This window comes from Komagataeibacter saccharivorans, assembly GCF_003207825.1.
GTDB lineage: Bacteria > Pseudomonadota > Alphaproteobacteria > Acetobacterales > Acetobacteraceae > Komagataeibacter > Komagataeibacter saccharivorans.
In genome coordinates, this window is sequence record NZ_NKTY01000014.1 from 1 (window position 1) to 57,671 (window position 57,671).

The 57,671-nt window shown below is 61.0% G+C and carries 44 protein-coding genes (1 of these 44 running past the window's edge); 18 read left to right on the forward strand and 26 right to left on the reverse strand.

Annotated features, from left to right (window positions below):
- Positions 1 to 73 precede the first annotated feature (73 nt).
- The 4 genes from CFR79_RS09310 to CFR79_RS09325 form a co-directional block, all read right to left on the reverse strand.
- Positions 74 to 1,309: a haloacid dehalogenase-like hydrolase gene (locus CFR79_RS09310; protein ID WP_110547731.1), complete on the reverse strand. Its 1,236-nt coding sequence runs from the start codon at positions 1,307 to 1,309 to the stop codon at positions 74 to 76.
- Positions 1,306 to 3,330 (reverse strand): phosphocholine-specific phospholipase C, encoded by a 2,025-nt coding sequence (locus tag CFR79_RS09315; RefSeq protein ID WP_110547767.1) that lies wholly within the window; start codon positions 3,328 to 3,330, stop codon positions 1,306 to 1,308. The genes CFR79_RS09310 and CFR79_RS09315 overlap by 4 nt, the downstream gene beginning before the upstream one ends.
- Positions 3,331 to 3,380: 50 nt before the next feature.
- Complete coding sequence (locus CFR79_RS09320) at positions 3,381 to 5,726, reverse strand: TonB-dependent receptor (RefSeq protein WP_408884567.1); 2,346 nt, start codon at positions 5,724 to 5,726, stop codon at positions 3,381 to 3,383.
- A 790-nt stretch (positions 5,727 to 6,516) separates the two neighbouring features.
- Positions 6,517 to 6,852, reverse strand: coding sequence for a hypothetical protein (locus tag CFR79_RS09325; protein ID WP_258373502.1), 336 nt, complete (start codon positions 6,850 to 6,852; stop codon positions 6,517 to 6,519).
- Positions 6,853 to 7,136: 284 nt separating this feature from the next.
- Between CFR79_RS09325 and CFR79_RS09330 the strand changes: the two genes are divergently transcribed.
- Genes CFR79_RS09330 through CFR79_RS09340 form a run of 3 tightly spaced genes read left to right on the forward strand, consistent with a single transcriptional unit; the run spans position 7,137 to position 12,857 of the window.
- Complete coding sequence (locus CFR79_RS09330; RefSeq protein ID WP_110547733.1) at positions 7,137 to 8,357, forward strand: efflux RND transporter periplasmic adaptor subunit; 1,221 nt, start codon at positions 7,137 to 7,139, stop codon at positions 8,355 to 8,357.
- Positions 8,335 to 11,439: an efflux RND transporter permease subunit gene (locus CFR79_RS09335; protein WP_110547734.1), complete on the forward strand. Its 3,105-nt coding sequence runs from the start codon at positions 8,335 to 8,337 to the stop codon at positions 11,437 to 11,439. Before CFR79_RS09330 ends, CFR79_RS09335 begins: the two co-directional genes overlap by 23 nt.
- The gene (locus CFR79_RS09340; RefSeq protein WP_110547735.1) at positions 11,436 to 12,857 is read left to right on the forward strand and encodes an efflux transporter outer membrane subunit; all 1,422 of its coding nucleotides are present in this window, start codon (positions 11,436 to 11,438) and stop codon (positions 12,855 to 12,857) included. The genes CFR79_RS09335 and CFR79_RS09340 overlap by 4 nt, the downstream gene beginning before the upstream one ends.
- Positions 12,858 to 12,941: 84 nt before the next feature.
- Here CFR79_RS09340 and CFR79_RS09345 read toward each other — a convergent pair whose 3' ends face one another.
- Entirely contained in the window at positions 12,942 to 13,577 is a 636-nt protein-coding gene (locus tag CFR79_RS09345) for a TetR/AcrR family transcriptional regulator (protein WP_258373503.1), read from the reverse strand.
- A 384-nt stretch (positions 13,578 to 13,961) separates the two neighbouring features.
- On the opposite strand from CFR79_RS09345, the gene amaB reads away from it, so the two are divergent.
- On the forward strand, positions 13,962 to 15,473 hold the full coding sequence (amaB, locus tag CFR79_RS09350; RefSeq protein ID WP_102323990.1) for an L-piperidine-6-carboxylate dehydrogenase: 1,512 nt from the start codon (positions 13,962 to 13,964) through the stop codon (positions 15,471 to 15,473).
- 127 nt (positions 15,474 to 15,600) lie between these two features.
- Here amaB and CFR79_RS09355 read toward each other — a convergent pair whose 3' ends face one another.
- The 6 genes from CFR79_RS09355 to CFR79_RS09380 form a co-directional block, all read right to left on the reverse strand.
- On the reverse strand, positions 15,601 to 16,563 hold the full coding sequence (locus tag CFR79_RS09355; RefSeq protein ID WP_110547737.1) for a D-2-hydroxyacid dehydrogenase: 963 nt from the start codon (positions 16,561 to 16,563) through the stop codon (positions 15,601 to 15,603).
- Between the two features lie 93 nt (positions 16,564 to 16,656).
- Complete coding sequence (locus CFR79_RS09360) at positions 16,657 to 17,562, reverse strand: delta(1)-pyrroline-2-carboxylate reductase family protein (protein ID WP_110547738.1); 906 nt, start codon at positions 17,560 to 17,562, stop codon at positions 16,657 to 16,659.
- A gap of 179 nt (positions 17,563 to 17,741) precedes the next feature.
- Positions 17,742 to 18,452, reverse strand: a complete 711-nt coding sequence (locus CFR79_RS09365; protein WP_309146575.1) for a FadR/GntR family transcriptional regulator — start codon at positions 18,450 to 18,452, stop codon at positions 17,742 to 17,744.
- 92 nt (positions 18,453 to 18,544) lie between these two features.
- Positions 18,545 to 19,312, reverse strand: coding sequence for an SDR family oxidoreductase (locus tag CFR79_RS09370; RefSeq protein ID WP_102323987.1), 768 nt, complete (start codon positions 19,310 to 19,312; stop codon positions 18,545 to 18,547).
- Complete coding sequence (locus tag CFR79_RS09375) at positions 19,305 to 20,054, reverse strand: SDR family NAD(P)-dependent oxidoreductase (protein WP_102323986.1); 750 nt, start codon at positions 20,052 to 20,054, stop codon at positions 19,305 to 19,307. Before CFR79_RS09375 ends, CFR79_RS09370 begins: the two co-directional genes overlap by 8 nt.
- Positions 20,055 to 20,069: 15 nt before the next feature.
- A complete protein-coding gene (locus tag CFR79_RS09380; RefSeq protein ID WP_110547739.1) occupies positions 20,070 to 21,641 on the reverse strand; it encodes an APC family permease in 1,572 nt (523 codons plus the stop codon).
- 182 nt (positions 21,642 to 21,823) lie between these two features.
- Between CFR79_RS09380 and CFR79_RS09385 the strand changes: the two genes are divergently transcribed.
- From CFR79_RS09385 to CFR79_RS09405, 5 genes are read left to right on the forward strand one after another with little or no spacing between them, the layout of a single operon-like run.
- Positions 21,824 to 23,902 (forward strand): hydantoinase/oxoprolinase family protein, encoded by a 2,079-nt coding sequence (locus CFR79_RS09385; RefSeq protein ID WP_110547740.1) that lies wholly within the window; start codon positions 21,824 to 21,826, stop codon positions 23,900 to 23,902.
- Between the two features lie 10 nt (positions 23,903 to 23,912).
- Positions 23,913 to 25,553 (forward strand): hydantoinase B/oxoprolinase family protein, encoded by a 1,641-nt coding sequence (locus tag CFR79_RS09390; RefSeq protein ID WP_110547741.1) that lies wholly within the window; start codon positions 23,913 to 23,915, stop codon positions 25,551 to 25,553.
- Between the two features lie 23 nt (positions 25,554 to 25,576).
- Entirely contained in the window at positions 25,577 to 26,785 is a 1,209-nt protein-coding gene (locus tag CFR79_RS09395) for a pyridoxal phosphate-dependent aminotransferase (RefSeq protein WP_110547742.1), read from the forward strand.
- Positions 26,786 to 26,792: 7 nt separating this feature from the next.
- Complete coding sequence (locus tag CFR79_RS09400; protein ID WP_110547743.1) at positions 26,793 to 27,602, forward strand: NAD-dependent epimerase/dehydratase family protein; 810 nt, start codon at positions 26,793 to 26,795, stop codon at positions 27,600 to 27,602.
- Positions 27,603 to 27,613: 11 nt separating this feature from the next.
- Positions 27,614 to 28,807 carry an NAD(P)/FAD-dependent oxidoreductase gene (locus tag CFR79_RS09405; RefSeq protein WP_110547768.1) on the forward strand — a complete coding sequence of 398 codons (1,194 nt, stop codon included), beginning with the start codon at positions 27,614 to 27,616 and terminating at the stop codon, positions 28,805 to 28,807.
- 53 nt (positions 28,808 to 28,860) lie between these two features.
- On the opposite strand, the gene CFR79_RS09410 is transcribed toward CFR79_RS09405, so the two are convergent.
- Complete coding sequence (locus tag CFR79_RS09410) at positions 28,861 to 29,754, reverse strand: LysR substrate-binding domain-containing protein (RefSeq protein WP_110547744.1); 894 nt, start codon at positions 29,752 to 29,754, stop codon at positions 28,861 to 28,863.
- A gap of 714 nt (positions 29,755 to 30,468) precedes the next feature.
- Here CFR79_RS09410 and CFR79_RS09415 point away from each other — a divergent pair.
- Positions 30,469 to 31,689, forward strand: a complete 1,221-nt coding sequence (locus CFR79_RS09415; RefSeq protein ID WP_243705335.1) for an outer membrane beta-barrel protein — start codon at positions 30,469 to 30,471, stop codon at positions 31,687 to 31,689.
- A gap of 19 nt (positions 31,690 to 31,708) precedes the next feature.
- On the opposite strand, the gene CFR79_RS15665 is transcribed toward CFR79_RS09415, so the two are convergent.
- Entirely contained in the window at positions 31,709 to 32,338 is a 630-nt protein-coding gene (locus CFR79_RS15665) for a hypothetical protein (RefSeq protein WP_146220124.1), read from the reverse strand.
- A gap of 262 nt (positions 32,339 to 32,600) precedes the next feature.
- Here CFR79_RS15665 and CFR79_RS09425 point away from each other — a divergent pair, with 262 nt between their 5' ends.
- Complete coding sequence (locus CFR79_RS09425) at positions 32,601 to 33,842, forward strand: NAD(P)/FAD-dependent oxidoreductase (RefSeq protein WP_258373505.1); 1,242 nt, start codon at positions 32,601 to 32,603, stop codon at positions 33,840 to 33,842.
- Between the two features lie 43 nt (positions 33,843 to 33,885).
- Positions 33,886 to 35,208, forward strand: coding sequence for an MFS transporter (locus CFR79_RS09430; protein ID WP_132303754.1), 1,323 nt, complete (start codon positions 33,886 to 33,888; stop codon positions 35,206 to 35,208).
- A 390-nt stretch (positions 35,209 to 35,598) separates the two neighbouring features.
- Here CFR79_RS09430 and CFR79_RS15885 read toward each other — a convergent pair whose 3' ends face one another.
- Positions 35,599 to 35,745: a hypothetical protein gene (locus CFR79_RS15885; RefSeq protein WP_162900500.1), complete on the reverse strand. Its 147-nt coding sequence runs from the start codon at positions 35,743 to 35,745 to the stop codon at positions 35,599 to 35,601.
- A gap of 106 nt (positions 35,746 to 35,851) precedes the next feature.
- Positions 35,852 to 36,025, reverse strand: coding sequence for a hypothetical protein (locus tag CFR79_RS15890; RefSeq protein WP_165927263.1), 174 nt, complete (start codon positions 36,023 to 36,025; stop codon positions 35,852 to 35,854).
- Positions 36,026 to 36,377: 352 nt separating this feature from the next.
- Between CFR79_RS15890 and CFR79_RS09440 the strand changes: the two genes are divergently transcribed.
- Positions 36,378 to 37,970: a cation:proton antiporter gene (locus CFR79_RS09440; RefSeq protein WP_110547770.1), complete on the forward strand. Its 1,593-nt coding sequence runs from the start codon at positions 36,378 to 36,380 to the stop codon at positions 37,968 to 37,970.
- Between the two features lie 2 nt (positions 37,971 to 37,972).
- On the opposite strand, the gene CFR79_RS09445 is transcribed toward CFR79_RS09440, so the two are convergent.
- Positions 37,973 to 38,875, reverse strand: coding sequence for a LysR family transcriptional regulator (locus CFR79_RS09445; RefSeq protein ID WP_165927264.1), 903 nt, complete (start codon positions 38,873 to 38,875; stop codon positions 37,973 to 37,975).
- A gap of 128 nt (positions 38,876 to 39,003) precedes the next feature.
- On the opposite strand from CFR79_RS09445, the gene CFR79_RS09450 reads away from it, so the two are divergent.
- Positions 39,004 to 39,777, forward strand: coding sequence for an SDR family oxidoreductase (locus CFR79_RS09450; RefSeq protein ID WP_102323976.1), 774 nt, complete (start codon positions 39,004 to 39,006; stop codon positions 39,775 to 39,777).
- A gap of 188 nt (positions 39,778 to 39,965) precedes the next feature.
- The gene (locus tag CFR79_RS09455; protein ID WP_181417411.1) at positions 39,966 to 41,693 is read left to right on the forward strand and encodes a cobalamin-dependent protein; all 1,728 of its coding nucleotides are present in this window, start codon (positions 39,966 to 39,968) and stop codon (positions 41,691 to 41,693) included.
- 168 nt (positions 41,694 to 41,861) lie between these two features.
- On the opposite strand, the gene CFR79_RS09460 is transcribed toward CFR79_RS09455, so the two are convergent.
- Together CFR79_RS09460 and trhO are read right to left on the reverse strand one after the other, a co-directional pair.
- Positions 41,862 to 42,488, reverse strand: coding sequence for a PadR family transcriptional regulator (locus tag CFR79_RS09460; RefSeq protein WP_110547747.1), 627 nt, complete (start codon positions 42,486 to 42,488; stop codon positions 41,862 to 41,864).
- A 100-nt stretch (positions 42,489 to 42,588) separates the two neighbouring features.
- Positions 42,589 to 43,563, reverse strand: coding sequence for an oxygen-dependent tRNA uridine(34) hydroxylase TrhO (gene trhO, locus CFR79_RS09465; RefSeq protein ID WP_110547748.1), 975 nt, complete (start codon positions 43,561 to 43,563; stop codon positions 42,589 to 42,591).
- Between the two features lie 234 nt (positions 43,564 to 43,797).
- Between trhO and arsC the strand changes: the two genes are divergently transcribed.
- On the forward strand, positions 43,798 to 44,175 hold the full coding sequence (gene arsC / locus CFR79_RS09470; RefSeq protein WP_110547771.1) for an arsenate reductase (glutaredoxin): 378 nt from the start codon (positions 43,798 to 43,800) through the stop codon (positions 44,173 to 44,175).
- 1 nt (position 44,176) lies between these two features.
- Here the strand turns inward: arsC and CFR79_RS09475 are convergent, their stop codons facing one another.
- From CFR79_RS09475 to CFR79_RS09500, 6 genes are all read right to left on the reverse strand, one after another.
- Entirely contained in the window at positions 44,177 to 45,544 is a 1,368-nt protein-coding gene (locus tag CFR79_RS09475; RefSeq protein ID WP_110547749.1) for an amino acid permease, read from the reverse strand.
- A gap of 388 nt (positions 45,545 to 45,932) precedes the next feature.
- Positions 45,933 to 49,448: a YhaN family protein gene (locus CFR79_RS09480; protein WP_110547750.1), complete on the reverse strand. Its 3,516-nt coding sequence runs from the start codon at positions 49,446 to 49,448 to the stop codon at positions 45,933 to 45,935.
- Entirely contained in the window at positions 49,438 to 50,694 is a 1,257-nt protein-coding gene (locus tag CFR79_RS09485; RefSeq protein ID WP_258373509.1) for a metallophosphoesterase family protein, read from the reverse strand. Before CFR79_RS09485 ends, CFR79_RS09480 begins: the two co-directional genes overlap by 11 nt.
- 88 nt (positions 50,695 to 50,782) lie before the next feature.
- Entirely contained in the window at positions 50,783 to 52,252 is a 1,470-nt protein-coding gene (locus CFR79_RS09490) for an NAD-dependent succinate-semialdehyde dehydrogenase (RefSeq protein ID WP_110547752.1), read from the reverse strand.
- A gap of 52 nt (positions 52,253 to 52,304) precedes the next feature.
- Positions 52,305 to 53,591, reverse strand: a complete 1,287-nt coding sequence (gene gabT / locus CFR79_RS09495; protein WP_110547772.1) for a 4-aminobutyrate--2-oxoglutarate transaminase — start codon at positions 53,589 to 53,591, stop codon at positions 52,305 to 52,307.
- A gap of 71 nt (positions 53,592 to 53,662) precedes the next feature.
- Positions 53,663 to 54,649: a LysR substrate-binding domain-containing protein gene (locus CFR79_RS09500; protein ID WP_110547753.1), complete on the reverse strand. Its 987-nt coding sequence runs from the start codon at positions 54,647 to 54,649 to the stop codon at positions 53,663 to 53,665.
- Positions 54,650 to 54,803: 154 nt separating this feature from the next.
- On the opposite strand from CFR79_RS09500, the gene CFR79_RS09505 reads away from it, so the two are divergent.
- Together CFR79_RS09505 and CFR79_RS09510 are read left to right on the forward strand one after the other, a co-directional pair.
- Positions 54,804 to 55,385 (forward strand): flavodoxin family protein, encoded by a 582-nt coding sequence (locus tag CFR79_RS09505; RefSeq protein WP_110547754.1) that lies wholly within the window; start codon positions 54,804 to 54,806, stop codon positions 55,383 to 55,385.
- Positions 55,386 to 55,471: 86 nt separating this feature from the next.
- Complete coding sequence (locus CFR79_RS09510) at positions 55,472 to 56,374, forward strand: LysR family transcriptional regulator (RefSeq protein ID WP_162900497.1); 903 nt, start codon at positions 55,472 to 55,474, stop codon at positions 56,372 to 56,374.
- A gap of 484 nt (positions 56,375 to 56,858) precedes the next feature.
- Here CFR79_RS09510 and CFR79_RS09515 read toward each other — a convergent pair whose 3' ends face one another.
- Together CFR79_RS09515 and CFR79_RS09520 are read right to left on the reverse strand one after the other, a co-directional pair.
- Entirely contained in the window at positions 56,859 to 57,065 is a 207-nt protein-coding gene (locus CFR79_RS09515; RefSeq protein WP_102323966.1) for a cold-shock protein, read from the reverse strand.
- Between the two features lie 362 nt (positions 57,066 to 57,427).
- Positions 57,428 to 57,671 carry the 3' end of a carbohydrate porin gene (locus tag CFR79_RS09520; RefSeq protein ID WP_102323965.1) on the reverse strand. It continues 1,478 nt past the right edge of the window, so 244 of the gene's 1,722 nt are visible here — the last part of the coding sequence; its start codon lies beyond the right edge, outside the window — the gene reads right to left on this strand; its stop codon occupies positions 57,428 to 57,430.

Below are 57,671 nucleotides of genomic sequence, written 5' to 3' on the forward strand. Positions count from 1 at the left end.
TATCGCCACACGATATGACAAGACAAGAAAATCATTTCTCGCCTTTCTTAACCTCGCAGCCGTAAAATTGTGGCTACCGTCTTTTGTCAACAGAACCTAAGGGAATACTCTGTTCTGATGGTCGCCATTCGCCGGTATTTTCATCGCGGCCCTGCAGGACAAAGCGTGGTTGGGGGGCGGATAGCTGTGCTGTAGCCAGACTTGCTATAGTACCAATTGGACCGGAAGACAGCCGGTTGACCACCAGACCAAGGCGGGTGTCCGGAAATTCGGTCAGCATGGCGTAATCTCCGTCACTATCCCCACACACCAGTAAAGGTCCATAGCCTCGCGGCCCTGCCAGTGCCTGACGTATGGCGCGCACTTTGCCTGCGCGATAGGTTACGGGCCAATGCGGCGCGGCATCAAGTCCCAGCCTGCCACTAGACCAGTCCATACGAACGCCAAGGACATTCTGGCGGGGCAGGTCGTAACCATAATCGGGATCTGTGGCGAACACGGCCACGACGTCTTCCAGTGATGCGGAACAGACATGGACGTCAATACCTGCCTGACGCAGTACCCATTGCAGGTCCGCGATCTCCGGGGTCAGGCGCAGTCCGGTCTGGATGGGGCGCGCAACAATGCCCGCCTGCCCGGAACGGGTGGCCGGAGTGATCCATGTTTCCTGTCCCATGCCCTGCGCCAGATGCCATCTGTTGGACGCCCTGGCCAGCGCCGCCAGTCCGACTGCATCATGACCGGCCAGCAGGCGGATGATCCAGCGGCAGGCTACGTCCCCATTGCATGTGGCGTTGATGGCATCATAGGCAAATACCAGCTTGGCACGCAGGCTGAGCAGTACCGGGTCCGTTGGTGCCGGGGGCATGGACCGGGCAGACAGAAGGGCATAATCCGCGCACAGATCGGCATGAAGGTCCTTGAAGCGGACATTTTGTCCACATACGGTCCGAAAAGGACCTGTAAACGTATGTGCAGGTACGTCACGCGCCGTTGCCTGGGCAAAAGTTTCGGCTGACATCGCGAATGCAAAATGGTTGGCCGTATAATGCAGCAGGCTTTCCTCGCAATCGCCTGCGATACAGGTATTGTCCCAGTCGAATACGGCATACGGGCGTCGGGCAGGGTTATAGCTGGCGCTGGCGCTGCCGTATGTGGCGATCAGGCGTTCGATCACGCGGCGCGTGCGGGGCGCCCATTTCAGCGGTGCCAGCACCGGGGCGCATCCTTCAGCCCATGCAGGCAGGGATGGGCTGATGCCAGCCGCGATACTGGCGGCCAGCACGTTGCGGCGGGTCAGGACTGTCATGCGCCGGTCCGGCCCATATGGGGATCCGTACGGCTTGGCCTGCCATTTTCGATATGTCCCGCCAGTTGGATCAGGCGGTGCGGGTGATGCGGGTCCTGAATGGTCAGATCATACCAGTGGTCGGATACAGCGATCGGCCATATGGTGTCGGTTGTCGCATCGGGGGGCAGTTCAGTTTCGTGCGTGGTATGGGTATAGGCGTTCTCAATCCGGATAGTGCGGGATGCATGGTCATGGTTATGCAGCGACAGCACCGCCACGTCACGGGCGGGGTCGTAACGCAGGGTCACGTCCGGCAGACCCTTGCCCAGAAACTGGCGGAAAAAACCGTTGGGTCCATGAACGGTTACGGGCAGGCTGTCATGGGCTGTGACTGGTAGGGTCATATCGGACCCGGCGCCCAGCGTATAATGGCGTGTCACCTTGCCATCACGGATACGCAGTACCGCCCCCTGGCTGCCTTCATTCGCAATATGGAGGTGTCTCGGTGCCATCAGGTTCACATGCAGCCGGTAGGGCAGGGCGCGGGCCGGGCGTTGGCCGGGTTCCTGCTGCGGCAGGGACTGCCGGGCGGGAATGGTGGGCTTGGGCAGCATGCATGACTGACGTGTTTCCGCCAGATAGGTATCCGTCCGCGGCAGGTGTGCGGTCCACCGGCGATCTGTTTGCGCGAAGTCGAAAATGGAGGTCATGTCCCCGCATACGGCCCGTCGCCATGGGGTGATGTTGGGAACCTCTACACCAAAACGCGCTTCAAGAAAGCGCAGGACGGACGTATGGTCGAATACCTGTGAATTGACCCATCCGCCCTTGGTCCATGGTGAAATTACGATCGCAGGCACGCGTGGCCCCAGTCCTACCGGGACGGTGTGATAGGATTCCCCCGTGGTCGCGACCGTACTGCCGCCATACCGTGGGTCAGGTGCGGGGACCGGCGGGGGAACGTGGTCAAAGAAACCATCATTTTCGTCATAATTCAGGATAAAAACCGTTTTGGCCCAGACATCGGGATGACGCACAAAGACATCCATCAACTGGGAAATCAGGTGTTCACCGTAACCGGGCGGGGCGTCAGGATGTTCCGACAGGGCGGCTGGTGGCACGATCCATGAAACCTGCGGCAGCCTGCCGTGCGCGACATCATCTTCAAAGGCGGCGACAAGGTAGCGGCCTTCGGTATCATGCATGTTGGTGGCAGTTGATCCCGGCACGATCATGCGGGCGCGCTGGTATTCCCATGACCGGGGATCAAGGTTGCGGAATTGTGCAAAGGACGCCAGCGGGTTGTCGCCAAAATTGTCGTATTCCTGATAAACGCGCCACGATATGCCCGCCGCCTGCAGTTTTTCGGGATAGGTGGTCCAGCGGAATGGTTGAAAATCGGCCCGGTCATGCGCCATGTCCGCCGACCAGTTGCCATCATCGACATTCTGTATGGCCTGTAATCCGTCATTGCCGACCGCCAGTCCGTTCGTGCCGGTGAAAAGGAACAGACGGTTGGGATTGGTCGGCCCGAAAATGGAGGCATGATAGGCATCACATACCGTAAAGGCATCGGCCAGCGCGTAATAATACGGGATTTCCGCACGGGTGAAATGGCCCATGGTCATGGCCGTCTTGTGTGGCACCCATGTATTCCAGTCATTCCATGCCGTCTGTGTGTCCTTCCAGCTATGATCAAGGCTGGCGAGGCAGGCGCTGGAGGTATGTGCGGTGTTGAACAGGAAGGGCATGACATGGCCGCCCTTCCCATCCGGTTGTGCAAAGACGCTGCTGCCGTCAGGCAATTTTTCAGCGCGGGAATCACCATATCCCCGCACGCCCTGCAGGCAGCCGAAGTAGTGATCGAATGACCGGTTTTCCTGCATCAGGATAACTACATGCTCCACGTCCTGTATCGTGCCGGTCACCCGGTTGGGGGCGACCGCCAGTGCCCGTTTCAGGTTTTCCGGCAGTGCCGCCCCGATGGCGGCGGCAGCGCCAAATTTCAGGAACTGACGGCGATTGGCGATATCGGACATGGTGTGGTCATCCATAGGCTGCAGGAGGATTGAAGGCCAGCGTGCCGCAATCAGAAAAAGTGCTTGCGCAGGGTAAAGAACACCATGCGCGGCGCACCGGCCTGCAACGTCTGCAGGCTGCCCGTGGGGTCGCTGACAGCAAAGCCCGTGCTGCCGACTGTTGCAACGTAGCGTTTGTCGAACAGGTTGGTCACGTTGATCTGTGCATCCAGACCATGCAGCGCCCAGTTATGGCTGTGGAAGCGGTAGCCGACATTCAGGTTGAAGATGTCGTTCGGCTTGATCCACTGGTCATTGGTGTAGGTATAGGTCCGGCGGCCCTGATACTGCATGCCGATATTACCCCAGATCGTACCATCATCATAACTGATCTGGACGTTGGCCAGGTTACGCGGCATGCCAACCACGCTCTTGCCACGGGTGGCGTAGGTTATGCCGCCAGTCGTCAGGTTGTCGTCATACACGGACTGGTTGTAGGCATAGGACGCATACAGCGACCAGTTATCCGTAAAGCGATAGTTGAAAGCCGTATCAATACCACGCGCGGTCACGCCGCCGACATTGGTCAGGATGCTGGCATAGCCCTGAACGTTCGTGCCGCTGGATACGGGTGAGATGGATGCCAGACGGTCCTCGAATTCGATATAGTAACCGGTAATGGACGCCTGAATGCGCCGGTTGTGGAAGCGGTAGCCGATTTCCTCGCTGTAGGACATTTCCGGGTGCAGCGTTTTCTTGGATGCGGCGTAGGCGGCGGATGTCATTGCAAACGGGCTGGTGGCACCCGTGGTCGAGTTGTCAAAGGCGGCCATGTTCCGGGCAAAGTCGGCAAATATTTCATTATGGCGGTTGATGCGGTAATTGGCGCCAAGCTGCGGCAGGAAGCCGTTGGCCGAAGTAATGGAACCCGATGCATATGTATTGGCCACCGGTGTACCCATGTAGTTGCCTTCGAGCTGGCGGCCCCGATTATCAACAACCAGCGACTTGAAACCGTAATTCAGTTTCAGGGCCGGGGTGATCTGCCATGTATCCTGAATATGGAACTGGTAGGTCTTGGTGTTGAAGGCGCTCTGCCATTGGGTTTCGAACGGGTTGTTGCGGAACCAGTGGACGGAACTGCCGGTATATTTGTCCGCGCTGAGCGGATAGAAGCGACGTGCCTGCTCAAAATCGTTGTTTTCAAACCAGAAGCCGCCTTCGATCGTATGGTGACCGAGCTCGTAGGACAGGCTGCCTATAAAACCTTCACGATGGATGTCATATTCCGTGGTACGGACGGAGAGTGGCGATCCGCCAAGGGATGCAGGCGTTGCCGTATACGGCGTGGCGTAAATGCCTTCACCCGTATTGGTATGGCCGTAAACAGTGGCGAAGCCCTTGAGGTGGTCAGTCAGATGGAAATCGAACTTGCCATATCCCAGCACGTCCTGACGGAGGCCGGCGGAGTTGTAATAGGACTGGTCCTGATTGGCGATGCCCGCAGGGAAGGGTTTGCCAGTCTGGTAAGCTGTCGCGATCTGCTTGGCCAGGCCATAGTTGTTGGTAATGTTATCGACGTTATAGCCCTTGGTCTGGATCATCTGCAGCGAGAGATCCTGATAATCATTTTCCGCGCGCTGGCTGTAATCACCGAACAGGGTCAGCTTGACCTTGTCACCCAGCGGCTGGATGAACTTGGCATTGGCCTGCTGCTGCTGCTGGATGCCATCGCCCTTCCACTTGTTGGCATCCTGATAGTCGTAGGAAACATACAGCCGCCCGCCACCAGGCAGGGTGCCGGAATTGATGCGCCCGAAAGTGCGCCACGTGCCATATGATCCGACAGTACCTGCGACATCGACGCCAAATTTCTTGCTTGGGTCGATGGATGTGAATTCCAGCGCGCCACCAAGGTCATTGGATGCCGCGACACCGACCGAACCCGCGCCCTGCGCCAGGCTGGCGGGACCGTTGTTTTCGGTCTGCAGCGCACGACCGATGGAAAGGCCGTTATCATTACCATAGGCAAGGTTGCCCAGCGGGATGCCATCCATGGTAAAGCCAAGGCGGCTCTGGTCAAACCCGCGGATGATGATCTGCTGCGACCATTCGTAAGATCCCAGCGGATCGGAAGAGGTAAACATGACGCCGGGCAGCTTGGACAGGGTCTTGAGCGGACTGGTGCCAGGCGCAACTTCCTGCAGCGCGCGGTGGGACAGGGACTGTGTTTCACGCGCGGCACCCGCGCCCATGACGATGATTGATTCCGCCTTGGTGGCGGTAACGGAATCCGCGCTGGCATTTGTCGTGATCTTGCCCGCGGAGATTTTGCCACGATGGTCCGTCTGCTTGGTTGCGGGCTGCTTCTGTGCCGCGTCGGCTGCATGGGCGTTATGGAAGAACAAAGAACTCATGCATGTTGTGAGAAGAAGAAACGTGTTCTTTTTCATGCAGCGTGATCCCTCATGACAAGGCCCCGATTGGTGGTGGTTGAATGACGCGGCACACCCTATGTTTGGGGTTTCATGGTGTCTCGTGATGTTTTTATGAAACTATGATTTCAGTATTATTAAATCTGTATATTGGTCATCTGTGAAAATAAATTAGTACTTGTGAAGTTATTTTTACGTGACCCGTTGATATTTACTGCGCTGACTTCATAAATAAATATCGATAATATTTCAAATTATTCATAGCGTATGTAAAAAATAATAGTGTCTTCATTTGTTTATACAATGTAGTTATCTAGATAATACGTTCGCGTATAGGGGATCTATGTTTCTGAAAACGGGCGTTTCATGATGGACATAGACTGTCCACGTATGATGAATTCAGAATGTGATATCATCCAGATGCGAAGCATATATTCATAATCCCCTTAATATATAAGTAAAATATTGAAACGATATGGGTATGAATTAACGAGATTCGTCCTGTTTTCAGATATTGATATAAGATGCGGGAACATACCGTTGTTTTTATGACACAGGGACGGATGTTATCGTAATGGCGGCACATACAGACCACATCCGTAGTGACGCTACTGCCGATATCATCTGTGCATAGCATGCGCGCACTCAGTTTTCTGGTGGTTATGTCCCGACGTAGCACAGTGGTTCTTCCTCCCTGATGTGCTTCATCACCGATTTTTCCGATCAGGCTGATATTCTGCCGGTGGCGCTACGGTTGGCTTTGCCACAGTTTTCAAAACCGGATTATGGCATGCCGCCGATCCAGCCTGAAACAGCACATGCCGGAGAGAACTTCGCCCCATGAAATGATATGTTCACCACGTATCGCATCGCTATCGTGAAATACTGGTGCAAGTCCGGTCATGGCCGCAGCTTCGGTCGCTACCATACTGCTGAGTTCTGGCTTTTCTGCGCGAAACATGGCGACTGATACCGGGCCGATAGCAGGGATGGAACGGACAAGCCCTGCTTTGGCACAGAGTTCTGCTGCCTCTGCGATGACGTCTTCAATTCGTCGTTCAAGCGCGCGGATCTGGCTTTCAGGAAACGCTTTAAGACTGTTGTCCATATCCTTCACCCGCAACCACATCACTGTCGACGAGACCGGGTTTGTGGACGGTCATTGTTCCGATAACTCCCATAAGCTTTCCGGGGAAACGGCCCGGTTGGACACCAGCCAGACGATATTGTCGTGCGATGTAAGAGATCATTGCCTGTTCCTGTTATCAGCACACTTGCCGCCGGGGATGGTGACTGAACGTCGTTGCAATACGATACGGTCTCGTCTATGTGGGCCATAACGGCTGCGTTCTGCCGCCGGGTTCCGGAAATGACTGAAGGTGGTCGGTATCCATGCAAACCAGACATACTGGCAGTGAGGGCGTGGGCTATGTGCAGCCGCCATCCTTTCTGACCACCATTTTTCATCCGGTCCCGCACAGTAAAGACAGCGCTCCCTCGGGCCAGCGCTCCACGCCCGCCGTAAAAAAAACAGGTAGCGCTTCGGGCCTGATCCTGCTCTGCCTGCTGCTGTTGCTCTCCGCCTGCCATAAAAAGGCAGTAGTGGAGGAAGTCCGGCCTGTCCGTTCCGTCATTGTCGAACCTGCGCCCGATGCAAATGGGGAGGTTGTAACAGGACAGGTCGCGGCCCACCGCTCCATCAATCTTGCTTTCCGTCTGCCCGGCAAGGTCGTGGAACGCACGGTATTGGCAGGCAGCGTCGTGCATGCGGGGGATTTGCTGGCACGGCTGGATGATGCAGTGCCACAGCAGACGTTGCGCACCGCGCTGGCCGAAAATGCTACGGCACGGGCGGCGCTGGAACAGGCTGCACCCCTGAAACAGCGCGCTACGGCCCTGCTGCCGGAGCAGGCCATTTCGCGCAATGATTATGATGATGCGGTTCGTCGATACAAAACCGCGCAGGATCAGGTGCAGGCCACGCAGGCACAGGTACGTGTGGCGCAGGAACAGCTTGGCTATACCCGCCTTGTAACTGCTGAGGACGGCATCGTGACCGACCGGCTGGTAGAAGCGGGGGAGGTAGTTGCCGCGGGCCAGCCGGTGCTGCGCATGGCGGCCAATGACGGGCTGGACGCACAGTTCGACATGCCCGAGGCCCTCGCGCAGTCCCGTCTGACCGTGGGCATGACGATGAAGGTATGTCTGGACGCGGCACCCGTGATCTGCGCGCCCGCCGCAATCTACGAAATCGCACCCGATACCGATCCACTGACCCGCACCTATCATACAAAAGCGCTGCTGCATGCCACGCGGGACATGATGCCGTTGGGGGCGGTGGTGACGGGGCATCTGTCCATGCCATCAGCGCCAACCGTTCATCTGCCACCTGCCGCCCTGACGACACAGGATGGCAGACCTGCCGTATGGATCATTGCCCCTGACACGCTGCGCGTATCCCAGCGCCCCGTCACCATCGCACGCTACGGCACCGATGACGTGGTGATCGCATCCGGCCTGAATGCCGGGGAGCGGGTGGTGACAGCAGGCGTGCAGGCGCTGTATCCGCAAGAAAAGGTCAGCCTGCTGGATGAAGCCGATGTCCGCCCCTGAGCCACGCCCGCCGGGGGGCATAAACCTGTCTGACTGGTCCATCCACCATCGTGCGCTGGTCCTGTTCTTCATGATCCTGATCGGTGTTGCGGGCATCCAGTCCTACTTCAGACTGGGCCGGAATGAAGACCCGCCCTTTACCGTCAAGACCATGGTGGTGGAGGCGTTCCTGCCCGGTGCGTCGGTGGAGGAAACCACCCATCAGCTAACAGAACGCATCGAAAAGAAGCTGCAGGAAACGCCCGACCTCGATTACGTCAAGAGCTATACGCTGGCGGGCAAGACCACGATTTTTGTCAACCTGCTGTCGGGCGCGCCCAAGGCCGAAGTGCCCGATATCTGGTATCAGGTGCGCAAGAAGGTGGGTGATATCAGGGCCCAGTTGCCACAGGGCACGGTCGGCCCGTTCTTCGATGACGAGTTCGGCGATACCTACGGCATCATCTACGGCTTTACCGCCGACGGGTTTTCCCATCGTGACCTGCGCGACTATGTCGAGACGGTGCGCGACGAATTGCTGCATGTGCCTGATGTCGCCAAGATCGACACGCTGGGCGCGCAGGATGAGAAGATCTACGTCGATTTCTCTACCCACCACCTGGCCCGGCTGGGCATAAACGGGGCGACGATCGCAGCCGCCCTGCTGGCGCAGAACGCCACGGTGCCATCCGGCGTCATTGATACCGGGCGCGAGCAGATACAGGTCCAGCCGACCGGGCAGTTCGGGTCGGTGGCGGATATTGCCAACGTTACGGTCTATGCGGGCAACCGCAAGGTCCGGCTGGGCGACATTGCCACCATCACCCGCACCTATTCCGATCCGCCGCAGACCATGTTCCGTGTCGGCGGGCATGATGCGATCGGGCTGGCCCTGTCCATGCGCAGCGGTGGCAACGTGCTGGAACTGGAAAAGAACATCACGGCCAAAATGGCCGAACTGCACGCCCGCATGCCCATTGGCATCGAGGCGCATCTGGTCGCCAACCAGCCCAAGGTCGTGCATGACGCCGTAGGCGATTTTACCGAGGCGCTGTTTGAAGCCATCGTCATCGTGCTGGGCATCAGTTTCCTCAGCCTTGGCGCGCGCGCGGGCACGGTGGTGGCGTTCTGCATACCCTTCGTGCTGGCGGTGGTGTTCGTATGCATGAAGCTGTTCGGCATCGACCTGCAGCGCGTCTCGCTCGGCGCGCTGATCATTGCGCTGGGCCTGCTGGTCGATGACGCCATGATTACGGTGGAAAGCATGGTCAGCAAGCTGGAGGAAGGCTGGACCCTGACGCGGGCTGCGACCTATGCCTATGTCTCGACCGCGTTCCCCATGCTGACCGGAACTCTTGTGACCGTGGCGGGATTCATTCCGGTCGGGTTCGCGAAAAGTGTAGCGGGGGAATACACGTTCTCCCTGTTCGCCGTGGTAGGCATGGCGCTGATCGCATCATGGTTCGTGGCCGTGCTGGTGGCCCCGCTGGTGGGCGTGACCATTCTCAAACAGCGTCCGGCAGCAGCGCCCCATACCCCGCCAGAAGGGCGGCTGCTACGCGTATTCAGCCGGGCACTGCTGTTCACCATGCGCCGGCCGCGTGCGACCGTGCTGGCCAGCCTTGCGGCGCTGGTCGTGGCCATTGCGCTTTCTCCCTTGGTGCCCCGGCAGTTCTTCCCGGCATCCGACCGGCCGGAACTGCTGGTTGACCTTTCGCTGCGGCAGGGTGCATCGATCAGGGCGACTGCGGATGTGTCGCACCGTCTGGACGCCGTCCTGCGCAATGATCCCGATATCGATCACTGGAGTTCCTATATCGGGCGCGGGGCCGTGCGCTTCTACCTGTCGCTTAATGAGCAGCTTCCCAACGACTTTTTTACCCAGACCGTCATTGTCGCAAAAAGCGCCGCGGCGCGTGACCGGCTGCGCAGGCGGCTGGATGTGGCATTGAGCCGCGACATGCCCGATGTGGTGCATGGGCTGTTCCCGCTGGAACTCGGGCCGCCGGTGGGCTGGCCGGTACAGTACCGCGTCACGGGCCGCGACCCGGACCGGGTCTGGCATTACGCGCATGACGTGGCGAAGATCATGGCCGACAGCAACCAGTTGCACATGGTCAATTTCGACTGGGGTGATCCCGCGCGCAAGCTGAAGATCGACGTGCGGCAGGATGAGGCGCGTCGTCTGGGCCTGTCATCCGGCGCGATTGCGCTGGCCATCAATTCGGCAGTGACCGGGCTGACGGCGACACAGGTGCGCGACAGCATCTATCTGGTCGATGTCGTGCTGCGCGCCAACCATGCCCAGCGCCTGTCGATCGAGGACCTGCGCAACCTCGACATCCGCCTGCCCAATGACCAGACGGTGCCCTTGTCCACCGTGGCCAGCGTCTCCTACATCGAGGACTATCCCCTGATCTGGCGCCGTGACCGGCTGCCGACCCTGACCATACAGGCGCAACTCCGTGACGGGGTGCAGGCGGATACGGCCGTGGCAACGCTGGCCCCGAAAATCGCGGCCTTCAACGCGGGCCTGCCATCGGGCTACCATGTCGCGGTGGGCGGCACGGTGGAGGAAAGCGCCAGATCACAGAAATCCGTCATTGCCGTCGTGCCACTCATGATCCTGGTCATGCTGGGCGTGCTGATGATCCAGTTGCAGGACTTCAGGCGTCTTGCGCTGGTCATCAGTGTTGCCCCCTTCGGCCTGATCGGGGTGGTGGGTGCCCTGTTCCTGACCCAGAACCCGATGGGGTTCATCGCCATGCTGGGGCTGGTGGCGCTGATTGGCATGATCATCCGTAATTCGGTCATTCTGGTGCACCAGATCCAGATCGAGAAGGATCTGGGGCAGTCCGAATGGGATGCGGTGATGAATGCCGCCAGGATACGCTTCCGCCCCATCATGCTGACTGCTGTGGCGGCCATCCTTGGCATGCTGCCCATTGCGTCCAGCGTGTTCTGGGGGCCGATGGCTGATGTCATCATGGGCGGCCTTGCCGTCGCCACGGTGCTGACGCTGATTTTCCTGCCTTCGCTGTACGTGCTGTGGTTCAGGGTAAAGGAAACGCCATCGCCGCAGGTTGAGGGAACCGCCCGATGAAATGCACCCCGATCCTCCTGCTCCCCGTGCTGCTGGCAGGCTGCGCGTGGCTGGCGCCGACCTATCACCGACCGCAGATGCCCATGCCCGATAAATGGGGCACGCAGCAGGCTGCTACCGTACCAGATGGCGGCGAATGGTGGCGCAGCTATGGTGACCCGGTTCTGGATGCGCTGGTGGCGGAAGCGCTGAAGAACAATGACGACCTTGCGCTGGCGGGTGCGAAACTTCAGCAGGCGCGGGCACAGTATAAATATGCCTTCGCCAACCAGTTGCCCTCCATTTCGGTTGCAGGATCAGACGCCTATGGCCGCCTGCACCTGCACGATGACCTGCCTGTCGCGCACAAGATGAGCAATCTTGGCTTCGTCGGCGGCATGCTGAATTATGAAGCGGATTTCTGGGGCAGGAATGCCAGCCTGAGCAAGGCGGCAAAGGCGGGGGTGAAGGCGGCAGGTTATGGTCACGCGGCGGCCCGACTGTCCATCGCCGCAGCTACCGTAAAGCTGTATTTCAGCCTGCGCGCGCTGGATCGGCAACGCGAGATCCTGCAACAGACCATCGAGACCCAGACGGCGCTCCTGGCGCTTGTGCAGCGCCAGCATGAAGTGGGCGCGGTGGACGCGCTGGTGGTGCAGAATGTAACCGAGCAGCGTGACGCCGCACAGGCTGCCCTGCCGGATGTGGAGGACCAGCGTGGCAAGGCGGAAAGCGCGCTGGCCGTCATGCTGGGCCGCTCGCCCCAGCAGATCATCGGGCAGATAATGGAGCGGGGCAGGGACATAGACGCGTTGGCAATCCCCATCCCCACACCGCCGGAAATCCCTTCCACCCTGCTCGAACGCAGGCCGGACATCGCCATGCATGAACAGACGCTGATCGCCAGCAACTTCAATATCGGCTTTGCGCGCGCGGCCTATTTCCCCACCATCTCGCTGGCCAGTCTGGCGGGGGTGAACAACATCGACATCGACAACCTGTATCGCGCCACCACGCGGTCATGGACGCTGGCGGCCTCCATGGCGGCGCCTGTGATGGATTTTGGCCGCACGTCCAGTGGCGTCAAACTGGCAAAAGCCGAGAAGAATGAGCAGGTTCTCCTGTATAAGCAGAGCATCCGCACCGCCTTCAGGGAGGTGCATGACGCCCTGCTGGAACAGAACAATGCCCATGAGCGCGAACAGGGCGATGGCGACAAGGAAACAGCCGCCGAAAAAACCGTTGAACTGACGCGGTTGCGGCTGGAACACGGCTATTCCAGCAGGCTGGATGTGCTTTCCGCACAGGTACTCGCGCAGCAGGCGGAACTGGCGCATACGACAGCACTCCTGTCCAGCCTTGATGCGTCGGTTGACATGTACAGGGCAATAGGGGGTGGATTTGATACCAGGGCCCCGCAGGACAGGAAACAGAAATAACAGCGGATAGGAGCCTGCCCACCAACCTGTAATAGATCAGGCGGCCCGGCTACGGATACGTGGCGGGAAAACCAGCCCCTTCTTTTACTGGCTCCGTCTGTCGCGCGGGCCGGAAGCGGGGGGTGCCAGTATGCCCGTCATGAATGCATGCCAGGCCAGGTCGAGATAATTATCCCGCTCCTCTGCCGTCGTCAGGATACTGCGCCCGAACAGCATCTGCTGGTGGGGACCGCCAAGGCAGAGCGTGGCAAGCATCTGGCTGGTTTCTTCAAGGTCACAGTCCGCCTTCAGAAGGCCCGCCCTGGAGACAGCGGTCAGGAGCTTGCAGGTCAGTTTTTCAAGCGGATCAAAGATATGGGCACCGGCATGGTTCACCAGATCCGGAAAACGCCATCCTTCCGCGATGAAGGTGCGGCTCAGCGAGAGCGTTTCAGGGCTGAGGATCAGGTCAAGCAGCATCCGCATGGTTTTGTACAGCGCCTGTAGCGGATCGCTGGAAACCATTTCATCTGACGGGGAGGCGGCAAGCAGGAAACTGTTTCCCAGTTCGGAAATGACTGTCTTGAAAAGATTTTCCTTAGAAGGGTGCCGCCGATAGATGGTCTGCTTGCCGACCTTGGCCACGGCCGCGATCTGTTCGACCGATGTGGCCGCGTAACCCTGTTCTCCAAACAGTCGGGTGGCGGTTTTCAGGATAAGGGCATCTAGTTCTTCCGACATGCGACTGTCGGGCCGACCTGCAAATTTCCTCCTTCTGTCCTGATCCGCCATTCGACCTCCTGTTTGCGATCCCTTCCGATTATAGGGGACGAACCCCTCTCGCAAGGGCTTTTGACAGGATCGACATCCCGTTCAGAGCAGAAAGAAGGCATCATCCTTTTCGCCTGAATTCCGTGAATAACGGATCCAAACGACGGCCATGGGCGTTGGTTTTCACTAAGCAGGCTGTCGGGTTGGGCTCTGCCGCAGGATCACGCGACTGAAGGCCGCATAAACGCCATCGCCTCCGTCACTCATCACTACGGCAGAGCTCAACCCGACAGCCTGCTAGAGCGTATATATCCCCTTAATAACTCGTAGATCATCCCTGGAGACAAAAGACATATGAGCATCGCATCGGACGTACACAGCCTTCTGGAAAAGATGGGCGTATCGCGCGATAAATATACCGGTGGCACGCTGAGCGTCCGCACGCCCGTTACGGGTGCGGTTCTGGCTGATGTCCCGACCGTTACCCCCGAACAGGTTGAAGCCGCCATCGCGCAGGCCGCGACCGCGTTCGGACAGTGGCGGCAGGTTCCGGCCCCGCGCCGTGGCGAACTGGTCCGCCTGCTGGGTAATGTGCTGCGGGAAAACAAGGAAGAACTGGGCCGCCTCGTGTCCTACGAAGCGGGCAAGGTCATTTCCGAAGGGCTGGGCGAAGTCCAGGAAATGATCGACATCTGCGATTTCGCCGTTGGTCTGTCCCGCCAGCTTTATGGCCTGACGATCCAGTCCGAACGCCCTGAACACCGTCTGGTCGAACAGTGGCACCCCGCTGGCGTGGTCGGCATCATTTCGGCCTTCAATTTCCCGGTGGCCGTGTGGTCGTGGAACGCGGCGCTGGCGCTGGTGTGCGGTGACCCGATCATCTGGAAACCGTCGGAAAAGACCCCGCTGACCGCCCTTGCCACGCAGGCCCTGTTTGAACAGGCGGCCGCCCGCTTTGGTGAAGTGCCTGCTGGCCTGTCGACGCTGCTGATCGGTGATGCGCGGACGGGTGAACTGCTGGTGGAAGACCGTCGCGTGCCGATCATCTCCGCTACCGGTTCCACCCGCATGGGCCGTATCGTGGGTGAGCGCGTGGCGAAGCGTTTCGGCCGTTCGATCCTTGAACTGGGTGGCAATAATGCTTCCATCGTTACGCCATCAGCCGATCTGGACCTGACACTGCGTGCGGTGGCCTTTGGTGCGATGGGAACGGCGGGGCAGCGTTGCACGTCCCTGCGCCGCCTGATCGTGCATGAAAGCGTCTATGACTCGCTGGTCGGTCGCCTGAAGCAGGTTTATGCGAACATCTCTGTCGGTTGCCCGATCGAAGGGAATGCGCTGGTCGGTCCGCTGATCGACAAGGCATCGTTCGAGGCGATGCAGGCCAGCCTGCAGGCTGCGAAGGCGGCGGGCGGCATCGTACACGGTGGGGAGCGGGTGGACGTTCATGGCCCCGAGGCTTTCTACGCCCGTCCAGCCCTGGTGGAAATGTCCGCCCAGACCGGTCCTGTGCTGGAAGAAACCTTTGCCCCGATCCTGTATGTACTGAAATACAGTGAACTGGAGGATGCGATTGCCCTGCAGAATGACGTGGCGCAGGGCCTGTCTTCCTCCATCTTCAGCACCGACCTGCGGGATGTGGAACTGTTCCTGTCGGCGGCAGGGTCGGATTGCGGTATCGCCAATGTCAATATCGGACCGTCCGGCGCTGAAATCGGTGGCGCTTTCGGTGGGGAGAAGGAAACCGGCGGTGGCCGCGAAGCCGGTTCGGACGCATGGCGTGGCTACATGCGCCGTCAGACCAACACCATCAATTATGGCCGTACGCTGCCGCTGGCGCAGGGCGTCAAGTTCGACGTGGGCTGATTGATATCATCCAGCAGGTTCATGGTCCCTAAAGGGGCCATGAACCTGCCGAACTTATAAAGAAGCTTTTGGTGAAGCTCTTTTTAAAAGCTTCAGGTGACGCCGGAACAGATCCGGCGTTCCCCCATCATACGATCCGGTTTGTCATTTCGGTGCCGTTTTCCAGTGCCGTGATGTTCTTCATCAGGATATCGACAACATTGCGTTCATAGAACTGCGTCTCGCCCGCGGTATGTCCTGTCATGACCAGATTGGGCAGCGACCATAGGGGGGAGGAGGACGGCAATGGTTCCTCGGCATAGGTGTCCAGTGCTGCACCCGCAATCCGGTCTGTGGTCAGTGCCTCGATCAGGGCTGCTTCTTCTACAACGCGCCCACGGGCGACGTTGATCAGGCAGGCATCGGGTTTCATCGCGGCAAATGCCCTGCGGTCGATCAGGTGTTCCGTCTGCGCGGTAAGCGGGCAGGTCAGGATAACGTAATCCGCTTCATGCAGCGCATCGTGCAGATCGGTCATGTTCACCTGCGTAACACCGGGTACATCCAGCGGACGTGCGCTGTGCCGTGCGCCGCTGACCTGCATGCCCAGTGCCAGACACAGGCGCGCAATGCGATCCCCGATCGTACCCATGCCAACGATCAGCGCCTTTTTTTCCGAAAGTTCCTGCAGGCGGGGGCGTTCATCCGTGCCGGTCGTGCTCCAGCGCGCGATTTTCTGGTTATCGCGTGCTTCATACAGGCGGCGTGCCAGATTGAGCATCAGGGCAAGCGCATGCTCGGCCACGGCATTGGCGTTCACGCCGCGCGCATTGCACAGCCGGATGCCGCGTTCCTTCAGGCGGTCAAGGTCGAATTGCTCCACCCCGGAACTGATCGACTGGATCAGCCGCAGGCGGGGGGCGATATCCAGCAGTTCGTTATGCCACAACATGGAAACGACCAGTACTTCGGCCTGCGGGATGATCGCCTTCAGGCCATCGAAAGTATCAACCTGTGTGCAGGGGGGGGCGGATGGCCGTTTTTCCAGTTCCGCGCGGATGTCGTAATATACATGGGCCGCGTATATGCGCTGTAATTCATGGTGCGACATGCCGGGAACCTGTCCTTGAAGTGGAATATGTTAAGATAGCGGGAAATGGGCCTGTTCAACCGTGGTACGCAGGCGCAGGCCCAGGTGGGGTGGTTATCCGGCCCCATGCATGCGTGCGACCCGGCAGGCGGCCAGATCCCATGCGGAGCAGCCCACGGATTTGAATACGATGGGGCGACCGGATTCCCTTGCCCGGCCATCTGCTGCCGCCGCAATGGAGCGAACACGGTTCCAGTCCACATTCGCGCGATACAGGTCCCCCGCTTCGGACGGGGCGCCGATCAGGTCATCGACATACAGGTCGCTGTCATTGATGGTCCGTGCGCCAATCTCCGCCATATCGGTACGATAGGCGCCCACGCCGATCACAAGGCAGGACGGATTGGCAGGTTCATCGTAAATGACGGACACGCTGCTGGTAACCGTGATGACGACATCGAAGGGGGCTTCATCCGTGCCTTCGGGACGCAGGGTCAGCATCGGTGTCGCATGCTCCGCGCAGAACGCGGCCGCACGGTCATGTGACCGCCCGCGGATGGCCACGGTAATGCCCGGATACAGCGCAGATAGCGCCTGAACATGGGCCACGGCCTGCGTGCCGGTGCCGATAATCAGCACGCGCCCGATCTTGTGGTGGGCCAGCAGGCGGATGCCCAGCATGCTCATGGCCGATGTGCGGCGCATGGTCACGGTCGGACCATCGAGTGAAAACAGGAAGCGTCCGCTACGTGCTTCCGCGCAGACGACCTGCCCCTGAATTGTAGGCAGATGCAGCGCCGGATTGTGACCGAAGATGGTCAGCAGTTTTGTCACCATAAGGTCACTGCCGACCGACGGCATGGTCAGCAGGACACCCGTACCATCCGTGGCCGGTACGGTCATGCGTTCGGGGCATACGATCTGCCCGGACACCGTTTCCCCAACCGCGGTAGCAAGCGCGTCAACCAGCGGAGAAAAGGGCAGGAAATCACAGGTTTCCTGTGCTGAATACTGTTTCATCTGATCTGGCGGTCCGATTGGAATGTTAGGGAATGCAGGGGCTGAAAACCGTATCCCTGTCTGCGGAAATCCATGTGGTTTGCGGATCGTAACATATAAGCCGCACCTGAAAAGCCGTAACAGGCGGTTAGGGCTGGCGTCAGGCGCGCAGGGATGTTTCGCCCGGTGGGGGGCGGGTATCAGTCACGAATTTTGACCTCCAGCAGCTTGCGGTAGCGGTTCAGGCTGCCTTCAAGGTGACGGCGCATGAGTTTCTGCGCCTGTTCGGCGTTTCCGCGCGAAATGGCTTCCAGTATGGCCTGATGTTCTTTTTTGGTATTGTCCAGATAGGCGGGGAGCGAACGCGATATCTTGGCGTATTTCAGGAACAGATCGCGCGAAATATCGGAAACCAGATGCCCCAGGAACGCCGGAAAACGCGGATTGCCCGCAGCCCGCGCAATGGCCAGATGGAAATCCAGATCGGCCCTGACTTCCATTTCCGGGTCGCGCGTATCCACGGCCACGAACTGCGCATGCATCTGGTACAGATGCGCAAGACTCTGTGCGGTCTTGCGCTGGGCTGCAAGGAATGCCGCCTGTGTTTCCACCCCGATGCGCAGTTCCAGTATTTCCAGCGCCGCCCGCACATCGTCAATCGGCGTGGCGAGGAAATGGGGTACCCACCTGTCTTCCGTCGTAACGAACGTGCCCGCACCCTGTCGCGTCACGATACGTCCGCCCAGCTTCAGGGATGCAATGGCTTCCCTTATGACTGTGCGACTGACATCGAATTCCGTGCACAGCACGGCGGTTGATGGCAGTTTTTCGCCCGGCATGTAGGTTTTGGCCTGAATACGGCGCAGAAGTTCATCTGCAACGTTTTCAGACAGATTTCCACTGGCATTAATGGCGCGGTACTCCCTTCATCGGTTTCATTTTACACCGGGGCGCGTAACCTGATCCGACTGGTGCATGGTCCGTATTATCCGGTTCCGTGGCTTTAGGCGGTCGTGCCGTCCGGGTCAAAGCGGACCATGGTTCCGCCCCCACTGGCCTGATCGGTGGGCAGGACTTCCATGCGCGTGACATCGACATGCAGCGGCATGTCAATGACGGTGCGGACAAGGCCCGCTACATCTTCGGGCTGGACGGGACGGTAGCCCTCATACAGTGCTGCGCGCGCCCTGTCCGGTCCCAGCGTATCCCGATACAGCGCCGTCTCGACCCGACCGGGCACGATTTCCGTCACCCGCACGCCCGTTCCCAGCAGGTCGCAGCGCAGGGCGTCGCAGAACAGGCGGATACCCGCCTTGGACGCCCCATAGACACATGACCCCGGATAGGGGGAGTGTCCCGCAATGGACCCCACAAACAGCACATGCCCCCGCCGCCGCGCGATCATGGGCGGCAGAAGCTGGTGTGTCAGGCGTAGCGGGGCCTTCAGATTGATGTCGATCATCGCGTCGATCTGGCTGATATCCGTATCCGCAAAGGGGCCGCTGGTTGACAGGATACCGGCATTGTTGATCACGATATCAATTTCATGGCTGGCGACGGCGGCGCAGATGGCGTCCGTATCGCATATATCGGCCTGAACCGTTATTGCCCCGTATTCGCGCGCCAGCGCCGCCAGGGCGTCCGGATTGCGCCCGGTTGCGATGACGTTCAGTCCCGCCGTGCGCAGCGCGGCGACGATGGCCCGGCCGATGCCGCTGGTCGCACCCGTTACCAGTGCGGTGCGCAGCGGGTGTGATACGGTGTCACGCATAGATGTAGCCCCCGCTTACGATAACCGTCTCGCCCGTGGCGTATGTGTTGCGCGGTCCGCCCATCATGACGATCCATTCGGCCATTTCCTCGGGTTCGGCGGCGCGGTCCAGCGGACTGGCCCTGGCCAGTTCAGGCAGGAAGCCCAGTTCCTTCGCCCGGTCGGTGGCGAAACCGGCCGGGGCGACGCCATTGACCAGTATGCCCCACTGCGCACATTCCTGACCGAAGGATCGGGTCAGGCTGACGACCGCCGCCTTTGTCGCCGCGTAATGCGCGTTCTGCGGATGGGCCTTGAAGGCATCGACGGAGGATATGTTCACGATCCTGCCCGTAACGGCGCCGGGCTGTGCGAATTCGCGCATGTGCCGCACGGCGGCGACCATCATGTGATAGGTGCCCTTGATGTTGATCGCGTTTTCAAGGTCCCATTCCTCATCCGTGATGTCGAGGATGGGGCGGCGCGGATAGATCGCGGCGCTGTTGACCAGCGTATCAATGCGGCCCATTTCGCCAGCCAGCGTGGCGAAGGCGGCGTGGGCGCTGCTCTGGCGCGCAATATCGCCGGTCGCGACATGCACCGATACACCGGGGGCGGACAGTTCGGCGCGCGCGGCTTCCAGCCGTTCGGCGTTGATGTCCACCAGTCCGATACGGGTTGCGCCATCACGGATCATGAGGCGTGCTGTAGCCAGACCAAGGCCCGAAGCCCCGCCGACGATAATGGCTGTAAGATTTTTCATGACGGATCGTCCCGCTTAATGAACAGAGGGTGAAGTGAAGGCAAAGGTTTCGGCATGTTCGTGCGATGCGGGCCTGCGGCCGCTGCTGACCCCCCATGCATAGATGCCCCACAGAAACAGCAGGAAGGCCACCAGAAGGGGGATGTTGCGCAGCGTTTCCATGGACAGGTCACGATCAAGCCATGAAAAGCCGATCATGCCGATGTAATAGGCAAATATCCAAAGGGAGCGCCCGTGGTCGCCCGCCATCGTCCGCCGCCCCGCCTGCGTGGCCAGCACATACACGATGCCAATCACGATCTGGGCGGAAAGCAGCCAGGCCACCGTGGTCCATCCAGCCCACAGGATGATGAAGGATGACAGCACGAAGGTCAGTGGACCAAGCACGGCAAGGTAGCGCAGGCGGAACGGGCGCCGCAGTTCGGGAATGGTCTGGCGGAAGGACGCCAGGATGACCGGCGCGAAGGCGTAGCTCATGACAATGGTGGTGGATACGATGCCGACAAGGCTGCTCCACGAAGGAAAGGGTAGCGTCCAGAATACGCACAGCCCGAATGAAAGGCGCAGCGCCACCTTCTGGCAGGTCGTATCGCGCTTCAGCCCCGTTTCAAGCAGCCATGCCTGCATGACCCGGCATGTGGAACTGAGATAGACATTCGCCGTCCCCATGGGGGAAAGGCACGCATCGAACAGTACCAGACGCGCCAGCCATATTGCCCCGGCCAGTATCGTAATGTCGTGAAAGGGCAGGGGGAACTGCTCGCGGACCCCATGCCAGCCATCCTGCAGCAATGTGTGCGGCAGGTTCCCCATGAAGATGGCCTGAAGGGCGATATAGACCAGCGTGACGAAACCCACCGACAGGCACAGTGCCGCGGGCACGTTTTTCTGCGGATTACGCACTTCCCCCGCCGCCGACACGATGGATGTCAGCCCCAGAAAGGAAAACATGATGCCACCGGTGGAAAGGGCTGCCATGATGCCGTCCGCCATATGTCCGTTTGCAAGCGGCACATGAAACGGTGCGAGTGAAAAACTGCGTGACAGCACGATTATGACAAGTGCGGGCACCAGAAACTTCAGAACTGTAACAATATTGTTAACCCATGCGAAGGACTTCGCATTGGATGTATTGAGCCAGTAAATCGCGCACAGCACCAAAAACTGTACAAGCCACCCCACTGCGGACGGCCCTCCGCCCGGCGCCCCCAGAAAGGGGAACCATGTGCAGGCATACTGTCGCGCCGCGACCAGTTCGATCGAAACGATGCTGGAAAACGCGACGATGGTGACAGTCCCCACCATAAAGCCCAGAAAGCTGCCATGCGACAGGTAGGGATAGCGCGCGACCCCGCCGGTAAGTGGAAGGGCGGCGGCCAGTTCGCTGTAGATCAGCCCCAGCAGCAGGGCGATGATACCGCCGCACAGCCATCCGATCATCGCCCCCGGCCCGGCCATGGTGGCGACGGGAGAAGCCGCGAACAGCCAGCCGGAACCGAATGTTGCCCCGCAACCGATCAGGATCAGGTCGAACAGGGAAAGCGTGCGCCCGGATATGTGTGTCGCGTTGCTGTCTGGTGAACTCAACTGCGTAACCTCACTGCTGCCTGCGTGGCGGGCGGTGGCGCCGGCCGGGTGGAATGATCCATACCCGGAACATTACGATATGACATTGACATTTGTATTACAAGTTCCCTAAACCTGTCATGTCACTTTATGGCGCACGGGTGCGCAGTCACCGTGGCTTTCAAAAAAAGGATTGGCGTGGAATGGGCGGAGCCAGAACCTGTCAGGTCGGTGTCGATATCGGCGGTACCTTTACCGATATCGCCCTTGAGGTGGACGGGCGGTTGGAATCAACCAAGGTCCTGACGGATTACGAAGCACCGGAACGCGCCATCCTGAAGGGATTGCGCGAGGTCTGTGCCACGGCGGGTATTGGCCTGTCGGATATCGGCGTTGTCATTCATGGTACCACGCTGGCCACCAACGCGCTGATCGAACGGCGTGGCGCGCGCACGGCGTTCATCACGACCGAAGGCTTCCGCGATGTGCTGGAAATGCGGACCGAAAACCGCTTTGAACAGTATGACCTCAATATCGTCCTGCCGCCGCCGCTGATCGAACGCGCGGACAGGTTCGTGGTGCGTGAACGTCTTGACGCAGGCGGTAACGTGCTGCTGCCGCTGGACGAGGCGCAGCTTGCGGACGTGGTCGATGCCATCGCGGCGGGCGGGTATGAAAGTGTCGCCATCGGTTTCCTGCATGCCTACGCAAACGGGGCGCATGAACGCCGGGTGCGTGAAGCGCTGCTGGAGCGCATGCCCGCGCTGTCGGTTTCCATTTCATCCGAAGTCTCGCCCCAGTTCCGGGAATTCGAGCGGTTCAACACCGTCTGCGCCAATGCGTATGTCAAACCGGCCATCAAATCCTATCTGGATCGTCTGGTGGCGTCGCTGAAGGTGCTGGGGATCGGGTGCCCGGTTTACATGATCCACTCGGGCGGGGGCATCATCTCGGTCGATCACGCGGCGGAATTCCCGGTGCGTCTGGTCGAATCCGGTCCGGCCGGTGGCGTCATCTTCGCGGAATATGTGGCCCGGCGGCATGGGCGCGACCGGGTGGTTTCCTTCGATATGGGGGGGACGACGGCGAAAATCTGTCTTGTGGAGGATTTCGCCCCCCGCACGGCCAAGACGTTCGAGGTCGCGCGGACCTGGCGCTTCCGCAAGGGCAGCGGCATGCCGATTTCCATTCCCGTGGTGGAAATGGTGGAAATCGGGGCCGGGGGCGGGTCCATCGCCAGCGTCGACAACATGCGCCAGATCCGGGTGGGGCCGCGCAGTGCCGCATCCGAACCCGGTCCCGCCTGCTATGGGCGCGGCGGGGTGGAGCCGACCGTAACCGATGCCAACCTGCTGCTGGGCAAGCTGGACCCGGACAATTTCGCCGGCGGGTCGCTGACCCTGTCACGCGAAGGGGCGATCAGCGCCGTGGATGCAAGGATCGCCAGCCTGCTCGCACTGGACACGCAGGCCAGCGCCTATGGCATCTGCGAGGTCGTGGACGAAAACATGTCCAACGCCGCCCGCGTGCATGCCGTGGAAAATGGCAAGGACATTTCCGGCTTCACCATGATTACCTTTGGCGGCGGTGGCCCGCTGCATGCGGCGCGGCTGTGCGAAAAGCTGGGCATTTCCTCTTTCATCGTGCCGCCCGGTGCGGGGGTGGGATCGGCCATCGGCTTTCTGCGCGCGCCGTTCGGTTACGAATCCGTGCGCAGCGCTGTGGTGGCGCTTGCGGATTACGACACGCAGCGCGTTGCCGCCCTGCTGGACGCCATGCGCACGGAAGCTACGGGTTTCCTCAACGCCATTGATCCCGCCATCGTGCCGGTCATCGAATGCACCGCGTTCATGCGGTATGAAGGGCAGGGGTGGGATATTCCCGTCCGCCTTCCATTGGAAACATTCAGCACCGGCCGTACGCAGGAGATACTGGCTGCGTTCGGGAGCGAATACCGTCGCTACTTCGGCCAGACGATTGATGGCGCGCGCAGCGAGATCATAAGCTGGGCGCTGCGTGTCAGCTCACCCCCCGTCCGTGTCGATGTCGCCCGGGCGGTCAGCCACACGCAGCCCGTGCAGCCAACAGCGCATCGCCCCCTGTTCGATGCCGCCAGCCGGGGCTTTGTCGATGCGGGCATCATCGACCGCCGCACCCTTTCGGTCGGGGATGTGGTGCGGGGCCCCGCCATTATTGTCGAACCCGAAACCACGACCATCCTGACAACCTGTTTCACGGCAACGGTGCAGAGCGACGGCTGTCTGCTCGCCACCCGCCATTGAGGAGCGATACATGAGCGACGCTCTCGCAGATATCCACATGCAGGTCATGTGGAACCGCCTGATCTCGGTTGTGGAGGAACAGGCACAGACCCTCATCCGCACGGCGTTTTCCACCAGTGTCCGTGAAGCGGGCGACCTGTCCGCCGGTGCGTTCGATCTGGAAGGCCGCATGCTGGTGCAGGCCGTGACCGGCACGCCGGGGCATGTCAACGCCATGGCGGAATCGGTCGGGCATTTCATTACCGATATCGGGCGCGAAAACATCCGCGAAGGGGATGTCTACATCACCAATGACCCGTGGAAGGGCACCGGCCACCTGCATGACATCACCATCGTCACCCCGTCCTTCCATGGCGGGCGTCTGGTGGGGTATTTCGCATCTACCGCCCATGTGGTGGACGTAGGCGGCCGTGGCTTTGGCCCCGATGCGAACGAGGTGTATGAAGAAGGGCTCTTCATCCCCATCATGAAGCTGTTCGATGCGGGCCGGGTCAACGATACCCTGGTGCTGATGATCCGCAACAACGTGCGCGAGGCGGATAAGGTGGTGGGCGATATTTTCGCCCTGACCGCCTGTAACGCGGCAGGCCACCAGCGGCTGGTGGACATGATGCGGGAATTCGCGCTGGATGATCTGGAGCGTCTGGGTGGTTTCATTCTCAGTCATAGCGAGCGCGCGACGCGTGAAAGTCTGGCCAGCCTGCCGCACGGCACATGGACCAACAGCCTGCTGCTGGATGGATATGATGAACCGGTGGCCCTGCACGCGGCCCTGACCATCGGGCCGGAGGGTGTGCATGTCGATTTTTCCGGGACATCCGGCCCAAGCCGCTTTGGCATCAATGTGCCTCTGGTTTACGCCAAGGCTTATGCCTGTTACGGCATAAAATGTATCGTAGCCCCGGAAATCCCCAATAATTCTGCCTCCCTCGCGCCATTTTCCGTCTCGGCGCCGGATCACTGCATCCTCAATGCGCAGCGTCCCGCCCCGGTATCGGTGCGGCATGTGCTGGGGCATTTCGTGCCTGATCTGGTGCTGGGGGCGCTGCATAAGGCCCTGCCTGACCGTGTTCCGGCGGAAGGGGCGGGTTCGCTTTGGAACCTGCATATGAGCCTGCGCCCGCTGCCCGGCATGGAAGGAACGGGCAGCGGGGCGGAAATCCTCATGTTCAACAGTGGCGGCACGGGTGCGCGGCCCACGCTGGACGGGCTGAGCGCTACGGCGTTTCCCAGCGGCGTTCACACCATGCCGGTCGAGGCGACCGAAAGTGTCGGCCCGGTCATCGTCTGGCGCAAGGAACTGCGCGAAGGCTCCGGCGGCGCGGGTGAGTTCCGTGGCGGCCTTGGCCAGTCCATGGAAATCGAGGCGGCGGAAGGCTACTCCCTGCGGTTTTCGGCCATGTTCGACCGTATCAGCCACCCGGCGCGCGGTCTGGCTGGCGGGCAGGACGGCGCACCGGGGGCTGTCACGCTCGATGATGGCACTGTCATGCGCGGCAAGGGTCAGCAGCAGGTGCCACCGGGGCGCAGGCTCCGGCTCGATCTGCCCGGCGGCGGTGGTTATGGTGACCCCGCGAACCGTGCCCCCGCCGCGGTCGAACGTGACCGTCACAACGGTTATCTGGGGGCGACCCCTTCGGGCAATGTTTAACGATGGGGGCATAGGGCACGACCATGCGTTTTGAAAATCGACGGGCATCGTCGATCCAGCTTTCGGCCTCCATGGTGGTTTCCATGGCCGCGCGTGCGTTGCGGGCGCAGGGGCGGCAGATTGTTGACCTCTCGCTGGGGGAACCGGATTTCAATACCCCGGATAATGTGATCGAAGCCGCAATCCGCGCAATGCGCGACGGGGTCACGCATTATACCGGCCCCAGCGGCCTGCCGCAGTTGCGTGAGGCCATCGTGGCCAAACTGGCGCGTGAAAACGGGCTGGATTACACGCCCGAACAGATCTCCATCGGCGTGGGTGCCAAGCAGATCCTGTTCAACCTGTTCATGGGAGTGCTGGAAAGCGGGGACGAGGTCATCATTCCTGCACCCTTCTGGGTATCCTATCGGGACATGGTGGAATTCAACGGCGGCAGGGCGGTCGTGCTGCCCTGCGGGCTGGAAAGCGGGTTCAGACTGACACCCTCGCAACTGGCGGCGGCGATCACGCCCGCCACGCGCTGGGTCATGCTCAATACCCCGTCCAACCCGTCCGGGGCGGTCTATGGTCGCGCGGAACTGCAGGCGCTGGGGCAGGTGCTGGCGGCACATCCCCAAATCGGCATCATATCGGATGAGATATATGAGCATATCCTGTTCGGGGATACGCCATTTGTCTCCTTCGCTGCTGCCTGCCCGGAACTGAAGGACCGGACCATCCTGATCAATGGCGTATCCAAGGCCTACGCCATGACCGGCTGGCGGCTGGGCTATGCCGCCGCCCCGCCTGGTTTTGCCCGCATGCTCAACAAGATGGAATCACAGGTTTCGACCTGTCCGTCCTCCATCTCGCAGGTGGCGGCGGCTGAAGCGATGAATGGTCCGCAGGACTTCCTGCACATGGCAGGGGCCGCCTATACGCGCCGTCTTGCCATCGTGATGGAAGGACTGGCGGGGATCGAGGGGCTGAAGGTCTGCAAGCCTGCGGGGGCTTTCTATGTCTTTCCCGAATGTTCGGCCTTCATCGGGCGCAGGACGCCCGATGGCCGCCGGATCGAAAACGATGTCATGCTGGCGGAATACCTGCTGCATGAAGGTGGGGTTGCGACCGTGCCGGGTGCCGCGTTCGGGCTTGAACCCTATATCCGCCTGTCCTTCGCCACGTCGGAAGAACAGTTGCGGATCGCCATGGCAGCCATGACGCGAACCCTTGGTTTGCTGGAACAGGAATAAGCGCATCATGTCCAAATATAATCGTGTCCTCATTACCGGGGCCGCAGGCGCCCTTGGGCGGCAGCTTCGCGTATCGGGCCTGAAACTGGCCCCCCAGATCCGGCTGACGGACCGTTTTCCCTCTGCCGATCTGGCGGCGCATGAGGAAGACCGCGTGGCTGAACTGGCCGATTTTGGCGCGGTGCTGGATGCCGTACGCGGCTGTGACGCGATCGTACATCTGGGTGGGCAGGCGGTTGAGGGGACATGGGATTCCGTGCTCAATTCCTCCATCGTCGGGACCTATAACGTGTATGAAGCCGCCCGGCAGTGCGGCGTAAAGCGTATCGTCTATGCCAGTTCGATCCATGCGGTCGGGTATTACGAACGCACCCAGACAATCGACGCCAGCGCACCGACACGGCCCGACAGCCTGTATGGTGTATCAAAGGCATATGCCGAAAACCTGTCGCGCTATTATTTCGATAAATTCGGGATCGAGACGGTATGCCTGCGTATCGGGTCGTGCTTTCCCGAACCGACCGACCGGCGGCACCTGATTACGTGGCTGTCGTACCGGGATTTCCGCCATCTGGTGGAAGTCTGCCTTGACGCGCCGCGTGTGGGACACATGATTTCCTTTGCCACATCGGCAAACAGCCAGTCGTTCTGGGATAACCGGCTGGCATCCGTTCTGGGTTACGCCCCGCAGGACAATGCCGATACGTACCGCGATGCCGTTTTTGCCCGCACGGAACAGGGCGATCCCGATGATCCGGCAGTCCGCTTTCAGGGCGGCAGTTTCTGCGCGGCCGGTCATTTTGAAGATCCGGCATAAGGGGCATGGCCATGTCCGATCTCCGGTCTTCCTATGATGTCGTTATTGTCGGCGGCGGCGTAGTCGGAAGTGCTACGGCCTATTTTCTGGCCAGTAATCCCGACTTTACCGGCTCCGTCCTTGTTGTGGAAAAGGACTGGACGTATGCGCGCGCGGCAACGTCCCTGTCATCCAGTTCGATCCGCCATCAGTTTTCTAATCCGCTGAATGTGCGCATGTCCATGTTCGGGACGGAATTTATCCGCCAGTTTCCCGAACTGACCGCCGTTGATGGTAAGGGCGATGATCTGGCGCTGCATGAAAATGGCTACCTGTTTCTGGCGAATGACCAGCGCGGCAGCGATATCCTGTCGCGTAACCGTGCCACACAGGCTGCATGTGGCGCGCAGGGCGTGCTGCTGACGCCGCGGGAAGCGGCAGCACGTTTCCCATGGCTCAATACCGATGACCTGACCCTTGCCAGCCTTGGTCTGGCGGGGGAGGGATGGTTCGACAATACCGGCTTCCTGTACGGCCTGCGTGCAAAGGCCCGTGCGCTGGGTGTCACCTATATTGAAGACGAAGTGACAGGCGTGACGGGGCAGGGCGGCAGGGTTGCGTCCGTCACCCTGAAAAGTGGCGCGCAGGTGGGCTGTGGCACGCTGGTCAACGCCGCCGGCACGCGCGGCAGGCGCATTGCGGAAATGGCGGGGCTGTACCTGCCGGTCGAACCCCGCCGCCGCAGCCTGTTTGTGGTGGACTGTCGTACCCCGCTACCGGGCAGGGTTCCCCTTACGATTGATCCCACGGGTGTCTTTTTCCGCCCGGAGGGGCGCTATTACCTGATGGGTACCGTGCCGGACCCTGATCCGGCGGTGGACCCGGATGATTTTGCCGTGGCGCACGATGAGTTCGAGGAGCAGATCTGGCCCGTTCTGGCTGAACGCATTCCCGCGTTCGAGGCTCTGAAAGTCGTGAACTCATGGGCCGGGCATTACGATTACTGCACGCTGGACCATAACGTTATTGTCGGTCCGCATCCGGAAGTTTCCAATTTCCTGTTTGCCAACGGCTTCAGCGGTCATGGGCTGCAACAGTCCCCGGCGATAGGCCGCGGCCTGTCCGAATGGATCACCTATGGCGGGTTCCGTTCCCTTGACCTGTCTCCGCTGGGTTATGCGCGTGTGGTAAGCAATACGCCGTTCCTTGAGGAAGCCATTATCTGAATACCGTGCGGGGCAGTCGTGACCGGCTGCCCCCCGGATATGCTGGCAAACCGTTATGTACCGGCAATCTGTTCCAGCAGCCATTTATGGAACATGCCCAGTGGCGCCGACATCGCGCGCGACAGGGGGCGGACGAAATAATACGCATCTTCCGTCGGGATGGCATTGGCGACCAGTTCGATCAGCGTGCCATTTTCAAGTTCGTCCTCAATAAGAAAACGCGGAATAAGCGCGCATCCCGCCCCGGCGGAGGCTGCGCTGACGATAAAGCTGAACTGGTCGAATAACGGGCCATGCAGGGTCGTTGCATCGACTTCCTGTGCGATGAACCAGCGTTCCCACGCATCGGGACGCGATACAAGGTGAAGCAGCGGCGCATTAAGCAGATCCTGCGCTTTTCTGAAATTGAGCTGCGCCAGCAATCTGGGGCTGCATACTGGCACGACCTGTTCGCGCATCAGGAAGGACAGGTCCGCCCCCGGCCACTCCGATGGCCCGAAATGGATGGCCGCATCCAGCGTGTCGCCCGCGAATTCAAAGGGTGACAGGCGCGTATACAGATTGACCGTGATACTGGGATGCCGCGTCATGAAATGACCCAGCCGGGGCGTAAGCCACTGGGTGCCGAAGGTGGGCAGCACCCCCAGATTGATGGTGCCCCCGGTCGGATTGGCGCGGAAGGCGAGTGTCGCGGTGGAAATATGCCGCAGCGCATCGCGGATTTCGCGCGCATAGACTTCCCCCGCCTGCGTCAGTCGTACCATCTGCCGGTCACGGATGAACAGTTCCGCGCCCAGATGGTTCTCCAGTGCGCGGATATGTCGGCTGACCGCGCTCTGGGTCAGGTTGAGTTCATCCGCTGCGGCGGTGAAGCTCTCATGCCGTGCGGCGGCCTCAAAGGAATAAAGCAGGGATGTGGAAGGAAGAAAACGCCGCGCAATGGCCATGGAGTCAGTTTCCGCTGGGCTGAAGGATGATCCCTGCAAGTTCCCTGTCCGGTGGCAGGGGCTTACCGGATGCCGGGACCGCCGACAGGGAACATCATCGACCCCTTCCCGAAGGGCAACCATTTTATGGATCTGTCGCACGCCGCCTGACGGCCTGACATGCTTGAAATTATGGTGCCGTTACTTCACCTGTCAGGGCAGAAGCCGGATATGGACATCCATATTACAGCGCAGCAGGGTGCTGTTTCAGACACTTGAAGCAACTTTCCAAAGGGTGGAAAAACTTTCCTGTTTGCGCCATCGCGTGGGGGCAGAAACTTCTTAACCATCCTGTGCGTTACCACACGATGGCCCCCAGGGTGCAGGGTCGCCATCTGCCATATGGATTGTTTTTGTACGAATATGACGTTCGTATACTTATAAACTTAGCTGATATAATAGGCGATGTTTCGTTATTACGGAATGATAACAACATGTGTCGCTTTTACAACATGATGCCCTGCATGCGTACGGACCCATAAACATTTCGGTTGGCGACCAAACAAAAACTGTTAAACAGTTTTTTAGATAAGGCGACACGTGGGGACGACCATGAAGAAAATGGGCATGAGACGGGCATTACTGCGGTCCGGTGTTGGGTTTGCAGCCGCCCTGACGGTGGGTCTGGTGTTCGATTTACCCACCGCCCATGCCCAGGTTTCGGTATTCAAAAGTATGGAAAAAAGTGATTCCGACATGGCCCGCTGGCTGTCTGGAATTACGCTGACCGGCCAGATCGAAGGGGGCATCATGGCGAACCCCGCGCGTCCCCAGCCGGGTTACAACTTTGGTGACTTCTTTGCCGATCACGCCAATCAGGTGCAGCTCAACCAGGCGGAATTCACGCTTCAGAAAGCCATCGACCCGTCAAAGGGCGGCTACCAGATCGGCTTCACGCTGGAAGGCATGTATGGCTCGGACGCGCGGTACTATCAGCTTCTGGGCGTCAGCGCGCATGAATGGAACGCCCGCTACCAGTTGATCCCCGCGCAGGCCCATGCCGATGTCCACCTGCCATGGGCAACCAAGGGCGGACTGGACATGCATGCCGGTATCCTTCAGGCCCCGATGGGGGTGGAAACACTCGATCCCACAACGCGCCCGTTCTATACCATTGCCTATACATCGGAATATTCCGTGCCGTTCCAGCATATCGGCGCCATGTTCAACTGGCATGTAACCGATATGGTGGATGTGACGTTCGGTATCGATACCGGCAACCAGACATCCTTTGGCCGGTCCGACAATAATAACGCGCCGGCGGGCTATTTCGGCTTCAACCTGAACGGGCTTGCGCATGGCAAGCTCAACATCATCGAACTGAGCCGGGTCGGGCCGGAAAACTCCCGTTATTCATCCGCAGGCGGGCGCTATGAAGCCGATCATGCCGAACGGTTCTGGAATGACATCAATGCGACCTACGCTGTCAATGACCGCCTGACCCTGACGGGGGAGTTCAACTATATCCACGATGAAGGGCTGAACGGCATCCGCAGCAATGGCGATTTCAAGGCCGCCGATGCCGAAAGCTTCGTCAGCTTCCTGAGCTATAGGATCAACAAGGTGCTGACTTTCAATTACCGTGGTGAAATCTACCGCGACAACAACAATCTGATGGTGTCCACCTTCATCGGCAACAACGCTTATATGGACGGGATTTCCGGTCGTTCCAGCCCCGGCGATGCGCTGATGCCCGGTCCCACCGGCCATGGCACGACCTATGGCGAAATGACACTGGGCGTGACCTACAAGCCGGATCTGGGCCACCATGTGCGTGTGTTCATGCTGCGGCCTGAAATCCGCTTTGACCGCTCGCTCAACGACACCACGCCCTTTAATGGCGGGCGTAATAACGGCATGTTCACCTTCGGTGGCGATGCGGTAATCGGTTTCTGAGTTCCGAAGACCGGGAAGGTCATATGCGCCTTCGGTTCACCTGCTGCCGCACGACCGCCTTTTGAGTGGGTGCGCTGCTGAAATTCATATATTTGCGTGTGGTCGTGTGGGGGATGTGTTCCCGCAGGGGGGCATATTCCGGGCGCAATGTCTTGTGCCGGGCGATCCGTCCGGTCTTCATGTGTGTATGCGTCGTGATTCCCCCATGTCTCTGCGGCACGTGCTGTTGCCACCGAATTTGAATTCGCCGCTTAAAAGCCGTTTTCAGGATACCGCGCGCAAGCCGCAACCGATGCGCGTCGTATAATGAGCGAAACCTTACTTGCCGGATAAAGGCCCGCACGCTGACTGAAGCATGCGCGTATGAACCGCATACTGATTTGCAGGACTGCGTGTTCCGGTTTGGTTTTTTTTTATAAATCTGCGGATTATCTCTACCGTGGTTATGAAACCCGGTGCGGATGTACCAGCAAATCTTTTCCATCATTCGATTATGGGCCGGGCGCCGCCTGTCCGGATCGCTGCCGTGAATCCAGTTGGCCCGGACAGGGAATGATGTCCGCTGGCCGGGATGTCTGTGCGATTTTGGAAAACCAGCTATTGCATATACTTGCGATTTCGTAATGATACGAATCAGGTTCAAAACCATCTGGTTCCATCCGACAGGAAGCACCGGATGGCTGCGTGGGTGCTTTTCATCATACGGCTGGAGCGCGCCGGGGCGCTTCCGCGATTATGGAGGACGAATTGGCCTTATATGTAGCCGTCCCGCCATCATGCCGATCTCTTTCTGCCGGTTCTCGCCCGAACGGACACGGGGCAGGGTGGGGGAAGGATACGGCCACTGCCCATTTTCCTGCATCGGGGATGATACGGATGCCACCTGTTGGGTACAACGGATGGCAGCGGCCATGATGGCGGGACGGCCTGTGCGCATCGTCGTCATCGGGGCAGGTATCGTGGGGCGTGTCTGCGCGCTGCGCCTGCGTCAGACCGGGGCGGATGTCACGTTGCTGGATTCAGGGGAACATACGCCCGCATCATGGGGCAACGCGGGTCATATCGCAGCAGAATACGTCACGCCCTTTGCGGATGCGCGCATCCTGCCCGGCGTGCCGCGCACGCTGTTCCCGCGTGGTCCGATTGTGCTGGACTGGCGTCATCCCGTCATGCTGGGAACATGGTTCGCCCGTTACCTGTATGCGTGCCGACCCAGCCAGTTCCGTGCCGCATCGGTCGTTCTGCGCGATCTTATGGCCCGCGCCCTACCGGAATGGCAGGATCTGGCAGCGGAACTGGGGCGGTCTGACCTGCTGGATACCACCGGCACATACAAGCTGTGGGAACGAGCCGGTCCGGGCATGGCGACCTGCCTGCGCGGCGATTACGGCAGCGTGGTGACACAGGCCGTGCCGGATGCCGAACGTGCCCGCTTTGCCAGCCAGCTAAGCGTGCCGGTTGCCGGTGCGGTGCATTTTCAGGGCACGGCACAGATGCGCGACCTGCGACAGGTGCTGGACACGGTGATGGCAGGCTTCGTACGCGCAGGCGGACAGGTCATGCGTGGCCGCGCCCGGTCCATCGCCCATCAGGGCGGCCGTCCCACGGTCTGGACCGATGACGGCCCGCTGGAAGCCGATCAGGTGCTGGTGGCCTGTGGCATCGGTTCCACCGCCGTGCTGCGCAGGCAGAAACTGCGTGTCCCGCTCATGGCGGAACGCGGCTATCATCTGGAATGGGATCATGGCGGACGGTGGACCCTGCCCAATATCGTATTTGAAAATCGCAATGTTGTCGTAACCCGCTTTGGCGCAAGGCTGCGCGCCACATCCATTGCCGAATTCACCCGCGCGGATGCGCCGCTTCAGCCGCGCCGCTGGGAATGGCTGGAACGCCATGTGTGCGAACTGGGGCTGCCCGTGGCATCGCCCTTCAGCCGCTGGGCGGGATCGCGGCCATCGCTGCCCGATTACATGCCCGCGCTGGGGCCGGTGCCCGATGCGCCGGGCGTTTTCGCGGCCTACGGACACCAGCATCTGGGCCTGACGCTTGCGGCTGTAACGGCGCGCATCCTGACAGCGCAGATGGTTACACCGGCGCAGGCGGGTGAGGTGTCCCCCGCCGCCCTGCGTCCCGGTCGTTTTGGCGGTTGAGCGCAACTGTCTGTATTCCATTCCCCGCAACGGAGAACACGGCTTGACCCCTGACCCCCATTGCCCGGCTGTCCAACCTGATGACCGCGTGCGACTGGATGCCATGCCGCTGCGCCGGTTCCATTTCCTCACCCTGTTTGCGACATCGGGGGGACAGTTCTGTGATGGCTATGTGCTGGGAACGATCGGCGCGGCCCTGCCGGGCGTGGAACACGCCATGCGCTGTAGCGATGTGTGGATCGGCGCGATCGGCAGCGCGTCGCTTGCCGGGCTGTTCCTTGGCTGCCTTCTGGTCGGTCCGCTGACCGACAGGCTGGGGCGGCGCAGGCTGCTGCGGGTCAACATGCCGCTATTCCTGATCCTGTCCATCGTGCAGGCGCTGACGACATCGCCGCTGCAACTGGTTCTGGCCCGGATATGTCTGGGGGCCTGTCTGGCGGCGGATTATGTGGCGGGGGCGGCGTATCTGTCGGAATTCGCGCCCCGGCGATTGCGGGGCCGTTTCCTTGCCTTCATGATCATCGGGTGGTCGGCGGGGTACAGCATGGCCAATATCTTTGGCATGTTCTTCACGCTGCATGGGGCGAATGGCTGGCGGCTATGCCTGTTCAGCAGCGCCATTCCGGCGTTTGTGGTCATGATCCTGCGACTGTTCCTGCCGGAATCCCCGCGCTGGCTCATGGCGTGCAATCGCCCGGACGAGGCGCAGGCCGTGCTGGATGGCTGTTTCCCCAAGGATCGCGTTTTTGTGGTGCAGGCGGTCACAAAACCGGACGAAAACTGGCGCGCCGTGTTTTCTCCGCCCTGGCGTGTAAGGCTGGGTGTGGGCATCGGGTTCTTCGTGGCTCAGGTCGTGCCCTATTTCTGTATCGGGACATTCCTGCCCGCCCTGTTCACAGCGCTGGGTGTGCGGGATATCTATACCGGCGGTATCGTCTTCAACCTGTTCCTGCTGATCGGGTCTTCCAGCGCATTGTGGCTGGTTGACCGCCTGACGCGGCGTACTTTCCTGATCGGCAGTTTCACCATTGCCGCGGCACTGCTGACGGGGGTGGCCTTTGCATCGTACCTGCCGGTGCTGATGACGCTGGTGCTGTTCGGGCTGTTCGCGCTTACCCTTTCGGCGGCGACCTCGCTGGAAATGGTGTATCTGCCGGAACTGTTTCCGGTGAACCTGCGTGGGGTAGGCGTAGGCATTGCCACGGCGTGCAGCCGTTTTGGCTCGGTGATCGGGACCTTCGTTCTGCCTGTCCTCATGCGGGTGATCGGCACGCCCCTTACGCTGGGTATATGCGTGCTGTTTCTGGTTGCGGGTGCGGGGCTCTGTGCACTATGGGCACCTGAAACGCAGCATGAAGTTCTGTAGGTATGCTTGCCTGACAGGGTCAGGGCACATCAGGTCCCTGACGCGGACGGCAGAATGCAGGCGGAAGTGATGCGCCCGGTCATTTTTCTGTGGGTGTGCAGATGACTGGGGGGCGACCCAAAGGGTAACGCCCAGTCAGCTACATCCCACTTCCCGATTTTTTTCTTGATGTTTATTGCGCAGAAAAACCGTTGCTGCTGCGGGATTTCTTACCCTCAGCGGCAGGTTTCTGCCTTGCCATAAACACTGAGCAAACCCGCTCCGGGCCGATCTTTTTCTACTTTGGCCCGGTGTCGAGATGCCGGATCAGTCCTTCATGAATGCACGATGGCCCTTCGGTTTCAGGCCGATGGATCGATATGTGGTCATGGGGACCCGAGGGTAGCAAATTCATTTATCCGGCCCCGTGGTGCGCCCCTGCGCGGGCGGATCGCTTGCGGGGAAGCTTTCATCCAGCGCTTCATCACGGCCTTCGTCCTCGTGCTGTTCTTCGGGTGTAGGGGGCTTTTCCCGGTCGGGTTTCGTTGTGTCGGGCATGGTCTGGATTCCTTGCTGAACATATTCACCATCCGGCTTCATGACGCTGCCGGTCCGGTAATGAAGTGGCGGCGGGGGAGGTGCTGGTGTATCAAAGGGAAACGGCTCATTCGGAATACCGGGCGGATATTCCCACGGAAAGGGCGGGCTGGGCGGTAGTAAGGGCGGCTGGCCCGATACTTGGGTGAAGGGTGTCAACATTGCGGTTCTCACTCGGGTTGTTCATGGAAAACAGGAAACTGTAGCCTGTCTGCCCACCGATCGAGCCTGCCTGTGTCATGGGCCTTGCGGTGGTCGCCGTTGGCGGAAGCGGTCTATGCCGACCTGACGTTCCGCTCCGTCTATCCGCCCTTGCCCAGCGGCAGCGGGGCGGGTTTTACCCGGTCGGGCCGACCGTATGTCCGGGTCATGGCTTTCCCGTCTTGCCAAAGAAAACACACTGGCCCTTAAAGCCTTCAGGGGGCGAAAGGTTGCATCTGCCTGCATGGGACGGTGAACCGGGTTGTGGGGTGCGGGAGCGGTGTCAGATTCTCCGTCATGCCGTCCCTGTTACGGGGCCAACCCGGCGCGTTCTGCCACGTTGATATTCCGGGCCGGTACCGGGTGCTGGCCACGTGGCGGGTATGGTGCGCATGTCCAATGTAGAGCGTTTCGAGTTTATCCTGCTCCTCATCGTGCTGATCGTTGGGCTGGATCTGGCGGCGCGCAAGCTGCGCCTGCCGCCCGCCACGGCACTCGTTCTGGGTGGGATTGCCATCGCCCTTATGCCGGGGCTGCCTGTCATCGGGATTGATCCTGATCTGGTGCTGATCGTGTTCCTGCCGCCGTTGCTGCTGGGTGGGGCCTATTTTTCGGTATGGCATGCGTTCCGGGCCAATCTGGCGGGTATTCTGCAACTGGCGATAGGCGGGGTTGCGTTCACGACCTTCGTGGTGGGGGTGACCACGCGCTGGCTTATTCCGTCCATGCCGTGGGCAGGCTGTTTCGCGCTGGGGGCGATCGTGGCCCCGCCGGATGCGGTGGCGGCCAAGGCCGTGCTGCGGCGCGTGTCCCTGCCTGAACGCATCACCACATTGCTGGAAGGTGAAAGCCTGCTGGATGATGCCTCAAGCCTTGTCCTGTACCGTTTCGCCACCATTGCGGCGCTGACAGGGGCGTTCAGCCTTGTAAATGCCGGGGTCACATTCGGGCTGCTTGCGGCGGGCGGGCTGGTTCTGGGTTGCGTGCTGGGGTGGGTATGGATCAGGCTGCTGCACAGGGTGCGTGACCGTATCCTCAGCATCACCATGACCCTGCTGCTGCCGTGGGTGGCTTATATCGGGGGGGAGCGGATCGGGGTTTCGGGTGTCATCACTACGGTGGTGGCGGGGCTGGTGCTGGGCTGGCGGCAGCATGACGTGTTCAGTGCGGATGAGCGCCTGCGCTGGGCGGCCGTGTGGGAAGTGTTGGTGTTCCTGCTGGAATCGCTTGTGTTCGTGCTGATCGGCACATCGCTGCATGCGATCGCGTTGCGGCATATGGGCACCGGCTGGGTCGTGCAGGACGTGTTCGGCCCGGTGGCGGGTATTGTTGCCGCGGTCCTGATCTCCCGCTTTCTGTGGATGTTTGTGACCGAAGGGCTGCGTGTTGTCTGGCTGCCGCGTGAAATGCGACCCGACTGGCACATGTTTTCCAGCTTTGTCGTCATCATGGGGTGGTGTGGCATGCGCGGCGTGGTCAGTCTTGCCATTGCGCTCGCCCTGCCAGAAGAAATGCCCAACCGCGACATCATGGAGATCGCAACCTTCGTGGTCATTCTTGTAACCGTGCTGGGGCAGGGCACGACCATCGGCTGGGTTATCCGCATGATGGGGGAAGAACGGGCCCAGCAGCCCAAAGGGCTGTGGCATTACCTGTCCGTGTCGCAGGCGCGCGCGCTGGTCGCCCGATCGCAGGAAAGCGCGATACGTGAACTGGCCTATGGCGCGGATGGGGAACTGATCCACGGACATCTGCTGGAACAGTACAGCTATCGCGCGGAACTGGCCGAGCGTTTCAGCCATGAACCCGAGGCGTTGCAGGGCCATCAGGACACGCAGCATCGGGTGGTGCTGGCCATCATCACGGCGGGACGGAAGGAACTGCTACGCCTGCACCGTACCGGTGCGATCCATGATGCGGTCCTGCATCAGCTTGAACATGAACTGGACCTGCAGCAGATGATGGCGGAAGGCGGTCTGATCTGACTCTATGCCATTTCCCGTGCCAGCAATGTCTCAAGCCAGTCCGCAAAAAGTTGGAGCCTGCGCGAAAGATGCTTGCGATGCGGGTAAAGCAGCGCCATGGGCATTGGTTCCGCCTGCCATTCCGGCATGACCGTCACCAGTTCGCCCGCCGCGATATGGTGGCGGATGTCATAGGGCGGCACCTGCACAAGCCCCAGCCCGGCAAGGGCGCAGGCTACCAGGGCTTCGGCATTGTTTACGGTCACGCGGCCCGGCAGGGTCAGGCTGCGGGCCGTGCCGTTTTCCATCCATTCCCATGCTTCCACCCGTCCGGTGGTGGGGGAGGCATAGCGCACGGTTTCATGCCCGTCCGTCAGGTCCGCCGGTGTCCGGGGTATGCCATGCCGGGCGAGATAGGCGGGACTGGCCACGTTGACCAGCGCCAGTTCGCCCATCCTGCGGGCAATCAGGCCGGAATCGGATAACGGTCCGATACGCAGCACGCAGTCCACCCCATCGCCGATCAGGTTGATGGCCCGGTCGGTTACGCCCAGTTCGATATCGATTTCAGGATAACGCTGCAGGAAGGACGGCAGGTTGGGGGCAACCAGCAGGCGCCCGATCCGGCCCGGCATGTCCACGCGCAGCAGGCCCCGGACGCCTGCGCCATCACGGCGGAACAGGCCCTCCGCTTCCTCCACATCGGCTATCAGCCGCACGCAGTGGTCGTAAAAGGCGCTTCCGTCCGGCGTGGGGGCGACGGAACGGGTGGTGCGGGCCAGCAGGCGTGTGCCCAGCCGGGTCTCCAGCTCCTGTATGGCGGTGGAGACGGAGGAGCGGGGCATTTTCAGGGTCTCGGCCGCATGGGTGAAACTGGATGTTTCCACCACGCGGGTAAAGATACGGAACAGGTCGATACGATCCACGATAACCCCGGGGCAGGCTTATGGTTTGTTCGTAATTTCTGACATGTGTTGTCAGGAATGCACGCTTTATACCGTTAATCTAACTGATAACCTGCCCACCTGAAAAGCGTAACGGAGGGAAGACGGACATGACGGATCATGGCATCAAGGGCAAGACGGTCCTTATTGCGGGCGGGGCGAAAAATCTGGGCGGTCTGATCGCGCGTGACCTGGCCGCGCACGGGGCGGGGGCCATCGCCATTCACTATAACAGCGAGGCGACGCGACCCGAGGCCGAAAAGACGCTCGCGGACCTGAAGGCGGCAGGCGTGCATGCCGTGGCCCTGCAGGCCGATCTTACGCGCGATGGCGCGGTCGCCCGCCTGTTTGCCGATACGGTTGCGGCAATCGGGCAGCCGGACATTGCAATCAATACCGTGGGCAAGGTGCTGAAAAAGCCGATTGTCGAAACGTCCGAAGCTGAATTCGACGCAATGTTCGCTATCAACACCCGTGTCGCCTATTTTTTCATCAAGGAAGCGGGTGTACACCTGAAGGATAACGGCAAGCTGCTGAGCATCGTCACATCGCTTCTGGGTGCCTATACGCCATTCTATTCCACCTATGCCGGGTCCAAGGCTGCGGTTGAACATTTCACGCGCGCTGCATCGAAGGAATACGGGGCACGCGGCATATCGGTCAACGCCATCGGCCCCGGCCCGATGGACACGCCCTTCTTCTACGGTCAGGAAGCGCCCGATGCGGTGGCCTACCACAAATCCGCTGCCGCCCTGTCCGCCTTCAGCAAAACGGGGCTGACGGAGATCGAGGATATCGTCCCTTATGTGCGCTTCATCGTGTCGGAGGGATGGTGGATGACCGGCCAGACCATTCTGGTCAATGGCGGCTATACCACCAAATAGGGTATTTTCATCCCACGCGCCGTGCATGCAGGCGGGACTGTTGGAGCGGCGGCGGGCAGTGGCAATATATTACGATGTTGCATTGACCGTCCGCGCGCGGGCAGGGTAGGCTGGATGCCTCCTGTCCGTTCGTAGGGGTGGTCATGCATCTGATCCTGCCTTCCCCCGGTCAATTAATGGATGCGCGCATGCGCCCCGGACATCTCCTTCTGGATGCGGGACGCGCACTGGCGCAGACCTGCCGCCTTGGGGAAAGCGCGTTCATGCGCGCCAGCGGTCTTGCATCGGAAGCGGCCTATAAACGCGCAACCGGCGCGACAGGGCGCATCATGCAGCATGCCCATATCGGCTTTCGTGATGTAGGCCGCACGGTCGAAGGCATGCGCAGCGTACGCGATACATGCGCCGCGCGGGGCGTTACGGTGGATCGTTTCGGCATTACGCTTGACTGGTCGATGGGATATCCGCTGGAAATGCGTGCCCGGGCCGGACGGGGCACGGGTATCGTGATGAATGACACCAGTGACTTCGCCCGCATCGTCAATGCCTGTTCCGCCGCTACGCATTTCGGGGATTTCATGCTCGGCCTGCCCGGTGCGCTGGACAATACGCGGGCGGCCATTGCGGCTGGCGTGACCTCAATCGGTAATCTGGGCCAGTATTTTACCTTTCGTCTGCCCCATTGGGATGATGATGTCGCCACCACGGAAGCAACGGTGACGGCGCTGGGTCTGATCGCGGCGCAGGATGCCGAAATTCTGGTGCATTCCAATCTGGATGACGGCTTTGCCGGGCTGTTTGTGGATATGGGCTGTAGCCTCGGCATGGCGATCATAGAAAAATATATTATCGAGGATCTGACCGGCGCGCCCCTGTCACACTGTTATGGCCATCATTTTTCAGATCCGATGTCGCGCATGGCCTTTCATGCGGCGTTACGGCAGGTCAACGATACACCCGGCACGATGATTTTCGGCAATACGGTGGCGTATCGCGCGGCGGATGCCGCCAATTACGCCAGCCTTGCCAATTACCTGCTGGCTGATATCGCGGCGTTGCGGCGCTGGCCCACGGGCCATGCCATCAATCCCGTGCCGGTAACGGAAAACAGCCGCATCCCTGACGTGGACGAAATTATCGACGCCCAGTGCTTTGCCACGCGCCTTGTGCAGCATGCAGGTTTTTATCAGGATCTGTTCGACTGGCCACGGGTGGAGGCCATGGCCACCCGGCTGGTGGATGCGGGAAAACGCTTCGCGCAGGATGTGCTGGCGGGCATGGCGGCGGCAGGGGTGGATATTCGTGATCCCGCGCAGCTCATGCTGGCCATACGCCGGACGGGGCCGCGCACGCTGGAAGCGTTATACGGCCCCGGTGCGATCGCGCCGGATACCGGCAGCCGGATGCCGGTTGTGGTCGCCCAGTGGGCACGCGAACTGGATGAGATGGCGGAAGAATGGCTGACGACCCAGGGGGCGCTTATTGCCTGCATCCGCGCGGCGGGCGATACGGTTCCGTGTGTATGCGTTGGCACGTCTGATGTGCATGAGCATGGCAAGTATCTGGTCGAGCGTGCACTATCGGGACTGGGCGTGCGGATTGTCGATGGCGGGGTATCTGTTGATCCCGAAAATCTGGTGGCGCGCGCGGTGGCGGGCAGGGCGGATATTATCGCCGTCAGCACCTATAATGGCGTCGCCCTGCGCTACTGCCGCGAAGTGCAGGCAGCAATGGACGCATGCGGCCTGAAGGCCGGATTGCTGATGGGCGGACGACTGAACGAAATTCCCTCTGATTCCAATTCCGGCCTGCCGGTGGACGTAACTGGCGAGATCACCGCTACGGGGGCCGTAGCCTGCATGGGGCTTGATGACATGACTGCCGCCATCATGGATGTGCTGCCAGTATCAGCCTGACAGGCCCGCAAGGGCAGGGCGGCATCGCCCTGACAGGTGTCTGAATACAGCTTCAGCCCCGACATTATAAAATGTGCGGGGCCGGGATGGTCGTTTGCATGATCTGTCATGCTGACAGGCAGCAGGGAAAGTTGATGGGTGCGGGACCTGCCCGCACCCCGCCATCCGTCAGGACTGACCGAGGATTTCTGCCGTGGCGCGTTCCAGAATGGTGGCGATACGGCGGGCTTCTTCCGTCCCGCAGCCGCGTTTGCTGCGCAGGGCATTCCTGATTCCATGCCGCGCCTGATGCAGCGCTTCGTTATCGGGTCCGTCCGTGCCGTCGGGACCGGCGAAGGCTTCGCGCACCTCCGCCATGCGTCCGCCAATACGGGCCAGTGTTTCCAGAATGGTCGCCGCCTGTTCGCGCCGGGTATCCAGATAGGCACGGCCTGTATCGGTCAGGGTATACAGCTTACGGTTGCCGTCTTTGCTGGACGCCGTGTGGCCGATTTCATCCAGATAGGTCAGCGCGGGATAGATCATGCCCGGGCTGGGAGTGTAGAAGCCGCCGGAATGTTCTTCCAGTTGACGGATCAGTTCATAGCCATGCGCCGGGCGCTCGCCCAGCAGACTGAGCAGGACAAGCTGCAGTTCATCGGAACTGAGCTTGCGTCCGGCGGGGAAGTCGCCCCGGCCCAAACCGCGACCGAAGCCGCGCCCCATCCGGTGGCCAAAACCATGGCGTCGTCCGCCACGTCCCTTGCCGGATTCATGAGAATGGGAGGAATGGTGTGTGTTATGCTCTTTAATCATGTTTTACGATATATAATATCTTACGATAGGGTTCAAGCGGATTGCCCATTAAAATATCGTAAGATATGATTTTCGTAACTTAAGCCTTGGCGAACGCTGTTCAGCTAACAGGATCTGCGCCCAGATGCTGCGTGCCCTTGCGGCTGGCAAGCTGCATCTGGCGCTCACGTTCCGCGTAACGCCTGCGCTGGGCTTCGGTCCGTTCCGCATGGCAGTGCGGGCAACTGATGCCGGCTTCATATTCGGGGGCTTTGCGGTCGGCCTCGCTCAACGGCGTGCGACAGGCATGGCATATGTCGAACGAACCGGGTTTCAGCCCGTGGCCCACGCTTACGCGCTGGTCGAACACAAAGCATTCCCCGTCCCACAGGCTTTCAGGCTCCGGCACGGTTTCCAGATATTTCAGGATGCCTCCCTGCAGGTGGAATACATCCTCTATCCCCTCCGCACGGACGAAGGCGGTGGCTTTTTCGCACCGGATGCCGCCGGTGCAGAACATGGCGATCCTGGGTGCCCGGCCTTCATTTTTCAGTTCCTGCTGGCGTTCGCGGAACCATTGCGGGAATTCACGGAAGCTGCGGGTGCCCGGATCAATCGCGCCGCGAAAGGTTCCGATCGCCACTTCATAATCGTTGCGCGTGTCTATCACGATGGTGTCGGGATCGGAAATCAGCACGTTCCAGTCCTCTGGCGCAACGTAGTGGCCGACATCACGCCTTGGGTCCAGTCCCTCGACACCCATGGTTACGATCTCACGCTTGATGCGGACCTTCATGCGGTGGAAGGGCAGGGCAGGCGCACGGGAAAACTTGACTTCAAGATCCGCGCAACCGGGCAGGGCGCGTATGACCGCCAGAATATCCGCAATCGCGCTGTCGGTTCCCGCAATCGTGCCGTTTATCCCTTCCTGCGCCAGCAGCAGGATGCCCCGTATGCCCAGCTTCCGGCATGCTTCAAGCAACTGCGCACGCAGCGTCGTGCAGTCCGCAAACGACGTGAAGTGATAAAGGGCCGCGACACGGATGGGCAGCGCGCCCTCATGCTCGGTCGGGACAACGGGGGAATTCATATCCATTACACTGCAACCATGGGCTGAAAATTGCCACGTGCAATGGCACGGCACGATGCCGCACCCTGCACGCGGGCAGGAAAGCCCGGCGTCCGGGCATAAGGCAGGGTCAGTCATAACGGAGTTTGCGCCCGATTGCACCATGGCTGACATCAGGCGGATGGATGGTACTGCACGTCCCGGCGGAACATGCTTATATCGCACCAGTTTTCCAGCCAGACCTTACGGGACGCCATTGTCATGACTGTAACCCTCTATCACAACCCTGCCTGCGGAACCTCGCGCAATGTGCTGGCCATGCTGCGTGCGGCGGGGATCGAGCCGGTCGTGGTCAATTACCTTAAAAATCCGCCAGCCCGTGCTGAACTGGACGTGCTGGCCAGCCGGCTGGTCGTGCCGGTGCGTGAACTGCTGCGGCAGCGGGGCACGCCCTATGCGGAACTGGGGCTGGATAATCCTGCCCTGACGGATGGGCAGATACTTGACGCCATCGCCGCCCATCCGGTTCTGCTCAATCGTCCGGTGGTGATGACCGAACAGGCCGCGCGTCCGTGCAGGCCCAGGGAAGTTCTGTACGAACTCCTGCCCCAAACGCGCCCCGCCGATCCCGCGTCCTGAATTACGCTGCTTTCCGCACCTGACAGCGTATGAGGTGGATCAGGACAAAGAATATCGATGTGCCCAGACTGGCGATGGCGATCATGCGCTGGTGTGGGTCGAAGGCCATCGCTGCGAAAATGAGAATGACCGCACCAAGCGTTGCGATATTGATGGCCGGGAAGAACGGCAGTTGGAAAGCAGCCCGCTGCCCGGCGGTGCGGGCCTGCCTGCGCGTGACCAGATAGGCTGTCACGATCAGCGAATAGACCAGCAGGATCACCCCGCCGCTACAGCTAAGCAGGAACGCAAACACCGTGCCGGGTGCGAGGATGGATGAAAACGCCACGATCCCGCCTGCGATGGAATTGGCGATGATGGCGTTGACGGGTGTGTGCTGGCGGCCATAACGCTGTAGCAGGGCCGGGGCATCGTTATGCCGCGCCAGTTCAGCCAGCACGCGTGATGTGATGTACAGGCTGGAGTTCATGCACGATACAACCGCCGTCAGCACCACGATCTGCATGAACAGGGCAGCCCCCGGAATCCCCATGATCTCAAGGGCCGCGATAAAGGGCGAATGACCCGGCACCACATCGCTCCAGGGCACGATCATCAGGATCATGGCGATGGACAGGCTGTTGAACAGCGTAAGCCGTAGGCCGATGGTCCGGGTCACGCGCGCGGCGTTTCGTGCCGGATCGGCTGATTCACCCGCGGCAACCGTCGCAATTTCAGATCCGATCATGGTGAACAGGACAGAAGGGATGATGGAAACCATCGCCACCATACCGTGCGGGAATATGCCACCATGCCCCAGCACATTGCGCGTGACCGGCACGCCGGGGCCAAACAGATGCGCGACATACAGGCCGCCTGCCGCTACAAACAGCACGATACTGATCACCTTGACCAGTGACAGCCAGAACTCGCATTCCCCGAATATATGCACGGCCGCAAGGTTGATGAGTTTCAGCGCCACGATCAGCGCCGTGGCCAGCACCCACACCGGCAGGTTGATCCAGTCATGCAGCAGGATGGCCCCGGCAATGGCTTCGCTGCCCAGTGCCACCAGCCAGAAGAACCAGTAAAGCCAGCCTGCGGTAAAGGCCGCGCCATTCCCATGCGCCAGACGGATATATTCGATAAACGATCCCTTGCCCGGATTGGCCGTGACCATTTCGCCCAGCATGCGCATGATCAGCATGACCAGCATGCCCACGGCGACGAAGGCCAGCAGGACCGCAGGCCCTGCGGCGGCAATGGCCGCGCTGCTGCCGACAAACAGTCCCGCCCCGATCCCGCCACCCAGCGCGATCATGATGATGTGGCGGTTCCGCAGCCGTGACACCGGTCGGGCGGGATGCTGGGGGGCTGTCGTATCGCTCATGCCGGATGCTCATTCCACAAAAGACAGGGACGCGAAGTGAAAGGCGCTGGCCCCGGTTCCGACATCATCGGGTGGGGACGCCGACTGTCCGTATCAGCCCGCAGGCCGGATCGGGCAGATGAGGATGCAGGACGCATTTCAGGGATGAAAACCGGCGTCGTATGCCGGAAGCCAGACAGGATCATGCCGGTTTCGGGCTGGTCACGCGCGGGCAGACGGGCCTGTGCGGTGCTTTTTGTTTCGGTTTCATGCCGAACATAGGACAGGAAGCAGGGCAGTCTGTAAAGGGGCAGGTGCGCCACATTATAACAAATTGAAGTTTTTATAATATCGTGAATGAAGGCTGCACCGGGTTGACGGGTGGACGGCAATTCGCTGCGGCAGGGGATCAGACGGCGCCGTTTTCCACCATGGGGCGGGTCGCATATACTGGGGGCAGTTCCACAAGGTTGACCGGCGCGCCCTGTTCATGCAGGCGACGGGTCATGTTACGGATGCTGTCATGGTGGGTGAACAGCAGGACCTGCGTGGTGCGGGCGAAATCCACCAGTGCGCTTAGCGTGCTGCGGCTGCGGGCATCGTCAAACTGCACCAGCAGGTCATCGGCAATGAAGGGCAGAGGCTCGGCAGACCGGCAGTAGGTCTCCACACTGGCCAGCCGGAACGCAAGGAAAAGCTGGTCGCGCGTGCCCGCGCTCATCTTCTTTACCGGTACGATGCTGCCGTCATGGCGCAGGCCCTGCACCACCGGTTCGTTTGTCGTATCCAGTTCGGTGCGGATGCCCTCGAACGCGCCCCGCGTTGCAAGGGACATGAACTGGCCCGCGCGTGTGACCAGCGGGTCCTGCTCCTGTGCCCGGACACGGTCGATCGCATTGGCGATCAGGGTGCGGGCAAGGGTCAGTTCGGCATATTCTTCCACAATCCGGTGCAGGCGGCTGATTGCGGCTTCGCGCCGGGCGGCGGCCTGCGGGGCTTCGGTATTGTGCTCAAACGCACCCAGAGCCGTTATTTCATGCTGTTCGGCGCGGACGGCATCGTCACGTAACTGCTCCTGTTCCTTCAGTTGGTCCTCGATCCGGGCGGTTTCCGCCAGCAGTTCGGACAAGGTCCGTCCGTCAATCGCCTGTTTCAGATCGGCGGGGGACTGGCCATCGGTCATGCGGGACAGGGTATGCAGGGCGTGCTCGAGCTTCTGGTGTACCTGATCGCGGCGGGTCAGACGCTCCGCCAGAAGCTGAAGGCCCTCGGGAGCTTCGGTATGCGTGCGGACCTGAAGGGCCTGAATATCCGCCATGGCTGCGGACAGGGTCGTCTCGCTCTCGGTAACAGCCTGCGCGGCCCGTTTCATTTCCGCGTGCAGGGCCTCGCGCTGGACGCGGGCTTTTTCTGCGGCTTTCCAGTGGTCGCTCAGGGCCAGAGCCGCATCCACGCTATCGGATGGCAGGGCAAGCGGAATACGCGGGCGCAGATCGTCCATCACCTGCGTCAGTTCGGTCAGTGCCTGCCGTGCGTGCGCACGCGCGTCGTCCAGTTCGGCCAGTTGTTCTATATAGGCCGGGGCCGCTGCCCATTCCCCGGCAAGATCACGTGCCGTGACGGGCGCGGCATCGGCGGGCAGGCCGATCACCTGCATGGCCGTCGCCCATTTTTCCTGCCACGCCTGCCGCTCCATACGCAGGCTTTCCGCCTGCTGGGCCTGCTGCGCCAGAACGGGCCGCAGTTCATCGCATTCGCGTTTCAGCCTGTTGTATTCATCATGTTCGGCTACATGCAGGCGCATGGCGGCGGTGACAGATTCGACGCAGGCTGCAAGGCTGGTGCCGGGATCAATGCCGAAGCGTTTCGCCAGCCGTTCCAGATGATCCTGCTGGGTATCGGGCTTTATGCGTTCATGCGCCAGTATCTCCCGTTCGCGGGTGATCTGTTCGGCCCCGGTCAGGATTTCAGTGCGCTGGCGTATGAATGTAGCCAGTGCTTCCGGCGTGACGGCATGGGTGTGCAGGGCCGGGAAGGGTGCGATGAAACCCTGCCAGTGCGCGGCGATCCGTTCATCGGCATCTTTATGGCTGCGATCATAAAGGGCCACCCGGTCGGTGCAGTCCGCAATGCGGCGGCGCAGGTTCTCGATTTCCGCAATGCGGCTGGCTTCGGCCAACAACTGGGCGGACAGGGCATCAACCCTGCTTATGGCGTGATCCAGCGCGGCGGCGTTGACCTGCCGGACAGCATCGGCGACCACGTGTTGTGGGTCCAGATAGGCAGCGCGCACCAGATGCCACATGGCGTCGCGCTGGGTCCGGGCGGTAGCAAGCATTTCGGGTGTTGCGGGACTGCCAGTCTGTTCAAGCTGTGTGAGTTGCGGCTGAAGCGTGGTCAGGTGTTCGCGCTCGCCCGCCAGTTTGCTGGCCAGCCTGTCGCGTTCGGTGCGCAACATGTGCTGGTGTTCAGCGGCCATGCGTACGCCATCCGCGCCGGGGCAGGGCAGGTGACGCAGCAGGTCGATACTGCTGAACCCCATGGCGCCCAGCCGCGCATCAAGATCGGCCTGCTGTTTTTCAAGCGCCTGTGCGCGAAGGTCCAGCCGCTTCATTTCCGCAGGCAGGGCGGTGAAGGGGGCCGCATCTTCCGGCAGGGGCAGATCGCGCCCGGCCGCGTGCAGGGTGGACAGGCGTTCCTGCCTGCGGGCGATTTCCAGTTCCGTCTGACCGATTTTCTGCTGCACGCTGTCGTGCTGGCCCTGCCATTGTGCCTGTGCATCGGCTAGCTGGCGGATGGTGTCCAGCACCGCACGCGGCGGCATGCATTGTCGCAGGTCGGCGTCCGGGCCGGCGTTCAGACGCCGGCGCAGGCTGGAAAGGCTTTCGTCAATACTGCGTCGCCTGCTGTCATGTTCGGCTTCAGGCCCGCGATGGGTGCTGACGGCCTGCCCAAGTGAAATGGCGCGCATTACGGGGCCGTGCAGGGCAGCGAGTATGGTGTCCACCTGTGGCACGGCGGTTTTGTGTCTGAGTTCCGTCGCGTGTTCCACTGCCCTGGCGTGGCGGGTGCGGGTGGCGTTGTATGTTTCCAGCGCGGCTGCGATGCTGGCCCCCATGCCCGCCGGCAGGGTGGCCAGATCTGCCTGCCCCGCCAGTTCGGTCTCCAGCAGGGTAATATCGTGCAGTTGCGGCACTGCCTTAACCAGCCGTTCGTAATGGGTGTGCTGGCGGCGCAGTTCGGTCTGTCTGGTGCTTATGTCCGCTTTTTTCTGACGGGCTTCTTCAAGGCTGCGGCAATGCCGTTCATACGCATCATGTCCCAGCGAAGCATCGCGAAGAGTTTTCTGCGCAGCGCCAAAGGCATCAAGGGCCTGATAGAATTCCCGGTCGGCTGACCGCCGGGCGGCGAAAAGCCGTGTCCGGCGTGCGTCTATTTCATCCAGACGCACCATAAGGGCGCGCAGGCCCCCGCCCGCTTCCACAATCAGGCGGCCAATATCGCCATTGGCCCTGAGCAGGTCCATCCCGCCCGTGCGGAGTGTCTCATCATTCAGGCCGAACAGCGCGGCGAAGCGTTCGCGCGTCATGCCCCCCAGTACGGCTGCCAGCCGGTCATCGCCCACGGTCTGTCCGTCGAAGGTGGACAGGGTGCGCGTGCGGCCCTTGCGGCGGCGCAGGTCCAGTTCCTGCCCGTCCGACAGCATAAGCCGGGCATCCAGCCTGATCTGGTCATTGCCGAAAACCGCGCCATAGGGGGAACCATGCCCGATCCCGAACAGGAAGTCCGATATGGCGGACAGGCATGTGCTCTTTCCTGCCTCGTTGGGGCCGTGGATGACATGCAGGCCGCAGCCATCGCCAAAATTCAGGTCCAGTTCGCCAATGGCCCCGTATTTGAAAATCGTGAACCGCTTAATGCGCATCGTCGCCGCCTTCCGGATTTTCAACCACGGCCAGTGCGAGGTCCAGCGCACGGGCGGGAATGTCCTTCAGGATGCTGTCGCGCATTTCCTCCGTCCGGCTGTGGGCAGGCATGCGGTCAAGCACCCCGGTCAGAAGCTGTTCCAGTTCCGCACGCAGCGCATCGGGTGTTGCCGCCGCCCGTATGTCAGCCGCGATCCGGCCGCCGGTGGACGGATCAAGCACGGCGGGCCGTTCAGGCAGGTGTGTATGCACCTTCAGCCGTTCGAGCCATATTTCATCCGACAGGCTGGCAAGGACCGTCTCGACTTCCAGTTGCAGGTCATGCGGCGCGCGGATCAGGCCGGGGTGCAGCGGCGTCGTGCCGGTCAGTTCCAGACGCAGCGCCAGTGGCCGCCCCTGCGCCTGTTCCACAAGGGCGCTGACGATATCACGGATCAGGGCGGTCATGTCCGCATGCGTGGCGGCGGTGGACAGGTCCACCGTGGCGCTGGCCCAGCGCACGGCGTCCAGTACCTGATGGGTAACGTCCGCCACTTCTCCATCACGGACGGTAACGAGCGATGCACCCTTTGGCCCCGCCTCGCGTGCGTGGCGTCCCTGCAGGTTGCCTGCATAGACTACATACGGGTCTTCATGCAGGATTTCACGGTTATGGACGTGGCCCAGCGCCCAGTAATCGTAGCCGTGGTTGACCAACTGCTCCACCGTGCAGGGCGCGTAGGTTTTATGGCCTTCACGCCCTTCGCAGGCGGTGTGCAGGATGCCGATATTGAACAGACCGGGAACCGGGGGCGGGTAGTGACGGGCTATGTTGTCCTCGACCTTGCGGCTGCCAAAGCTGCGGCCATGCACGGCAACGCCCAGATCATCCATGGTCCGCGTTTCCGCACGGGCGGAGGAAAACAGGTACACATTATCGGTCACATGCAGGTGCCGGGCGAAACGGTTTTCCGCATCGTGATTGCCAAGGATCATGAAAACGCGGATGCCCGCCGCCTTCAGCCGGGCCATTCCGTTGACGAAAAACAGGCCGCACTGCGTATCACGCAGGTCGCCATCGAACACGTCGCCCGCCAGCACCACGAAGCGGCAGTCGGTTTCAATGGCAAGGCTGATCATGTCGTCAAAGGCGCGGCGCGAGGCATCGGCCACAAGGCGCGCGTAATCGCCTGATTTTTCCGTAAGCCCCAGCAGCGGGCTGTCCAGATGCAGGTCGGCGGCATGAAGGAAGCGGAATTCATTCATGCCGCCATCGTAATCCATTGAAAGCGGAAGTAAATGCACCCTGCCCACAGGAGCACGGGCAGGGCGTCACGTGACCCGGCCGGTCTGGTCAGGCATCCGGGTCGGTTATGTCGGTGCAGATGTATTTCATCTCCATATATTCATCCATGCCGTAGCGCGAACCCTCGCGCCCCATGCCGGATTGCTTGATGCCGCCAAATGGCGCGACCTCGTTGGAAATCAGGCCCGTATTGTGGCCCACCATCCCATATTCCAGCGCTTCGGCCACGCGATGGACGCGGGCATGGTCTCGGGTGAAGAAATAGGCGGCAAGTCCGTATTCGGTGTCATTGGCCATGGCGATCGCCTCGGCTTCCGTGCGGAAGCGGAACAGCGGGGCCACGGGACCGAATGTTTCTTCATGGGCGATCCGCATGGCCGGTGTCGTGTTCCGCAGCACGGTGGGGCGATAGAACAGGTCGCCCGCGCTATCACGCGCGCCGCCACACAGCACGGTCGCCCCGTGTTCCACCGCATCGCGCACATGGGCTTCCACCTTGTCGCGCGCCTGTGCGCTGATCAGCGGGCCGATAACGGATTCCGGGTCGCTGCCGGGACCTACGCGCAGTTCGCTTACGGCTTTGGCAAAGCGGGTGGCGAAGGCGTCGTAAATGCCGTCCTGCACCAGAAAACGGTTGGCGCAGACGCAGGTCTGGCCTGCATTGCGGTATTTGGCGGCAATGGCGCTTTTGACGGCCTGATCGATATGCGCGTCATCAAACACGATGAACGGCGCGTTCCCGCCCAGTTCCAGCGACAGACGCTTGAGCGTGGGCGCGGACTGCGCCATCAGGATACGCCCGACCTGGGTCGAGCCGGTAAAGGACAGCTTGCGGATATCGGAACTGGCGCACAACGCCTTGCCCAACCTGATCCCGTCACCGGGCAGCACCTGCAGCAGCCCCGACGGCACGCCCGCCTGCACCGCCAGTTCCGCCAGCGCCAGCGCGGTCAGCGGTGTCTGTTCGGATGGCTTGACGATCATGGCGCAGCCCGCCGCCAGTGCGGGACCGGCCTTGCGGGTAATCATGGCGGCAGGGAAATTCCACGGGGTGATCGCCGCGCATACGCCCACGGGCTGGCGGATCACGCTCAGCCGCGTTGCCGGGTTGGTGGGGGGAATGACATCGCCATAGGCGCGCATGGCTTCGCCCGCGAACCAAAGCAGGAAACTGGCGGCATAGCGGATTTCGCCCGCCGCTTCGGCGCGGGGCTTGCCCTGTTCGGTCACGATCAGGGTGGCGAGGTCATCCAGATTGTCCATCACCAGATCATGCCAGCGCGTCAGCACGCCGTGGCGCTGCGCGCCGGTGCGGTTGCGCCACTGGGCCTGTGCCTTCACTGCGGCGGCAATGGCGCGTTCGGCGTCGTCCGGCCCGCATTCGGCCACTTCCGCCACCAGCGCGCCCGTGGCGGGATTATGGACGGGGCGGCGTGCGCCATCCGCCGCCGGGCGCCATGCGCCGTCAATCAGCGCATCCTTGCGGAACAGGGATGTATTAGCGAGATACACGGTCATATTCTCTTGGTCTCCCGGCCCGATGGGCTGGTTTGCAGGGACGGACATGGGATCATTCAGCTCCGGCCTGCGCCAGGACCTGTTCGATGATGGCCATGCCTTCATCAATGATTGCATCAGGGGCGGTCAAGGGCACAAGAATGCGAACGGTGGCCCCTTCCGTTCCACAGGACAGTACGATCAGCCCTTTTTCACAGGCGCGCGCACAGATATCCGCCGCAGCCCCGGCGCGGACATCCGTGCCGCCATGGGACTGAAGGATGTCAAAGGCGATCATGGCGCCCAGCCCGCGCGCCCGGCTGATGGGCAGCAGGGCGGTATTGGCGTGCATGCGGTCGATATGGGTGCGCAGCTTCGTGCCGATGACACGGGCGCGGTCGATCAGCTTTTCGTCCTCGATGATGTCAAGCACGGCCAGCCCGGCGGCACAGGCCAGCGGCGCGCCGCCATAGGTACCCCCAAGGCCACCGGGCCCAACTTCGTCCATAAGTCCGGCACGCCCGATCACGCCCGATAGTGGCAGCCCGCCGCCCATGGATTTGGCAACCGATACAAGGTCCGGCTGCACGCCGGAATGTTCGATGGCGAACATGCGGCCCGTGCGGGCGAAACCGGTCTGCACCTCATCCGCCACCAGCTTGATGCCATGTTCGTCACAGATGCGGCGCAGCGCCTGAAGCAGTTCGACCGGGGCGACACGGAAACCGCCTTCGCCCTGCACGGGTTCGATGATGATGGCGGCGATGCTGCTCGGCGGCAGGTCGGCGGCGAACAGGAAGTCCAGCATGCGCAGGGTGTCCGCCACGCTGACCGCGCCATCGGGGAAGGGCAGGTGATAGACTTCCCCCGGCAGGGTGCCGAACGGGGCCTTGTATGGCCTGACCTTGCCCGTCATGGCCGAAGCCAGCAGCGTGCGGCCATGAAACCCGCCGGTAAATGCGATGATGCCGTTGCGACCCGTGGCGGCGCGCGCGATCTTGACCGCGTTTTCGGTGGCTTCGCCGCCGGTGGTGAAGAATATGGTCTTGGCTGGTCCATCGAACGGGGCCAGCGCGTTCAGCTTTTCCGCCAGCGCGATATATGGCTCGTAAGCTGAAACCTGAAAGGCGGAGTGGGTGAAGCGGTCAAGCTGGGCCCGCACGGCCTCGACCACGCGCGGGTGACGGTGGCCGACATTCAGCACGGCGATACCGCCCGCGAAATCCACGTAGCGGCGGCCCTCCACATCCCATAATTCGGCATTTTCCGCCCGGTCGGCAAAAACGGGCGTGGCAGTGGCGACCCCACGCGGCACGGCGCGTTCACGGCGGGCGAGGAGGGCCTGGTTCGTTGCGGTCATGGCCTGCTTCATTATCCTGTCGGGTTGGCGGTATGGCCGGATTTTCAGCCTGTCATCCCGGCGTAACGGGTTCACGGCATGATGGGGAGGCGCTTTTTTGGTGGGGCATGGTGATCTTTCGTCACCAACGTTTCGGAACCGGTATGGAACTGCGCCTCAAGCCATGTGCGCAGCAGCGCGAAGGCACGCGCCTGCCACGCCTGATCCGTGCTGCGCAGGACGTAACTGCCCAGTGTCACGTCGCGCAGCGGCACATCCGTTGTCGTAACCCGGACAAGCCGCCCGGCCTTCAGGTCGTCTTCCAGCAGATAGGTATTGGCAAGGGCGATGCCTTCCCCCGCGCGGGCGGCGGCCAGTGCCAGATGGGCCTGCCACAATCGGCTGTGGCCGCTGACCTGCGCCACATTGACCGATTGCGCTGCAAACCACACGCGCCATTCCGTATCATTGTCCTCGATCAGCAGGGGGGCATGCAGCAGATCGGCGGCGGTGCGTGGGGGACGGGCCAGACGGCGCAGGCATTCGGGGCTGGCGACCGGGAACACCAGTGGCCGCGCCAGTTCAAGGGCCTGTATGCGCGGTGGATCGCGCAGCGGGTGTTGGTCATTGATGTAGCGGATATCGGCATGCAGGACCGTGTCGATCCGTTCGGGATCGAACCGGCAGTCTGAATCGACAGGCCGCAGCAGCACGTCCACACCGGGATGGAGTTGTCGGAACGCAGGCAGGCGCGGCAGCAGCCAGTGATAGGCAATGCCGTGGGAACAGGTCAGCGTAAGCTGGGGCATCTGTCCGCGCATGTCAGCTGTCGCGCGGGCCAGACCATCCAGCAGCGGGGCGATGCGGGCATAGTATTCATGTCCCTGTGGGCTGAGGCCGCCTTCGGTCCGGTTGCGCAGTCCGACGCCCAGTGCGGTTTCCAGATCGCGCAGGTGGCGGCTGACCACGGCATGATCCACCCCCAGCGCCACGGCGGCACGGCGGATGCCCCCGGTCCGTGCATAGGCCACGAACGCATTGAGGGCAGCAAGCGGGGGGATATGGTATCGCCATTTCATGCAGGCCCGATGCTAGCATGAACGCAGCCGATCAAGAACAGGACAGGGCGCGCAAGACGGGAAATGGCGGCTTTTACCGCGCGGGGCGAACCGGGACGATGATGTAACGTTCCCACAGGGGCCGCAGGTGCAACTTCTACGTGAAAGTGATCCCATGTCCCGTATCGCGATCGTCTATTTCAGTGGCTATGGGCATACGGCCAGACTGGCCGATGCCGTGGCGCTTGGCGTGGCGGAAATACCCGGCACCGAAGCCGTATCCCTGCGCATAGATCCCGATGGCAACCTGCCCGAAGGCGGGCTGGACCAGTTGGCGGCGGCCGACGCCATCATTTACGGCAGCCCGACCTACATGGGCGGGCCTGCATGGCAGTTCAAGAAATTTGCGGAATCCACCGCGCGCATCTGGCTGGCCGAAGGGTGGAAGGACAAGATCGCGGCGGGCTTCACCAATTCCGCCACGGTCAATGGTGACAAGGCCATTACCCTTATCTATTTCTGGACCCTGTCGCAGCAGCATGGCCAGATATGGGTAGGTACGGGCCTGCTGCCCGCCAACACCAAGGCCAACGGACCAGGGGACGTGAACTGGTCAGGTGGGTCGGTAGGGATCATGGCCATCTCCCCCTCCGATGCCTCGACCGAGGAAGCACCGCGTACTGGCGATCTGGAAACGGGGCGGCTGGCGGGCCAGCGTGTCGCCCTCATCACATCACGCCTGCGGCCTGCCGGATAACCCTCTCAGCCATGCCGGGGGCGGTCTGGTGATGGGGTCGCTTGTCCGATATGAAAAGGGGATATTCATATCAGGACAGGTGTGGCGTGTTTCTGCGGCAGTTGACATATCTCATGGCGCTCGACCGTTATCGGCATTTTTCCCGCGCGGCGGAAAGCTGTGGTGTTTCGCAGCCCGCCCTGTCAGCGGCGCTGCGGCAACTGGAAACGGAACTGGGCATCACCATCATCCGGCGCACCCGTCGTTTCAATGGCCTGACGGATGAAGGCAGGCGCGTTCTGGACTGGGCGCGACAGACGCTTGCGGCCCTTGACGGATTGCGGCAGGAAGCCGCCTTCGCGCAGGAAGTAGCGGGCGGCAATCTGGCCATCGGACTGATGCCGCCTGCCATACAGGGCATCCCGCTGCTGCTGGAAAGTTTCCGTACCGCAGTGCCCGGACTGCACCTGCAGGTGCGTATGGGTTCCAGTACGGACACCATTCATGGCCTGCGCGAGCAGCAGCTTGATCTGGGGCTGGTCTATCTTGACCAGATTCCGCCGGATGGACCTTTTGAAACATTGCCTCTTTACACCGAACAGCACGTTCTGGTTGCGGTGGAACCGCTGATCCTGCCAGCGGGACGGCGGGACTGGAATACGCTGGCCGACCTGCCGCTATGCCTGCTGGGGCCGGAAATGCGTTCGCGCCAGATCGTGGACGCGGCCTTCCGGTGTGCGGGGGTCACGCCCGATGTCGTGCTGGAAACGAATTCGCTTGAAGTGCTGTACGGCGAACTGCTGGCCGGGCGCCTGGCCAGCATCCTGCCGGTTGCGGCCCTGCCGACCCATACCGGCCATGCCCGGTTGCAGGTGCGCCCGCTTGGTCCATGCACCGCGCCGGAGGTCGGGCTGGTCCGTCTCACACCATCCCTGCCCACCGCCCTGACGGCGCGTGTATGGAATGTGGCCAGCAGCATGAACATGCGCGACATTTTTACGATCGGGTAGGATCGATACGCCGCAACGCCCATCAGGCTCCGCAGGGCGCAATCCGGCAGTCCCGGCATCCCGTATTCAAGGGATCGCCATAGCGAAAGCGGCGGAACCGGATGAAGGGGGATTGATGATCTGAATGGGCCCGCGCCGAGGACGTGTGATTCGTATCGCAGAAATGTGCCCGGTCCCGTCGGGAGCCGGTCTGCGGATAAGGATTCGGGTCTGTCTGGCGGAATGTTGGCTGCCGTGGCCTTGGTCTGGCCGGTATCGGACATGGCGCGCTGGCAATGGAAAAAGTCAGTACGTACCCAACAGGGCCGCTACCATTTCAGCTAGTGGGGATGTCCTGTCCATGCTGTGAAGCTGGCGGACGGACCATGATAAGGGCAGGAAACCGGATCATGCCGGTCAGATATGCCAGTTATCGGTCGCAGGTAGGAATGGGGGGGGGTAGTAGATATAAAAACGGCAGGAACCGAAGTTCCTGCCGAAATTATCAGCCAATCTTCAGATTGACTGCAGAAGACTTGCCGTTACGGCCTCTTTCGAGATCATACGTCACGGCCTGTCCTTCGGACAGGGTCTGCTGGCCAGCCTGCTCAACGGCAGAGATGTGAACGAAAGCATCGGCGCTCCCGTCTTCCGGCTGGATAAATCCAAAGCCCTTCTGGGCGTTGAACCATTTAACTGTTCCTGCGGCCATATCTGGCCTCCTTAAGTAACCGGCACCCCACACGAACATGCGCGGGATCAAGACTTTTCGTTTTATCGGGGATGCCAGACGGCCGCGTAGCGAGCTGCTTTGAAATCTTGTCCGTAGCTGAAAAGTCCAGCCGTGCGATCCTTGTTATAGGGATTGGACGCAGATAGCACGTAAAATATTCAGGAATTGCCAAATTATTTCCGTTACGGCATCGCAAAATCTGCCACATTGGCGGGAAACGGGGGCCTGTGGCACGGTAAGAAATTATGGTGCGCGTGCTGTGTTCCACCCGCCAGAAGCTTGATGCGGGCCGATCAGTCGGGGGCGGACTGGATTTCGCCCGCCCCACAGACCGGGCAGGATTACAGGTTGGCGATCAGCTTCAGCCCCACCAGCGCGGCATTGGGTATGCGGTTCGTCTCCCCGGGGCGGATCATGTATTCAAATTCCGGCTGCACCAGTATGCCGGGGGCCGCGTCGATCGCGTAATAGGCTTCTATTATATGGGAATCCGTCTGTGGCGCGCGTACGGCGGTTCCCAGCGAATACCCGGCTTCATAACGCAGGATCTGCCCTGCCTCCTTGCGACCGCTGACATGGTACCAC

Bases quoted from the DNA above. Each gene is read 5' to 3' on its own strand.
- CFR79_RS09310 (WP_110547731.1), bottom strand. From the start codon at position 1,309: ATGACAGTCCTGACCCGCCGCAACGTGCTGGCCGCCAGTATCGCGGCT.
- CFR79_RS09315 (WP_110547767.1), bottom strand. From the start codon at position 3,330: ATGTCCGATATCGCCAATCGCCGTCAGTTCCTGAAATTTGGCGCTGCC.
- CFR79_RS09320 (WP_408884567.1), bottom strand. From the start codon at position 5,726: ATGAGTTCTTTGTTCTTCCATAACGCCCATGCAGCCGACGCGGCACAG.
- CFR79_RS09325 (WP_258373502.1), bottom strand. From the start codon at position 6,852: ATGGACAACAGTCTTAAAGCGTTTCCTGAAAGCCAGATCCGCGCGCTT.
- CFR79_RS09330 (WP_110547733.1), top strand. From the start codon at position 7,137: ATGCAAACCAGACATACTGGCAGTGAGGGCGTGGGCTATGTGCAGCCG.
- CFR79_RS09335 (WP_110547734.1), top strand. From the start codon at position 8,335: ATGAAGCCGATGTCCGCCCCTGAGCCACGCCCGCCGGGGGGCATAAAC.
- CFR79_RS09340 (WP_110547735.1), top strand. From the start codon at position 11,436: ATGAAATGCACCCCGATCCTCCTGCTCCCCGTGCTGCTGGCAGGCTGC.
- CFR79_RS09345 (WP_258373503.1), bottom strand. From the start codon at position 13,577: ATGTCGGAAGAACTAGATGCCCTTATCCTGAAAACCGCCACCCGACTG.
- amaB (WP_102323990.1), top strand. From the start codon at position 13,962: ATGAGCATCGCATCGGACGTACACAGCCTTCTGGAAAAGATGGGCGTA.
- CFR79_RS09355 (WP_110547737.1), bottom strand. From the start codon at position 16,563: ATGTCGCACCATGAATTACAGCGCATATACGCGGCCCATGTATATTAC.
- CFR79_RS09360 (WP_110547738.1), bottom strand. From the start codon at position 17,562: ATGAAACAGTATTCAGCACAGGAAACCTGTGATTTCCTGCCCTTTTCT.
- CFR79_RS09370 (WP_102323987.1), bottom strand. From the start codon at position 19,312: ATGCGTGACACCGTATCACACCCGCTGCGCACCGCACTGGTAACGGGT.
- CFR79_RS09375 (WP_102323986.1), bottom strand. From the start codon at position 20,054: ATGAAAAATCTTACAGCCATTATCGTCGGCGGGGCTTCGGGCCTTGGT.
- CFR79_RS09385 (WP_110547740.1), top strand. From the start codon at position 21,824: ATGGGCGGAGCCAGAACCTGTCAGGTCGGTGTCGATATCGGCGGTACC.
- CFR79_RS09390 (WP_110547741.1), top strand. From the start codon at position 23,913: ATGAGCGACGCTCTCGCAGATATCCACATGCAGGTCATGTGGAACCGC.
- CFR79_RS09395 (WP_110547742.1), top strand. From the start codon at position 25,577: ATGCGTTTTGAAAATCGACGGGCATCGTCGATCCAGCTTTCGGCCTCC.
- CFR79_RS09400 (WP_110547743.1), top strand. From the start codon at position 26,793: ATGTCCAAATATAATCGTGTCCTCATTACCGGGGCCGCAGGCGCCCTT.
- CFR79_RS09405 (WP_110547768.1), top strand. From the start codon at position 27,614: ATGTCCGATCTCCGGTCTTCCTATGATGTCGTTATTGTCGGCGGCGGC.
- CFR79_RS09410 (WP_110547744.1), bottom strand. From the start codon at position 29,754: ATGGCCATTGCGCGGCGTTTTCTTCCTTCCACATCCCTGCTTTATTCC.
- CFR79_RS09415 (WP_243705335.1), top strand. From the start codon at position 30,469: ATGGAAAAAAGTGATTCCGACATGGCCCGCTGGCTGTCTGGAATTACG.
- CFR79_RS15665 (WP_146220124.1), bottom strand. From the start codon at position 32,338: ATGGTTTTGAACCTGATTCGTATCATTACGAAATCGCAAGTATATGCA.
- CFR79_RS09425 (WP_258373505.1), top strand. From the start codon at position 32,601: ATGATGGCGGGACGGCCTGTGCGCATCGTCGTCATCGGGGCAGGTATC.
- CFR79_RS15885 (WP_162900500.1), bottom strand. From the start codon at position 35,745: ATGCCCGACACAACGAAACCCGACCGGGAAAAGCCCCCTACACCCGAA.
- CFR79_RS15890 (WP_165927263.1), bottom strand. From the start codon at position 36,025: ATGACACAGGCAGGCTCGATCGGTGGGCAGACAGGCTACAGTTTCCTG.
- CFR79_RS09440 (WP_110547770.1), top strand. From the start codon at position 36,378: ATGTCCAATGTAGAGCGTTTCGAGTTTATCCTGCTCCTCATCGTGCTG.
- CFR79_RS09450 (WP_102323976.1), top strand. From the start codon at position 39,004: ATGACGGATCATGGCATCAAGGGCAAGACGGTCCTTATTGCGGGCGGG.
- CFR79_RS09455 (WP_181417411.1), top strand. From the start codon at position 39,966: ATGCGCCCCGGACATCTCCTTCTGGATGCGGGACGCGCACTGGCGCAG.
- CFR79_RS09460 (WP_110547747.1), bottom strand. From the start codon at position 42,488: ATGATTAAAGAGCATAACACACACCATTCCTCCCATTCTCATGAATCC.
- trhO (WP_110547748.1), bottom strand. From the start codon at position 43,563: ATGGATATGAATTCCCCCGTTGTCCCGACCGAGCATGAGGGCGCGCTG.
- arsC (WP_110547771.1), top strand. From the start codon at position 43,798: ATGACTGTAACCCTCTATCACAACCCTGCCTGCGGAACCTCGCGCAAT.
- CFR79_RS09475 (WP_110547749.1), bottom strand. From the start codon at position 45,544: ATGAGCGATACGACAGCCCCCCAGCATCCCGCCCGACCGGTGTCACGG.
- CFR79_RS09480 (WP_110547750.1), bottom strand. From the start codon at position 49,448: ATGCGCATTAAGCGGTTCACGATTTTCAAATACGGGGCCATTGGCGAA.
- CFR79_RS09485 (WP_258373509.1), bottom strand. From the start codon at position 50,694: ATGAATGAATTCCGCTTCCTTCATGCCGCCGACCTGCATCTGGACAGC.
- CFR79_RS09490 (WP_110547752.1), bottom strand. From the start codon at position 52,252: ATGACCGTGTATCTCGCTAATACATCCCTGTTCCGCAAGGATGCGCTG.
- gabT (WP_110547772.1), bottom strand. From the start codon at position 53,591: ATGACCGCAACGAACCAGGCCCTCCTCGCCCGCCGTGAACGCGCCGTG.
- CFR79_RS09500 (WP_110547753.1), bottom strand. From the start codon at position 54,649: ATGAAATGGCGATACCATATCCCCCCGCTTGCTGCCCTCAATGCGTTC.
- CFR79_RS09505 (WP_110547754.1), top strand. From the start codon at position 54,804: ATGTCCCGTATCGCGATCGTCTATTTCAGTGGCTATGGGCATACGGCC.
- CFR79_RS09515 (WP_102323966.1), bottom strand. From the start codon at position 57,065: ATGGCCGCAGGAACAGTTAAATGGTTCAACGCCCAGAAGGGCTTTGGA.